The 55,763-nt window shown below is 61.4% G+C and carries 55 protein-coding genes (2 of these 55 only partly in view); 24 read left to right on the top strand and 31 right to left on the bottom strand.

Going from position 1 to position 55,763, the window contains the following annotated elements; genetic code table 11:
• Nucleotides 1-846: the 5' portion of a TonB-dependent siderophore receptor gene (locus HX805_RS03170; RefSeq protein ID WP_177116604.1), read on the bottom strand. It extends 1,548 nt beyond the left edge of the window; the window shows 846 of its 2,394 coding nt (coding positions 1-846); it begins with the start codon at nucleotides 844-846; the stop codon falls past the left edge of the window.
• A 329-nt stretch (nucleotides 847-1,175) separates the two neighbouring features.
• Here HX805_RS03170 and HX805_RS03165 point away from each other — a divergent pair, with 329 nt between their 5' ends.
• A complete protein-coding gene (locus HX805_RS03165) occupies nucleotides 1,176-1,652 on the top strand; it encodes a sn-glycerol-3-phosphate transporter (RefSeq protein WP_177116603.1) in 477 nt (158 codons plus the stop codon).
• Nucleotides 1,653-1,802: 150 nt separating this feature from the next.
• Here HX805_RS03165 and HX805_RS03160 read toward each other — a convergent pair whose 3' ends face one another.
• The 6 genes from HX805_RS03160 to HX805_RS03135 form a co-directional block, all read right to left on the bottom strand.
• Nucleotides 1,803-2,771: a CDP-6-deoxy-delta-3,4-glucoseen reductase gene (locus HX805_RS03160; RefSeq protein ID WP_003213981.1), complete on the bottom strand. Its 969-nt coding sequence runs from the start codon at nucleotides 2,769-2,771 to the stop codon at nucleotides 1,803-1,805.
• Nucleotides 2,771-4,237 (bottom strand): 4-hydroxy-3-polyprenylbenzoate decarboxylase, encoded by a 1,467-nt coding sequence (ubiD, locus tag HX805_RS03155; protein ID WP_008438879.1) that lies wholly within the window; start codon nucleotides 4,235-4,237, stop codon nucleotides 2,771-2,773. The genes HX805_RS03160 and ubiD overlap by 1 nt, the downstream gene beginning before the upstream one ends.
• An 89-nt stretch (nucleotides 4,238-4,326) precedes the next feature.
• Nucleotides 4,327-6,312, bottom strand: a complete 1,986-nt coding sequence (locus HX805_RS03150) for an acyltransferase family protein (RefSeq protein WP_177022365.1) — start codon at nucleotides 6,310-6,312, stop codon at nucleotides 4,327-4,329.
• Between the two features lie 156 nt (nucleotides 6,313-6,468).
• Nucleotides 6,469-7,728, bottom strand: coding sequence for a transcription termination factor Rho (gene rho / locus HX805_RS03145; RefSeq protein WP_008438874.1), 1,260 nt, complete (start codon nucleotides 7,726-7,728; stop codon nucleotides 6,469-6,471).
• 234 nt (nucleotides 7,729-7,962) lie between these two features.
• Entirely contained in the window at nucleotides 7,963-8,292 is a 330-nt protein-coding gene (gene trxA / locus HX805_RS03140) for a thioredoxin TrxA (protein ID WP_003213989.1), read from the bottom strand.
• A 121-nt stretch (nucleotides 8,293-8,413) separates the two neighbouring features.
• On the bottom strand, nucleotides 8,414-9,109 hold the full coding sequence (locus HX805_RS03135) for a FadR/GntR family transcriptional regulator (RefSeq protein WP_177046800.1): 696 nt from the start codon (nucleotides 9,107-9,109) through the stop codon (nucleotides 8,414-8,416).
• Between the two features lie 255 nt (nucleotides 9,110-9,364).
• On the opposite strand from HX805_RS03135, the gene HX805_RS03130 reads away from it, so the two are divergent.
• Genes HX805_RS03130 through HX805_RS03115 form a run of 4 tightly spaced genes read left to right on the top strand, consistent with a single transcriptional unit; the run spans nucleotide 9,365 to nucleotide 12,212 of the window.
• The gene (locus HX805_RS03130) at nucleotides 9,365-10,150 is read left to right on the top strand and encodes a transporter substrate-binding domain-containing protein (RefSeq protein ID WP_003213993.1); all 786 of its coding nucleotides are present in this window, start codon (nucleotides 9,365-9,367) and stop codon (nucleotides 10,148-10,150) included.
• A gap of 22 nt (nucleotides 10,151-10,172) precedes the next feature.
• Nucleotides 10,173-10,841, top strand: a complete 669-nt coding sequence (locus tag HX805_RS03125) for an amino acid ABC transporter permease (RefSeq protein ID WP_003213995.1) — start codon at nucleotides 10,173-10,175, stop codon at nucleotides 10,839-10,841.
• Nucleotides 10,838-11,488 (top strand): amino acid ABC transporter permease, encoded by a 651-nt coding sequence (locus tag HX805_RS03120; protein WP_003213996.1) that lies wholly within the window; start codon nucleotides 10,838-10,840, stop codon nucleotides 11,486-11,488. Before HX805_RS03125 ends, HX805_RS03120 begins: the two co-directional genes overlap by 4 nt.
• Complete coding sequence (locus HX805_RS03115) at nucleotides 11,475-12,212, top strand: amino acid ABC transporter ATP-binding protein (protein ID WP_003213999.1); 738 nt, start codon at nucleotides 11,475-11,477, stop codon at nucleotides 12,210-12,212. The genes HX805_RS03120 and HX805_RS03115 overlap by 14 nt, the downstream gene beginning before the upstream one ends.
• 4 nt (nucleotides 12,213-12,216) lie before the next feature.
• Here the strand turns inward: HX805_RS03115 and HX805_RS03110 are convergent, their stop codons facing one another.
• From HX805_RS03110 to HX805_RS03095, 4 genes are all read right to left on the bottom strand, one after another.
• Nucleotides 12,217-12,807 carry a hypothetical protein gene (locus HX805_RS03110; protein ID WP_177116602.1) on the bottom strand — a complete coding sequence of 197 codons (591 nt, stop codon included), beginning with the start codon at nucleotides 12,805-12,807 and terminating at the stop codon, nucleotides 12,217-12,219.
• A complete protein-coding gene (locus HX805_RS03105; protein ID WP_256348069.1) occupies nucleotides 12,773-15,277 on the bottom strand; it encodes a fimbria/pilus outer membrane usher protein in 2,505 nt (834 codons plus the stop codon). The genes HX805_RS03110 and HX805_RS03105 overlap by 35 nt, the downstream gene beginning before the upstream one ends.
• A gap of 7 nt (nucleotides 15,278-15,284) precedes the next feature.
• Nucleotides 15,285-16,001, bottom strand: a complete 717-nt coding sequence (locus HX805_RS03100; RefSeq protein ID WP_178902701.1) for a fimbria/pilus chaperone family protein — start codon at nucleotides 15,999-16,001, stop codon at nucleotides 15,285-15,287.
• A 123-nt stretch (nucleotides 16,002-16,124) separates the two neighbouring features.
• Nucleotides 16,125-16,784, bottom strand: coding sequence for a DUF1120 domain-containing protein (locus HX805_RS03095; protein WP_177116600.1), 660 nt, complete (start codon nucleotides 16,782-16,784; stop codon nucleotides 16,125-16,127).
• Nucleotides 16,785-17,256: 472 nt separating this feature from the next.
• Between HX805_RS03095 and ppx the strand changes: the two genes are divergently transcribed.
• Nucleotides 17,257-18,759 (top strand): exopolyphosphatase, encoded by a 1,503-nt coding sequence (gene ppx / locus HX805_RS03090; protein WP_003214007.1) that lies wholly within the window; start codon nucleotides 17,257-17,259, stop codon nucleotides 18,757-18,759.
• A gap of 186 nt (nucleotides 18,760-18,945) precedes the next feature.
• Here ppx and ppk1 read toward each other — a convergent pair whose 3' ends face one another.
• The gene (gene ppk1, locus HX805_RS03085; RefSeq protein WP_003214009.1) at nucleotides 18,946-21,174 is read right to left on the bottom strand and encodes a polyphosphate kinase 1; all 2,229 of its coding nucleotides are present in this window, start codon (nucleotides 21,172-21,174) and stop codon (nucleotides 18,946-18,948) included.
• Nucleotides 21,175-21,192: 18 nt separating this feature from the next.
• Nucleotides 21,193-22,206 (bottom strand): porphobilinogen synthase, encoded by a 1,014-nt coding sequence (gene hemB, locus HX805_RS03080; RefSeq protein WP_087693295.1) that lies wholly within the window; start codon nucleotides 22,204-22,206, stop codon nucleotides 21,193-21,195.
• 229 nt (nucleotides 22,207-22,435) lie between these two features.
• On the opposite strand from hemB, the gene HX805_RS03075 reads away from it, so the two are divergent.
• Nucleotides 22,436-23,074: a DedA family protein gene (locus HX805_RS03075; protein ID WP_003214015.1), complete on the top strand. Its 639-nt coding sequence runs from the start codon at nucleotides 22,436-22,438 to the stop codon at nucleotides 23,072-23,074.
• Here HX805_RS03075 and HX805_RS03070 read toward each other — a convergent pair.
• A complete protein-coding gene (locus tag HX805_RS03070) occupies nucleotides 23,055-24,290 on the bottom strand; it encodes a sterol desaturase family protein (protein ID WP_008439297.1) in 1,236 nt (411 codons plus the stop codon). The two genes, HX805_RS03075 and HX805_RS03070, sit on opposite strands and share 20 nt — an antisense overlap.
• A 115-nt stretch (nucleotides 24,291-24,405) precedes the next feature.
• On the opposite strand from HX805_RS03070, the gene elbB reads away from it, so the two are divergent.
• Complete coding sequence (gene elbB, locus HX805_RS03065; RefSeq protein WP_177116599.1) at nucleotides 24,406-25,071, top strand: isoprenoid biosynthesis glyoxalase ElbB; 666 nt, start codon at nucleotides 24,406-24,408, stop codon at nucleotides 25,069-25,071.
• Here elbB and HX805_RS03060 read toward each other — a convergent pair.
• Together HX805_RS03060 and HX805_RS03055 are read right to left on the bottom strand one after the other, a co-directional pair.
• Entirely contained in the window at nucleotides 25,068-25,520 is a 453-nt protein-coding gene (locus tag HX805_RS03060; protein WP_003214020.1) for a YaiI/YqxD family protein, read from the bottom strand. The two genes, elbB and HX805_RS03060, sit on opposite strands and share 4 nt — an antisense overlap.
• Nucleotides 25,521-25,522: 2 nt before the next feature.
• Nucleotides 25,523-27,418, bottom strand: coding sequence for an FTR1 family protein (locus HX805_RS03055; RefSeq protein ID WP_177022371.1), 1,896 nt, complete (start codon nucleotides 27,416-27,418; stop codon nucleotides 25,523-25,525).
• 306 nt (nucleotides 27,419-27,724) lie between these two features.
• Between HX805_RS03055 and HX805_RS03050 the strand changes: the two genes are divergently transcribed.
• From HX805_RS03050 to HX805_RS03035, 4 genes are read left to right on the top strand one after another with little or no spacing between them, the layout of a single operon-like run.
• Complete coding sequence (locus HX805_RS03050) at nucleotides 27,725-29,122, top strand: COG3014 family protein (RefSeq protein ID WP_003214023.1); 1,398 nt, start codon at nucleotides 27,725-27,727, stop codon at nucleotides 29,120-29,122.
• 10 nt (nucleotides 29,123-29,132) lie between these two features.
• On the top strand, nucleotides 29,133-29,504 hold the full coding sequence (locus HX805_RS03045; RefSeq protein ID WP_003214024.1) for a YcfL family protein: 372 nt from the start codon (nucleotides 29,133-29,135) through the stop codon (nucleotides 29,502-29,504).
• Nucleotides 29,505-29,539: 35 nt separating this feature from the next.
• Nucleotides 29,540-30,127 carry a penicillin-binding protein activator LpoB gene (lpoB, locus tag HX805_RS03040; RefSeq protein ID WP_003214026.1) on the top strand — a complete coding sequence of 196 codons (588 nt, stop codon included), beginning with the start codon at nucleotides 29,540-29,542 and terminating at the stop codon, nucleotides 30,125-30,127.
• A 3-nt stretch (nucleotides 30,128-30,130) separates the two neighbouring features.
• The gene (locus tag HX805_RS03035) at nucleotides 30,131-30,874 is read left to right on the top strand and encodes a penicillin-binding protein activator LpoB (protein ID WP_087693297.1); all 744 of its coding nucleotides are present in this window, start codon (nucleotides 30,131-30,133) and stop codon (nucleotides 30,872-30,874) included.
• Between the two features lie 139 nt (nucleotides 30,875-31,013).
• Here HX805_RS03035 and HX805_RS03030 read toward each other — a convergent pair whose 3' ends face one another.
• From HX805_RS03030 to HX805_RS03020, 3 genes are all read right to left on the bottom strand, one after another.
• Complete coding sequence (locus HX805_RS03030; RefSeq protein ID WP_003208844.1) at nucleotides 31,014-31,646, bottom strand: LysE family transporter; 633 nt, start codon at nucleotides 31,644-31,646, stop codon at nucleotides 31,014-31,016.
• Between the two features lie 203 nt (nucleotides 31,647-31,849).
• Complete coding sequence (locus HX805_RS03025; protein ID WP_003208843.1) at nucleotides 31,850-32,413, bottom strand: mechanosensitive ion channel family protein; 564 nt, start codon at nucleotides 32,411-32,413, stop codon at nucleotides 31,850-31,852.
• A complete protein-coding gene (locus HX805_RS03020) occupies nucleotides 32,413-34,323 on the bottom strand; it encodes an ATP-binding cassette domain-containing protein (protein WP_003208841.1) in 1,911 nt (636 codons plus the stop codon). Before HX805_RS03020 ends, HX805_RS03025 begins: the two co-directional genes overlap by 1 nt.
• 50 nt (nucleotides 34,324-34,373) lie before the next feature.
• Between HX805_RS03020 and HX805_RS03015 the strand changes: the two genes are divergently transcribed.
• On the top strand, nucleotides 34,374-34,835 hold the full coding sequence (locus HX805_RS03015; protein ID WP_177116598.1) for a TIGR02444 family protein: 462 nt from the start codon (nucleotides 34,374-34,376) through the stop codon (nucleotides 34,833-34,835).
• Here HX805_RS03015 and HX805_RS03010 read toward each other — a convergent pair.
• The gene (locus HX805_RS03010; protein WP_177116597.1) at nucleotides 34,832-36,061 is read right to left on the bottom strand and encodes an AlgP family protein; all 1,230 of its coding nucleotides are present in this window, start codon (nucleotides 36,059-36,061) and stop codon (nucleotides 34,832-34,834) included. The two genes, HX805_RS03015 and HX805_RS03010, sit on opposite strands and share 4 nt — an antisense overlap.
• 192 nt (nucleotides 36,062-36,253) lie before the next feature.
• Between HX805_RS03010 and HX805_RS03005 the strand changes: the two genes are divergently transcribed.
• Nucleotides 36,254-36,919, top strand: a complete 666-nt coding sequence (locus tag HX805_RS03005) for an FKBP-type peptidyl-prolyl cis-trans isomerase (protein ID WP_008439319.1) — start codon at nucleotides 36,254-36,256, stop codon at nucleotides 36,917-36,919.
• A gap of 53 nt (nucleotides 36,920-36,972) precedes the next feature.
• Here HX805_RS03005 and rsd read toward each other — a convergent pair whose 3' ends face one another.
• From rsd to HX805_RS02970, 7 genes are all read right to left on the bottom strand, one after another.
• Nucleotides 36,973-37,431, bottom strand: a complete 459-nt coding sequence (gene rsd, locus HX805_RS03000; RefSeq protein WP_102604072.1) for a sigma D regulator — start codon at nucleotides 37,429-37,431, stop codon at nucleotides 36,973-36,975.
• A 206-nt stretch (nucleotides 37,432-37,637) separates the two neighbouring features.
• The gene (locus HX805_RS02995; RefSeq protein ID WP_102604071.1) at nucleotides 37,638-38,159 is read right to left on the bottom strand and encodes a disulfide bond formation protein B; all 522 of its coding nucleotides are present in this window, start codon (nucleotides 38,157-38,159) and stop codon (nucleotides 37,638-37,640) included.
• Between the two features lie 237 nt (nucleotides 38,160-38,396).
• Complete coding sequence (locus tag HX805_RS02990; RefSeq protein ID WP_177116596.1) at nucleotides 38,397-39,638, bottom strand: heme biosynthesis protein HemY; 1,242 nt, start codon at nucleotides 39,636-39,638, stop codon at nucleotides 38,397-38,399.
• A 5-nt stretch (nucleotides 39,639-39,643) separates the two neighbouring features.
• Nucleotides 39,644-40,762 carry a uroporphyrinogen-III C-methyltransferase gene (locus tag HX805_RS02985; protein WP_177116595.1) on the bottom strand — a complete coding sequence of 373 codons (1,119 nt, stop codon included), beginning with the start codon at nucleotides 40,760-40,762 and terminating at the stop codon, nucleotides 39,644-39,646.
• Nucleotides 40,763-40,780: 18 nt separating this feature from the next.
• On the bottom strand, nucleotides 40,781-41,548 hold the full coding sequence (locus HX805_RS02980) for a uroporphyrinogen-III synthase (protein ID WP_177116594.1): 768 nt from the start codon (nucleotides 41,546-41,548) through the stop codon (nucleotides 40,781-40,783).
• A complete protein-coding gene (hemC, locus tag HX805_RS02975) occupies nucleotides 41,545-42,486 on the bottom strand; it encodes a hydroxymethylbilane synthase (protein WP_177116593.1) in 942 nt (313 codons plus the stop codon). The genes HX805_RS02980 and hemC overlap by 4 nt, the downstream gene beginning before the upstream one ends.
• Before the next feature lie 138 nt (nucleotides 42,487-42,624).
• Nucleotides 42,625-43,371 carry a LytTR family DNA-binding domain-containing protein gene (locus tag HX805_RS02970; protein ID WP_003208820.1) on the bottom strand — a complete coding sequence of 249 codons (747 nt, stop codon included), beginning with the start codon at nucleotides 43,369-43,371 and terminating at the stop codon, nucleotides 42,625-42,627.
• 564 nt (nucleotides 43,372-43,935) lie between these two features.
• Between HX805_RS02970 and argH the strand changes: the two genes are divergently transcribed.
• Entirely contained in the window at nucleotides 43,936-45,330 is a 1,395-nt protein-coding gene (gene argH / locus HX805_RS02965; RefSeq protein WP_008439335.1) for an argininosuccinate lyase, read from the top strand.
• 110 nt (nucleotides 45,331-45,440) lie between these two features.
• Here the strand turns inward: argH and HX805_RS02960 are convergent, their stop codons facing one another.
• Nucleotides 45,441-46,100 carry a glutathione S-transferase family protein gene (locus HX805_RS02960; protein WP_003208816.1) on the bottom strand — a complete coding sequence of 220 codons (660 nt, stop codon included), beginning with the start codon at nucleotides 46,098-46,100 and terminating at the stop codon, nucleotides 45,441-45,443.
• A gap of 125 nt (nucleotides 46,101-46,225) precedes the next feature.
• Between HX805_RS02960 and HX805_RS02955 the strand changes: the two genes are divergently transcribed.
• From HX805_RS02955 to HX805_RS02945, 3 genes are all read left to right on the top strand, one after another.
• A complete protein-coding gene (locus HX805_RS02955) occupies nucleotides 46,226-46,510 on the top strand; it encodes a hypothetical protein (RefSeq protein WP_003208814.1) in 285 nt (94 codons plus the stop codon).
• A gap of 148 nt (nucleotides 46,511-46,658) precedes the next feature.
• Nucleotides 46,659-46,907: a TIGR02647 family protein gene (locus HX805_RS02950; protein WP_003208812.1), complete on the top strand. Its 249-nt coding sequence runs from the start codon at nucleotides 46,659-46,661 to the stop codon at nucleotides 46,905-46,907.
• Nucleotides 46,908-47,075: 168 nt separating this feature from the next.
• A complete protein-coding gene (locus HX805_RS02945; RefSeq protein WP_177009063.1) occupies nucleotides 47,076-49,913 on the top strand; it encodes a class I adenylate cyclase in 2,838 nt (945 codons plus the stop codon).
• Here the strand turns inward: HX805_RS02945 and rnk are convergent.
• The 3 genes from rnk to cyaY all read right to left on the bottom strand — a co-directional run bounded on the left by rnk (nucleotide 49,910) and on the right by cyaY (nucleotide 51,005).
• Nucleotides 49,910-50,320 (bottom strand): nucleoside diphosphate kinase regulator, encoded by a 411-nt coding sequence (rnk, locus tag HX805_RS02940; RefSeq protein ID WP_003208808.1) that lies wholly within the window; start codon nucleotides 50,318-50,320, stop codon nucleotides 49,910-49,912. The two genes, HX805_RS02945 and rnk, sit on opposite strands and share 4 nt — an antisense overlap.
• Nucleotides 50,321-50,451: 131 nt before the next feature.
• On the bottom strand, nucleotides 50,452-50,670 hold the full coding sequence (locus HX805_RS02935) for a DUF1289 domain-containing protein (protein WP_177116592.1): 219 nt from the start codon (nucleotides 50,668-50,670) through the stop codon (nucleotides 50,452-50,454).
• Between the two features lie 2 nt (nucleotides 50,671-50,672).
• A complete protein-coding gene (gene cyaY, locus HX805_RS02930) occupies nucleotides 50,673-51,005 on the bottom strand; it encodes an iron donor protein CyaY (protein ID WP_003208803.1) in 333 nt (110 codons plus the stop codon).
• A gap of 239 nt (nucleotides 51,006-51,244) precedes the next feature.
• On the opposite strand from cyaY, the gene HX805_RS02925 reads away from it, so the two are divergent.
• The 6 genes in view from HX805_RS02925 to HX805_RS02900 are tightly spaced (at most 13 nt apart) and all read left to right on the top strand, a layout consistent with a single transcriptional unit that may run on beyond the window.
• Nucleotides 51,245-51,406, top strand: a complete 162-nt coding sequence (locus tag HX805_RS02925; protein WP_003208801.1) for a lipoprotein — start codon at nucleotides 51,245-51,247, stop codon at nucleotides 51,404-51,406.
• Nucleotides 51,407-51,415: 9 nt separating this feature from the next.
• Entirely contained in the window at nucleotides 51,416-52,663 is a 1,248-nt protein-coding gene (gene lysA / locus HX805_RS02920) for a diaminopimelate decarboxylase (protein WP_008439346.1), read from the top strand.
• A 4-nt stretch (nucleotides 52,664-52,667) separates the two neighbouring features.
• Entirely contained in the window at nucleotides 52,668-53,498 is an 831-nt protein-coding gene (gene dapF / locus HX805_RS02915) for a diaminopimelate epimerase (protein ID WP_177116591.1), read from the top strand.
• Between the two features lie 13 nt (nucleotides 53,499-53,511).
• Entirely contained in the window at nucleotides 53,512-54,228 is a 717-nt protein-coding gene (locus HX805_RS02910) for a DUF484 family protein (protein WP_003208796.1), read from the top strand.
• Between the two features lie 2 nt (nucleotides 54,229-54,230).
• The gene (xerC, locus tag HX805_RS02905) at nucleotides 54,231-55,130 is read left to right on the top strand and encodes a tyrosine recombinase XerC (protein ID WP_177116590.1); all 900 of its coding nucleotides are present in this window, start codon (nucleotides 54,231-54,233) and stop codon (nucleotides 55,128-55,130) included.
• A protein-coding gene (locus HX805_RS02900) for an HAD family hydrolase (RefSeq protein ID WP_003208792.1) crosses the window boundary here: on the top strand, nucleotides 55,127-55,763 show its 5' portion. The gene runs 62 nt beyond the window's last position; the window shows 637 of its 699 coding nt (coding positions 1-637); it begins with the start codon at nucleotides 55,127-55,129; its stop codon lies off the right edge, out of view. The genes xerC and HX805_RS02900 overlap by 4 nt, the downstream gene beginning before the upstream one ends.

Raw genomic sequence — 55,763 nt, 5'->3', positions numbered from 1 at the left:
ATAGAACTCGGCCGCATCACTGAAGGAATATTCCGAGTTGAGAAACAGCTTGCCCTGGTCGGTGGCCGGCTCGCCCTGGCGGAACACCCGCTGGCCGTAGGTCGTCGAACCAACGCTGCCCGGACGCAGGTCCTTGCCGGCGCGGTTGGTGTAATCGTTGTCGGCGCCTTCGGCAGAGATGTTGATAAACCCGTTATCGCCCAGCGCCACACCGGTGTTGCCGCTGAGGTTGCGCTGGATACCGTCGCCCTTCTTGTACTCACCAAACTTGCTGGTGATCGAGCCGCCGTGGTCGTCATGCTTGAGGATCACGTTGATCACCCCGGCAATCGCATCGGAGCCGTAGCGGGCCGATGCGCCGTCACGCAGCACCTCGATATGGTCGACCGCCGACAACGGGATCGCATTCAAATCCGCCGGCGCCGAGCCACGCCCAACCGCACCGCCGAGATTGACGAAGGCACTGGTGTGGCGGCGCTTGCCGTTGACCAGCACCAACACCTGGTCCGGTGACAGGCCACGCAGCTGCGCCGGGCGCACCAGTTCGGCACCGTCTACCAGGCTCGGGCGTGGAAAGTTGATGGAAGGAATCAATCGCGCCAACACCGCGCCCAACTCATCAGAGCCGGTGCTGCGCAAGGTGTCGCCGGAAATCACATCGATAGGTGACAGCGAGGCACTGGCGGTGCGCTCTTGGGCGCGGGTGCCGGTGACAATGACTGTATCGAGTTTGGGTACATCGGCAGTGGCCGTTTCGGCGGATGCCACTGGACTGAATCCCACAGCGGTCAGCAAATTAGCCGACAAAATCGCCGTGTACAGCAGGTGCTGCTTGTTGCTCCCCATACCGCTCCCCTTGGAATCAAAAGCCAGAACGTCAATGCTCTGAGCTCGTACGATCGATCCGTGTGGCGGACGGTGGCGGTCATTTATTGGTTATTGGCAGAAAGTCGGTAGTCCGTTGGCATATAGCTTAATGATATTTATGTAACAAATTAAATACCTTTAAAGAATAAGCGAATGCATAAGCCCGGGCCGCTCCGCTCATCAGGATTGGCTGCCTCAATCCCTGTAGTTTCAGCGCAGGTTCAGCCTGGGGGCACGCTGAGCCTTCAAAATAGGCGTCTGTCACGACCCACCTGGCCGCCAACCGAATCGACTACCGAGGTCACTCCATGAAATACCGACTGCCCAGCCTGTTGTTCCTGGCACAGGCCACCACCGCCCTGGCGGCGGAAGTGCCGACCCAGGACGAAAAAGGCTTCTGGTATACCCAGACGAGCGTCTACACCCGGCATTTTGCGCCGGACAAGGACCACAACAACAACCAGGACCTGATCGGCCTGGAGCGCAATGAAGCGTCAGGCCTGGTGTATGGCGGGGCGACGTTTCGCAACTCGTTCAGCCAGCGTTCGTACTACGCCTATGCCGGCAAACGCTACGACATGCCCGATTACCCGGTGTACTTGAAGCTGACAGGGGGTTTGATCCAGGGCTATCGCGGCAAGTACCGCGACAAGATTCCGCTGAATGGACTGGGGGTAGCGCCGGTGATCATCCCCTCGGTGGGCATCCACTACGGGCCGGTTGCCGCCGAGCTGGTGTTGCTCGGGTTCAATGCGGCGATGGTGACCACGGGCGTTCGTTTCTGATCAAGCCACTGAAGGGCTTCTGTGGCGAGGGAGCTTGCTCCCGCTGGGTCGCGAAGCGGCCCTGAAGTTCATGCGATCTTAAAGATAGAACCCAGCGACTGTTTCGGGGCCGCTGCGCAGCCCAGCGGGAGCAAGCTCCCTCGCCACAGGTTACGGGCGGGGTGCGTAGGCAAATACGTCAGCACGCATCTGGTGCGCATCCATGCCGGCCTCGACCAGCGCATCCAGGGTGCCGTAGATCATCGCCGGTGAACCGCTGGCGTAGACATGCACGGCCTTGAGGTCGCTGATGTCTTCGCACACCGCTTCATGCAACAGCCCGCAGCGCCCTTCCCAGCCACACAGGTCGCTGACCACTTTGTGCAGGAACAGGTTGGGCAGTTGCAGCCACTGGTCCCAGTGCTCGATGTCGTAGAAATCCTCGGGGCGACGCACACCCCAGTACAGATGCACCGGGTGCTTGAAGCCACTGGCGCGACAGTGTTCGATCAGGCTATGCATCTGGGCCATGCCGGTGCCGGCGGCGATCAGCACCAGCGGCCCGTCGGGCAGTTCCGCCAGGTGGGTGTCGCCAAACGGCATTTCGATGCGGGCCATCTGGTTGCGCTGCAACTGCTCCAGCAGGCTGCGGGCGCTGTCTTCCCGGGCCAGCACGTGCAATTCCAGCTCGCGCCCGGCGTGGGGCGCCGAGGCCAGGGAGAACGCCGACTTCTCGCCGTTTTCCCGCTCGATCATCAGGTATTGCCCGGCGTGGTAGCGCACCGCCTTGCCGGCCGGAGCCCGCAGGCGCACGCGCCAGACGTCACCGCCCACTTCAACGCATTCACTCAGTTGGCAAGACAGTTTGCGCACCGGCAATTCTCCCGGCGCCAGCACGCCATCCCACAACACAATGCAATCTTCCAGCGGTTCGGCAATGCAGGTATAGAACTCGCCATGGTCACGCACCTCACCGGCTTGCTGCACCCGGCCTTCCACCAGCAGCGCCGCGCACACGTGGCACACGCCATTGCGGCAGGCCTGGGGGCAATCGTAGCCCAGGCGGCGCGCGCCCTCGAGGATCCGCTCGCCGGGCGTCAGTTCAAGTACCGCACCGGAAGGCTGCAGGGTTACACGCATCAATCTATTCCTAATTCTTTCCAGAGCGCATCGACACGGGCAGTGACCGCTTCGTCCTTGACGATCACGCGGCCCCATTCGCGGGTGGTTTCACCCGGCCATTTATGGGTGGCGTCCAGGCCCATTTTCGAGCCGAGGCCCGATACCGGGGAAGCAAAGTCGAGGTAGTCGATCGGCGTGTTGTCGATCATCACCGTGTCGCGCTTGGGGTCCATACGCGTGGTGATGGCCCAGATCACGTCGTTCCAGTCCCGGGCGTTGATGTCGTCGTCGGTGACAATAACGAACTTGGTGTACATGAACTGGCGCAAAAACGACCACACACCCAGCATTACCCGCTTGGCGTGGCCGGGGTACGACTTCTTCATCGTCACGATGGCCATGCGATACGAGCAGCCTTCGGGCGGCAGGTAGAAGTCAGTGATTTCCGGAAACTGCTTTTGCAGGATCGGCACAAACACTTCGTTCAACGCCACGCCGAGGATCGCCGGCTCATCCGGCGGGCGGCCGGTGTAGGTGCTGTGGTAGATCGGCTTGATCCGGTGGGTGATGCGCTCGACGGTGAACACCGGGAAGCTGTCGACTTCGTTGTAGTAGCCGGTGTGGTCGCCGTAGGGGCCTTCATCGGCCATCTCGCCCGGGTGAATCACGCCTTCGAGGATGATTTCGGCGGTGGCCGGCACTTGCAGGTCGTTACCGCGGCATTTCACCAGCTCAGTGCGATTGCCACGCAACAGGCCGGCGAAAGCGTACTCGGACAGGCTGTCGGGCACCGGCGTGACGGCGCCGAGGATGGTCGCCGGGTCGGCGCCCAGGGCCACGGAAACAGGGAATGGCTGGCCGGGGTGCTTTTCGCACCACTCACGGAAATCCAGGGCGCCGCCACGGTGGCTCAGCCAGCGCATGATGACCTTGTTGCGGCCGATCACTTGCTGACGGTAGATGCCGAGGTTCTGGCGGTCCTTGTTCGGGCCCTTGGTGACGGTCAGGCCCCAGGTGATCAGCGGGCCGACGTCGCCAGGCCAGCAGGTCTGCACGGGGAGCATGCCGAGGTCGACATCCTCGCCTTCGATCACCACTTCCTGGCAGACCGCGTCTTTCACGACCTTGGGGGCCATGGCGATGATCTTGCGGAAGATGGGCAGCTTCGACCAGGCGTCCTTGAGCCCCTTGGGTGGCTCGGGTTCCTTGAGGAAGGCCAGCAGCTTGCCGATCTCGCGCAGTTCGCTGACCGACTCGGCGCCCATGCCAAACGCCACGCGGTCGGGGGTGCCGAACAGGTTGCCGAGCACCGGGATATCAAAGCCCACCGGGTTTTCGAACAGCAGCGCCGGGCCCTTGTTGCGCAAGGTGCGGTCGCAAATCTCAGTCATCTCCAGGACCGGGGAAATCGGCACCTGGATACGTTTCAACTCTCCGCGCTGCTCAAGTTGCTGCACGAAATCCCGAAGATCCTTGAATTTCATTAACCATGCCACCCGTAAAATAGGCGTACATCCTACCTGCTCTTACGGTCGCTGGCAGCTTATTGAGCAGCATTGCCGACGACACAGACTCAAAGAGCCGATGCCTGGGTTTCATCGCGCAAGGCTTTGAACAAGGGTTCAAGAAACGCCTCGACATACCGCGAACCAACCGCCGAGAGGTGATTGTCGTCGGTGTACAGCGACTGACCGTCCAGTTCCACCCGGCACCAGTCATTCGCACTGCATAACTTGGGCGCCGGATCCATTACCTTTACCCCGGGATCAGCCGCCGCCATGCGCTCGAATACGCTGCTGATATAGGCCTGGCGCTGGAGGTGCTCATCCAGGGGCATGCCTTCTTTGTCGGTGGGCCGGCCGAGCATCGCCAGGCGACTCAGGCGGTAAGGCGGACTGAATTCCTGCAGGGGGACTTCCTTGACCAGCCACACCCGATGACCGCTGGCGCGCAATTGCTGCACAAGGGCGCCCAGACTTTCAGCGAAGCGCCGCTCGGCGAAGGCGCGGTCATAGGTTCCGGTCGCCGGGTCCAGCAACGAAGCCTCGGTATCACCATCGCGCTGCCCATAGACATACAGGCTCCAGCGCGCCACCAGCACCACGTCGCTAAAGGTTTCCTTGCCGAGCAGCTGCGTGACCTGCTGGTTAAAGGCCAGGCAGCCCGGAACGCTTTCCTTGCGATTAAACGGCAGGCAACCGGCATAACCTGCCTGGGTGACGCTGACACCGTACTTGCTCGCGCCGTCTTGCAACGCCGGAACCAGCGCCGTGGCATGGCTATCGCCCCAGACCAGCGCGCGCGTCGGCGCGGACTGAGGCCCGAAATGACAAAATCCATGGTGGCGATTTTTCCCACCATCCACCAGGCAGGCCATAAGGTCCGGGCTCCACTCGCGCGCCTGGGCAAATTGCAGCGCCTCGGGCGACAGGCGCCAAGGCAAGCCCTTCGTCATGACCAGGCCTTTGCCGAGCAGTCCCACCCCAAGCAGCGCGATACCCGCCGCCACCAGGATTTGCTTGCGCCCTGCCAACAGCCGACGTTCACGGAACGGCGCCTCGACAAACCGCCAGGACGCATAACCCAGCACCAGGCTCAACACAAACAGTGCACCAAGCTCCCACGGGCCCAGCCCGTCGACACTGGCGTACTTGCCAAACACGTACACCGGCCAGTGCCACAGGTACCAGGAGTAGGAGATCAGGCCAATCCCCACCAGCAAGCGGCTACCCAGCAGCTTGCTCGTCAGGGTAGTTTGCTGGCCGTTGGCCCAAATCAGGCAGACCACGCCCACCACCGGCAACAGCGCTGCGGCGCCGGGAAACGGTGTGCTCGGGTCATACGCGAAGACCGCCAGCAGGATCAGGCCGAGGCCGGCAAGGCTGACGGCCTGCGCCAACGCCGGGCTGGCGCGGTACTCGCGTACCGGCATTACCGCCAGCATTGCGCCCGCCAACAGCTCCCAGGCACGCATCTGCAGCAGGAAAAAGGCTCTTTCCGGAGCGTGGGCCACCGCCCATGTACTCATGCCGAATGACACCAGCAACAACACGAACAGCGCCGTGCGCCAATATTTGAGCCGGCTCGACAGCAGTGTCAGCAGGAGTGGGAAGAGGATGTAGAACTGTTCTTCAACCGACAATGACCAGGTATGCAGCAACGGTTTGATATCGGAGGCCACATCAAAGTAACCGTCCTGACGCATGAAAAACAGGTTGGAGATAAACACCACCTGGTTATGTATCGAGCGCCCCAACTCGCTGTAATCCTTGGGCGCCAGCAGGAACCAGCCCACCACCAGCGCGCCGAGCATCATCACGAACAGTGCCGGCAGGATACGCCGCGCTCGCCTGGCCCAGAAGCTGACAAAACTGAAACGGCCGGCCTCACGCTCGCGCCAGATGATCGAGGTGATCAAGTAGCCGGAGATCACGAAAAACACGTCGACGCCGACAAAGCCGCCGGTAAAGCCCGGTACACCAAAATGAAACAGCACAACAGCGAGCACAGCTATGGCACGCAGGCCGTCAATGTCCCTGCGATAAGCGAGAATGGTCATAAAATCTTGTAATTTGCCTGATCGGATGGACAGCGAGTGTAGTCACACACGCGAGTTTGTTTCTAAACAGACACACACTAAAGCCAAACCTCCTTTTCCAGAAACAAAAAAAATGGCGCCCCATGGGGCGCCATCCTTTTTGACCGAAGCGTCGTGTTACTTGCGCTTCATCGACAGGAAGAACTCGTCGTTGGTCTTGGTGGTTTTCAGCTTGTCGATCAGGAACTCGATGGCCGCAACTTCGTCCATCGGGTGCAGCAGCTTGCGCAGGATCCACATGCGCTGCAGTTCGTCATCGGCGGTCAGCAACTCTTCGCGGCGCGTGCCGGAACGGTTGATGTTGATGGCCGGGAACACCCGCTTCTCGGCGATACGACGGTCCAAAGGCAGTTCCATGTTGCCGGTACCTTTAAACTCTTCGTAGATCACTTCATCCATCTTCGAACCGGTTTCAACCAGTGCGGTGGCGATGATGGTCAGCGAGCCGCCTTCTTCGATGTTCCGCGCAGCGCCGAAGAAACGTTTCGGTTTCTCCAGGGCGTGGGCATCGACACCACCGGTGAGCACCTTGCCGGAGCTCGGGATCACGGTGTTGTAGGCACGGGCCAGACGGGTGATGGAGTCGAGCAGGATCACCACGTCTTTCTTGTGTTCGACCAGGCGCTTGGCCTTCTCGATCACCATTTCGGCAACCTGCACGTGGCGGGTTGGCGGCTCATCGAACGTCGAGGCAACCACTTCGCCGCGCACGGTGCGCTGCATTTCGGTTACTTCTTCCGGACGCTCATCGATCAGCAACACGATCAGGTGAACTTCAGGGTTATTACGGGCGATGTTCGCTGCGATGTTCTGCAGCATGATGGTCTTGCCGGCTTTCGGCGGGGCCACGATCAGGCCGCGCTGGCCTTTGCCGATCGGGGCACACAGGTCGATGACACGACCGGTCAAGTCTTCGGTGGAACCGTTGCCGGCTTCCATCTTCATGCGCACGGTCGGGAACAGCGGCGTCAGGTTCTCGAAGAGAATCTTGTTTTTCGCGTTCTCGGGACGATCGTAGTTGATCGTGTCGACCTTGAGCAGGGCGAAATAACGCTCGCCTTCCTTTGGAGGGCGGATCTTGCCAACGATGGTGTCACCGGTGCGCAAGTTGAAGCGACGGATCTGGCTCGGCGAGACGTAGATATCGTCTGGGCCGGCGAGATAGGAAGCGTCTGCAGAGCGGAGGAAGCCGAAGCCGTCCTGGAGAATCTCCAGCACGCCATCACCGGAGATTTCCTCGCCGCTTTTCGCGTGCTTTTTCAGCAGGGAGAAAATCACGTCCTGCTTGCGCGAACGGGCCATATTTTCTATGCCCATCTGTTCGGCCAATTCGAGCAGTTCGGTAATCGGCTTTTGCTTGAGTTCAGTCAGATTCATATAGGAATGACGTAATCATTTATGGAGGGGGGGAAATTAAGCTTTTGGCTTAATGAGGCCGCGCCGCAGAGAAGGCGACAGGATCGCGTACTAATCGAAAAGGAGAGCGTCGGCGACGGCTTGCAGGGGGCAGTGGAGAAACCAGTGCGGGGCCGAATGTACCACCTGAGTTTCAGAGCGTCTAGCCCTGTTTCACGAAAAAGCCCCGCAAATTGCGGGGCTTTTTGAGGACGCTTAGATATTGGCGTCGAGGAAAGCTTGCAGCTGGGACTTCGACAGCGCGCCGACCTTGGTGGCCTCGACGTTGCCGTTCTTGAACAGCATCAGGGTCGGGATACCACGCACGCCGTGCTTGGCCGGAGTTTCCTGGTTGTCATCGATGTTCAGCTTGGCAATGGTCAACTTGCCTTCGTAAGTGGTGGCAATGTCGTCCAGGACCGGAGCGATCATTTTGCAAGGACCGCACCACTCAGCCCAGTAGTCAACCAGCACCGGGCCCTGGGCCTTCAGTACTTCGGCCTCGAAGGTCGCGTCGGTGACGTGCTTGATAAGATCGTTGCTCATGGATGTCTCCGGGTTGTAAGCAAAAAAAACGTTGCCCATCATAGCCGCCCTTCCCGCGTTCAGGAAGCTGCAGCTGATTGACTCTTCCTATGATGGCGCATGAGTTTGGGTATAGCCCAACTCATGGGGTTACGGGAGTGATGAAGGCAATCCCTGTACGCAACGCCGCGTTACGCACATGTTCCTGCATGCTTTTCTGCGCCGCCCCGCTGGCGCGTCGGGCCAGGGCACGGAGGACCTTGCGGTGCTCCTGCCAGGTCTCCATGGCCCGCTCCGGCCGGATGAACGGTAGTTTCTGGCTCTCCAGGAACACCTCGGCACTGGCGCTGAGGATGCTCACCATCGCCTGATTGCCGCTGGCCAGCAGGATGCGCCGGTGGAATTCGAAGTCCAGCCGGGCGGCTGCCTCGAAATCACCGGCCTTCAGCTCCTTGCGCATCGCCTCGACGTTATCTTCCAGGATGTCCAACTCCCCGGTGGTCAGCGTCACCGCCGCCAGCCCCGCCGCAAAACCTTCCAGGGCGTAGCGCAGTTGAAAGATATCCAGCGGCGTCGCCTGTGCCGTAAACGGCCAGGCCAACCCCGGCAGCTCTTCGGCCGCTTGCACGAACACGCCTTTGCCCGGCTGCACACTTACCACGCCCAAGGCACTGAGTGACGACAAGGCTTCACGCAAAGAGGCCCGGCTCACGCCCAATTGCAGCGCCAGGTCGCGCTGGGAGGGCAACGCATCACCCGGCCCGAAGCCCTCGTCAGCGATCAATTTGCGGATGGCCTGTAGCGCCACTTCCGGTACGGCTTGGGCGATGAAATTCATAAGAAACTCAGGTTTCTAGTCAACTGAGCGGCTAGTTGTAAAGCTATTCGCAGCGCCCGGCAAGCCACGCCCCAAAGGGGCTCGCGCGGTTTTGACGGCGCTCGAAAAGGGTGCAGAAAACCCAGTAACTGTTCAGACCAGTAAGACCGCCAAGACTCAACAGCCACCGGCTCTGGCGCGAAATACGGCGGTGCTGGCATGGGCTGTGCACTGGCAAAAACCGGAAAATCCTTTCGTCCTTTTCGGAGAGTCGCCATGACCAAGCGTTGCAGCGCCCTGCTCACTGCCCTGTTTGCCAGCCTGATGCTGAGCCAGGCGCCCGCCCAGGCCAACGGTCTGGACGATATCGTCGCCCGTGGCACCCTCAAGGTGGCCGTGCCCCAGGATTTCCCGCCGTTCGGCTCGGTCGGCCCGGACATGAAGCCCCGCGGCCTGGACATCGACACCGCAAAGCTTTTGGCCGACCAGCTCAAGGTCAAGCTTGAACTGACCCCGGTCAACAGCACCAACCGCATCCCGTTCCTCACCACCGGCAAGGTCGACCTGGTGATTTCCAGCCTGGGCAAGAACGCCGAGCGCGAGAAGGTCATCGACTTCTCCAAGGCCTACGCGCCCTTCTACCTCGCCGTATTCGGCCCTCCCGATGCGCCGATCAGCACCGTTGACGACCTCAAGGGCAAAACCATCAGCGTGACCCGTGGCGCCATCGAAGACATCGAGCTGACCGCCGTGGCGCCTAAAGAGGCGACGATCAAGCGCTTTGAAGACAACAACTCGACCATCGCCGCCTACCTCGCCGGCCAGGTGGACCTGATCGCCAGCGGCAACGTGGTGATGGTGGCCATCAGCGAACGCAACCCCAAGCGCGTGCCGGCACTGAAAGTGAAGCTCAAGGACTCGCCGGTGTACGTGGGCGTGAACAAGAACGAGCCGGCGCTGCTGGACAAGGTGAACCAGATCCTGGTCGCGGCCAAGGCCGACGGCAGCCTGGAAAAGAATGCATTGCAGTGGCTCAAAGAGCCGCTGCCGGCTGATCTCTGAGCGCGGTAACGAGGGTTAGCCTATGGCCTATCAATTCGACTTTGTGCCGGTCCTGGCCAATACCGATCTGCTGCTGCGCGGCGCGCTGTTCACACTTGAACTGACCGCCATCGGTGCAGTACTGGGCGTGGCGCTGGGAATCGTCGGCGCCGTGGTGCGGGCGTGGAAGATCCAGCCGTTCAGTTGGATCTTCGGCGTGTACGTCGAGTTGATCCGCAACACGCCGTTCCTGGTGCAGTTGTTTTTCATCTTCTTCGGCCTGCCGTCCCTCGGCCTGAAAATCACCGAATGGCAGGCGGCAGTGCTGGCGATGGTGATCAACCTGGGGGCGTACTCCACCGAGATCATCCGCGCCGGGATCCAGGCGATCCCCCGCGGGCAACTGGAAGCGGCGGCCGCGCTGGCGATGACACGTTTCGAGGCGTTCCGCCATGTGGTGTTGCTGCCCGCGCTGGGCAAGGTCTGGCCGGCCCTGAGCAGCCAGATCATCATCGTGATGCTCGGCTCGGCGGTCTGCTCGCAGATCGCCACCGAGGAACTGAGCTTTGCCGCCAACTTTATCCAGTCGCGCAACTTCCGCGCCTTTGAAACCTATGCGCTGACGACCCTGGTCTACCTGTGCATGGCGCTGATGATCCGCCAATTGCTGAACTGGATCGGCCGGCGCTATGTCATGAGGAACGCCCGATGAGTGATTTTTCGTTCTGGGACATCGTGCGCAACCTGCTCACCGGTTTGCAGTGGACCTTGCTGCTGTCGCTGGTGGCGTTCATCGGCGGCGGCGTGATCGGTTTGCTGGTGATGACTATGCGCATCAGCACCAAGGCTTTCCCGCGCAATGTCGCCCGCACCTATATCGAGCTGTTCCAGGGCACGCCGCTGTTGATGCAACTGTTCCTGGTGTTCTTCGGCATCGCCTTGCTCGGCGTGGACATTTCGCCCTGGCTGGCGGCGGCGATTGCCTTGACCCTGTTCACCAGCGCCTACCTGGCCGAAATCTGGCGTGGCTGCGTCGACTCCATCGCCCACGGCCAATGGGAGGCGTCCGCGAGCCTGGCCCTGAACCCGCTGGAGCAATTGCGCTACGTGATCCTGCCCCAGGCCCTGCGCATTGCCGTGGCGCCAACCGTGGGTTTCTCGGTGCAAGTGGTCAAGGGCACCGCCGTGACCTCGATCATCGGCTTCACCGAGCTGACCAAGACCGGCGGCATGCTCGCCAACGCTACCTTCGAACCCTTCATGGTCTATGGCCTGGTGGCGCTGGGTTACTTCCTGCTCTGCTACCCCTTGTCCCTCAGTGCGCGCTACCTGGAAAGGAGACTGCATGCCTCTGCTTAGAATTTCCGCCCTGCATAAGTATTACGGCGATCACCACGTCCTCAAGGGCATCGACCTGAGTGTCGAAGAAGGCCAGGTGGTGGCGATCATCGGTCGCAGCGGCTCGGGCAAATCCACCCTGCTGCGCACCCTCAATGGCCTGGAGTCGATCAACGACGGCGTGATTGAAGTCGACGGCGAATACCTCGACGCCGCCCGCGCCGACCTGCGCACCCTGCGGCAGAAAGTCGGCATGGTGTTCCAGCAGTTCAACCTGTTCCCACACCTGACGGTGGGCGAAAACGTCATGCTTGCGCCGCAAGTGGTGCAGAAAGTGCCGAAAGCCAAGGCCGCACAATTGGCGCGACAAATGCTCGAGCGCGTTGGGCTGGGGGAGAAGTTCGACGCGTTCCCCGATCGTTTGTCCGGCGGCCAGCAGCAGCGGGTAGCAATCGCCCGGGCACTGGCGATGTCGCCCAAAGTGCTGCTGTGCGATGAAATCACCTCGGCCCTGGACCCGGAGCTGGTCAACGAAGTGCTCAGCGTAGTGCGCCAACTGGCCAAGGATGGCATGACACTGATCATGGTCACCCATGAGATGCGTTTTGCCCGGGAAGTGGGTGACAAGCTGGTGTTCATGCACCAGGGCAAGGTGCATGAAGTGGGCGACCCGAAAATCCTGTTTGCCAATCCGCAGACCGCCGAGCTGGCCAACTTCATTGGTTCGGTGGAGCGCACGGACTGAGGCATCAGGCCCCGGGCGCCCACTCAAAACCGCCCTGCCCCTCAAATGTCGTTTCATCCCTGACGGCCAGCAAAGCCGCAGGCAGGAAGGTCTCGACGTTGACCAGGGCGGTGAAGCGGCGCCCATGCACCGGCATACCCGCTACGTGTGCAACAAGCCTATGGCCCGGCAGCAATCGTCCGGTCGCCGGCTCTTCAGACAGGTGCGGCATTACCAGCTCAACGGATTTTCCATCGACTTGAGCGAACTGCAGGCTCAGGGTGAAATGCCCCTGGCGCCCAAACCGAAAGCCCTCCAGGCCTGCGGGTACGCCCGTAAAGCGCAGCGCCATGGATACCGGCACCTCACAGGCCATGTTCAGGCGAAGCGTGCGCTTGCCCAGCGCGATCTGTGGGTCGCCCCGCTCGGCCTGGCGAACCAGACCGTAATCAACCCGGGGCTGGCTCAAGGACACCTGGCAGTTATCTGCCCGCGCCTCATTGGCCAACACCACGACAAACAGCAGCAGGTAAAGGATAAGCCCATGACGCAGGCGTCCTCCGTCAAAAGGCCCCACCGGCTCAGAGGGTACGGCAGACCGCCGAACCTGTTTCATAGAATTTGTCGTCATTGGATTCTGGCTCAAGGTTCAGTTGCAACAAGCAGGTGCTTGAATCTGGCAAGGAGATGTTCAGCGCTCGCGACTCATCCAGGCTGTTAAGGAAGACCATGCCCTCGCCCACGACGCTGGTCAGGAAAGCATTGTTGCTGTCGAGAACCGAGGCTCCCTGGGGCAAGGGTTGGCCCTGCGCGTCACGGACCTCAAGCAATACACGGCGCACTTTCACTACTTCGAAATCGATCGTGTTGAAAGAACCTCGTCCGGCCGCAAGGACCTTGGTGCCGTTTTTCAGATCGATGCGCTTGGGCAGGGATTGGGTTTGCACCTCGACATTGCTGCTGCGGTAGGCAGGCAGGCTGGCGATCACCGCCTGCCCGCGGTAGTCAGTCCAGACCGGCCCCTGCGGCGTCGAAACCTTGGCTGCCCCGACATTACCCACAGAGACAATTCCAAAGGTGTCCTGGACGGCATAGGGCGAGAACGTCATGCCTCTGTCGTGGACCACCACGCCGCCCTGCAATTGGCCGGTATACCCGGTGCTCAATGAATCATGTCGCACACCCAACCCTATCTGGGTGTAACGCGGCATGGCATTCACGCGGGCGTGAACAGCCTGTGTACGGCTCGCCTGCTCACGCGCAACCCCCACTTCATAGTTCACATAGTCGTTGACCCGATCGCTGAAGGCGGTCCCAAGATCGAACCTGTCGCCCCGCCGACTGGCATACGAGGTGACGCGGCGATCCCCACCGAACGGCACGGTGACCTGCAACCGAAGCGAAAGCCCCTTATCCGACACATCGCTGCGCTCGTCTCGAACGGTGTTCCTGACCTTGCGCGGTCGAGAGCCGCCCACCCGGGAATCCGCAATCAAAGCCACCTGGGTGCCATTGAATTGCTGGTTCCATGAGGCAAAGACGTGTTCGGCGGAGCGATCATCAAATTGCGAGCTGCGGGAATAACTGACGGAAAAGCCTCCCAGGGACGGGGCGACCCAACTCAAACCTACCGTGTATTGGTCCTTGAAGCGGGCATCCCGCTGGTCACGCCGCGTCGACTGCCCCACTTCCAGTACTTCGCGATAATCCCGCGTCTGGGTAGTGGCACTCGACGTCATTTCAATGCCGGCGAACAGCGGACTTCCCACGGTGACTGAGCTGCGAGCCCCGGTAACTTCGTCCCGGCCATCGCGAGACAGGTTCTGGCGCACGCCAACCGAAAGGTGCTGGAAAAAAACACTGCTCCACACGCCACCCGCCGCCTGGTATTCGTCGGTACTCAACAGGCCGAATCCCAGTGACGAGTTGCGCCCCAATCCCCAGGTCCCACTGCCCATCGCCACGACCGGAGGCTCCCCGGCACCCGGATTTGCCCCGCGCACCTTGCCCAGGGAGAAGTAATAACCGGGCTCTATCGGTACCGCCCCCGCAAAGGACGCGGCAGGGACGGTGAACCCATGCCTGCCACCGCGAGTGCCAATGACACTGACCTCAAGATCGCTGGTGCCATTGAGTATGGGTAATCCGGTCAACGTGAACGGGCCTTCCGGTACCAGTGTGGTATGGATCAACACCCCGGCCTGGCGCACCTCGACCCGGGATGGGCTCTGGGCCAAACCTTCGACCGCCACGCTGCTGCCACCCGGGCTGCGCGATTGGCCATCCGGCGAGAGCTGGAAACCCGACAGCTGTAACCCACCGAACACCGGGTTGTTGCTGGAAATCTGCCCGACCTGGAAGGTCGACTTCAGGGGCGCGAAATCGCGTTGGGCGTAGGCATTCACATGCTCGCTGCTGCGCTTGCCGTTATCGGAGACAAAGAATTGGCGGCTTCGGACGATCCAGGTGCCGATATTGAATCCCGCCTCGGTGTAGGCCGAAACCGAGCGGGAAGAGCCGCTGTTGAAGCGCTCGTCGAACCCCTGAACATCGTAATTGAACAAGGCTGCCGTGCCGCCCTGGGAGAAACTGCCGACATCCCATTCGGCCTCGCGCATTGACTGAGTAGGCACCACCAGCGATACCTCATCGCTGCCGGGGCGCAACTTGACGATGGTCGCGGGGTAAGCACCGAGAAAGTCATGACACGCCTGATCGGGCGCGATACCTGGCCGAATAATCGCGGCTGGCAACCGCAACCCGGCCTTGTCCAGCAGGACCGGGGTAAAACACAACTGCCCCTGGTAGTCGAAGCGTGCCTCCACCAGGCCCAATGAGGTGCCGTTGACCTGCAGCCCCACCACGTGCACGCCCTCGCGGAATCGCGCAGCACTGCGAAAATAATGGGCAACCTTCGGGTCGATCCCGTTCGCCGACAAGACCGCCAGATCAAAACCCGATCCAAGCTCCAGCGCGTAGGCGGGAAGGCTCCACAGCGTTGCCAGGCCGATACAAGTCCGGGAAACCGAGGTTCGAATGGGTCGTACAGAGAGGCTCCAATCGTTTGCATGGGTAGCATTTCTCATAGACCGCTCAACCCGCCTCGACAACAACGGAGGCTTCGTAGGCGGTTGCCGAATACCCGTAGACCGTCGCGGGTTGAATCTCGACACCGCTGACCTGGGCCATCGCCTCTTCGATGCGGGTCGATAACACTTCGCCAGGCAGGATATAGGTGCGCGGCAATATCGCCGGGTGCCTCGACGGCAGCAGGTGTACCTCCAGCCCCATCCGGACCACGTAGGCACTGTCGTTATGAACCGTCAGCCGATTTCCCCGCAGCTTCCACTTCAGCAACTTCCATGGCTCCTGATGCCGCGGCAAGCCCTGGGGATGCAGGATCAGCGGTAAGTCCTGTCGAATGGTCACTCCAATAGTCGAGCGCCCTTCGGCGCGCGCCTGCGGAATACCTTCAAAGGTGACGCGCTTCAATCGTTGAGTCTTGAGCGGCTGCTTCAAGGTACTGATAAACCGCACAAGTTGTGTTTCGCCCGGTTCGACACGGGCGATAGGAGGCGTAACGATCAAGAGTGTCTCCGGATCTTCCGGGACGTTTTGAATGACTGTGTGAAGTAAAGCAGGGCCAGCGTCCGTATTTTTTACGTTGATCGTCGCTTCACCGTTCTCTTCATAAAGAATAACAACGGATGTTTCCGGCTCCATTCCATCCGCTCTTACACTGCCAGAAACTAAAAAATAAAGATTCGCACACCAGAACAGAGCATTAACTGTATTTAAAAGACGACTCATCGAACTCTACCCGCAACCAGATAACGCACCGTTGACAATCACGAAATACCTATACGCATATAAAGAGCCAGCACGAAGCCACGGTGCGCGACCGCCTGCTAAATGCTGGCCATGTTTATAGAGTTAGATTCGAGTTACTACCAAAGTAGCAGCTCCATTCAATTGAATATCCCTGCTGAGATCCAGTGCATCGCCGCGATTGATCACAGCCTTGACTACGAGAGTGCCGGTAACGGAAGAGACCGCGGCTGGAGTTGTGTTGTTATTACGGCTCCAGGAGTGCTGGTAAGGAGATTTTTCGACCTTGCCGTCACTGGTGCTCCAGGCACCGCCGGAGCTTGTCCTTCTAAGCGGGTACAGCGTAGCGCCGACAGTGGTCAAGGTGGCGAGCCTGATCGAATAGCCACCGGTATTCCTGGTTCCGACCGCGCCAAGACCAAAGTTGTGGTTGTCGGTGAAGCCGGTTCCCAGGATCCCCCTTACGACACTGTTTGTTTGTGAGTCAGTAACGGACGGTGCCATCTGGGCAGCCGCCGCACCACAGTTGACGTTTAACGGCAGCGACTTTTCCGGCAGAGGATAGAAAGAGGTCAGCGGAATGCTCGACGCATTGATCGTACCGTAATCAACGGTGCCGCCTGTGGCGCCGAGGTTTACCGTGCATGCAGCTGGTTTAATGGTTCCGGTGACTCTCAGGTTCCCGGCACCACTTGTATTTGCTTGAGTACCCATGCTTACCGCCAGGCCAACGACAACTATTGCCAAACCAAATGTTCTGTTCATGTTCATCCTGTCACTGAAGTTCTCAGGTGCATGTGGTTCGCCGGGCTATTCCATGCCCAACTGCTATCAACCTTGATAGGCAAACTACAAATAGTTAACACCACGGCTTAATTGCCGAGTGACAGTCTCTCTCGTAAACACCCGAAGAAAGAATGAGACGACGCCTGAACTAGTGTCAGAGCGGTAAAAAAACAATGTCCCCTTAGATCATCCTTGCAGTAGTCCTGACTTAATTATCGACTGGAACAAATAACCCAGCCATGTAGGCATATTCAGGAAGCCTATTAAAGCTGGAGATTTCCGTTACTCCACTTGCCCTACGGAACAATCGCCAGGCGCATCAAGAATCGCCCTACATATCCTGCAGATTTTCCTCCAAGACACCGATGAGCGAATTCCGGAAGCACTACGCGTTGGCGTCAGCGGTTGATCGTGGCACGATGGCGAGGTTATCGACCGAGACCCCTTAACCATGCCGCAATCCCAAGCCAAGAATCTGTCCCTGATCGCCGCCATCGACCTGGGCTCCAACAGCTTTCACATGGTCGTGGCCAAGGCCCAGAACGGCGAAATCCGCATCCTTGAGCGGCTCGGCGAGAAAGTGCAGCTGGCTGCCGGGATCGACGACGAGCGTCAGCTCAATGAAGAATCCATGCAGCGCGGGCTCGATTGCCTGAAGCGCTTTGCCCAACTGATCAACGGCATGCCCCCGGGCGCCGTGCGGATCGTCGGCACCAACGCCCTGCGCGAAGCCCGCAACCGGGGCGAGTTCATCCGCCGCGCCGAGGAGATCCTCGGGCACCCGGTAGAGGTCATCTCCGGCCGCGAGGAAGCGCGCCTGATCTACCTCGGCGTGTCCCACACCCTGGCCGACACTCCGGGCAAGCGCCTGGTGGCCGACATCGGCGGTGGCAGTACCGAATTCATTATTGGCCAGCGCTTCGAGCCGCTGCTGCGCGAAAGCCTGCAAATGGGCTGCGTCAGCTACACCCAGCGCTATTTCAAGGACGGCAAGATCACCCCGGCCCGCTACGCCCAGGCTTATACGGCGGCGCGGCTGGAGATCATGAGCATCGAGCACGCCCTGCACCGCCTGACCTGGGATGAGGCCATCGGTTCGTCCGGCACCATCCGCGCCATCGGCCTGGCCCTCAAGGCCGGCGGCCATGGCACTGGCGAGGTCAACGCCGAAGGCCTGGCCTGGCTCAAGCGCAAGCTGTTCAAGCTGGGGGATGCCGAGAAGATCGACTTCGAAGGCATCAAGCCTGATCGCCGCACCATTTTCCCGGCGGGCCTGGCGATTCTCGAAGCGATTTTCGACGCCCTTGAACTGCAACGCATGGACCACTGCGATGGCGCCCTGCGTGAAGGGGTGCTCTACGACCTGCTGGGCCGTCATCATCATGAAGACGTCCGTGAGCGCACCCTCAGCTCGTTGATGGAGCGTTACCACGTCGACCTGGAACAGGCGGCGCGGGTTGAACGCAAGGCGCTGCATGCTTTCGACCAGGTCGCAGCGGACTGGGACCTGGAAGACGGCGTGTGGCGTGAACTGCTGGGCTGGGCGGCCAAGGTCCATGAAGTGGGGCTGGACATCGCCCACTACCATTACCACAAGCACGGCGCCTACCTGATCGAGCACTCGGACCTGGCGGGTTTCTCCCGTGAAGACCAGCAGATGCTCGCGCTGCTGGTACGCGGCCACCGCCGCAACATCCCCCGGGACAAGTTTGCCGAGTTCGGTGCCGAGGGCATCAAGCTGATTCGCCTGTGCGCGCTGCTGCGGTTTGCGATCCTGTTCCACCACATCCGTGGTACCCAGGAAATGCCGCAAGTGGTCCTGCGGGCCAATGCCGACAGCCTGGACGTGGTATTCCCGAAGAACTGGCTGGATGAAAACCAGCTGACCCAGGCGGATTTCGCCCAGGAAGCCGAGTGGCTGACGCGGGTTGGGTTCACGCTGAACGTGCGCTGATATGAGTGAGTGACGCGGAGCGTCACAGGATGTATTCCCACGCAGAGCGTGGGAACAATCCAACGCCACAAAACAAATGTGGGAGCGGGCTTGCTCGCGAAGGCGGAGTGTCAGTCAACAGATTCATCGACTGATCCACCGCTTTCGCGAGCAAGCCCGCTCCCACATTTTTGACCGCGTCGGTTTTTAGTTCACCGTCAGAATCGGGCTGCCCAGCTTCTCCAGCAACGTCGCCTGGGCGCTGCGCGGGTTCTGGTTGCCGGTCGGGGTGTTGCGCACGTAGCGCCCGTCCGACTGCAGGCTCCAGCTGTGGGTGTTATCGGTGAGATAACTTTCCAGCTCCTTCTTGACCCGCATGATCAGTTTCTTGCCTTCCACCGGGAAGCAGGTCTCCACACGCTTGTCGAGGTTGCGCTCCATCCAGTCGGCACTGGAGAGGAACATCTGCTCCTCGCCGCCATTGAGGAAGTAGAACACCCGCGTGTGCTCCAGGAAGCGCCCGATGATCGAACGCACGTGGATGTTATGGGATACCCCGGCGATGCCCGGCCGCAGGCAGCACATGCCACGCACCACCAAATCGATACGCACACCCGACTGGCTGGCCTTGTACAGCGCGCGGATGATCTTCGGATCGGTCAGCGAGTTGAACTTGGCGATGATGTGCGCCGGCTTGCCTTCGAGGGCGAACTGGGTCTCGCGGGCAATCATGTCGAGCATGCCCTTCTTCAGGGTGAACGGCGCGTGCAGCAGTTTCTTCATGCGCAAGGTCTTGCCCATGCCGATCAACTGGCTGAACAGCTTGCCGACGTCTTCACACAAGGCGTCGTCGGAGGTCAGGAGGCTGTAGTCGGTGTAGAGCTTGGCGTTGCCGGCGTGGTAGTTGCCGGTGCCCAAGTGGGCGTAGCGCACGATCTCACCGGCTTCGCGGCGCAGGATCAGCATCATCTTGGCGTGGGTCTTGAAGCCGACCACGCCGTAGATCACCACCGCACCGGCGGCTTGCAGACGGCTGGCCAGTTGCAGGTTGGACTCTTCGTCGAACCGCGCCCGCAGTTCGATCACCGCCGTCACTTCCTTGCCGTTACGCGCGGCGTCTACCAGCGCATCGACGATTTCGGAGTTGGCGCCGGAGCGGTACAGGGTTTGGCGCACAGCCAGCACGTGCGGGTCCTTGGCGGCCTGGCGCAGCAGGTCGACCACCGGGGTGAAGGACTCGAACGGGTGCAGCAGCAGAATGTCCTGCTTGCTCACCACACTGAAGATGTTCTCGCTGTTTTGCAGCAGTTTCGGGATCTGCGGGGTGAACGGCGTGTATTGCAGCTCCGGGTGGCTGTCCAGACCAGTAATGCTGAACAGGCGCGTCAGGTTCACCGGGCCATTGACCTGGTACAGCTCGGTCTCGCTCAGGTTGAACTGCTTGAGCAGGTAGTCGGACAGGTGTTTCGGACATGTGTCCGCCACTTCCAGGCGCACCGCATCACCGTAGCGACGGGAGAACAGCTCGCCGCGCAGGGCGCGGGCCAAGTCTTCGACGTCTTCGGAGTCCAGCGCCAGGTCGGCGTTACGGGTCAGGCGGAACTGGTAGCAGCCCTTGACCTTCATGCCCTGGAACAGGTCATCGGCGTGGGCGTGGATCATCGACGAAAGGAATACATAGTTATCGCCAGCGCCCCCCACCTCTTCCGGTACCTTGATGATCCGTGGCAACAGGCGCGGTGCCGGAATGATCGCAAGGCCGGAATCGCGACCGAAGGCGTCGATACCTTCCAGCTCGACGATGAAGTTCAGGCTCTTGTTCACCAGCAGCGGGAACGGGTGCGTCGGGTCGAGGCCGATGGGGGTGATGATCGGCGAGATTTCGTCGCGGAAGTAGCGGCGCACCCAGGTCTTGATCTTGGTGGTCCAGTGACGGCGCCGGATGAAGCGCACGTGATGCTTTTCCAGTTCCGGCAGCAGGATGTCATTGAGGATCGCGTATTGGCGGTCCACGTGGCCGTGTACCAGCTCGCTGATGCGGGCCAGGGCCTGATGCGGTTGCAGGCCGTCGGCACCGGCTTGTTCACGGGCGAACGTGATCTGCTTCTTCAGGCCGGCGACACGGATCTCGAAGAACTCGTCCAGGTTGCTGGAGAAGATCAGCAGGAATTTCAGCCGCTCCAGCAACGGATAGGACTCATCCAGTGCCTGTTCCAGCACGCGGATGTTGAATTGCAGTTGTGACAGCTCGCGATGGATGTACAGGCTGCTGTCATCCAGGTTGGTAACCGCAACCACCGGTACCGGCGCGGCAGCGGGCGCTTCGGCCACCACGGCAGGCGGGGCCGGCTCCAGCTCCGGCGGGGTCTCGGTAGCTTGTTCGACCACCGGGTGAGCGTCTTTTACGGCAACTTCTGTGAGTCCTTCGGTATTCATCGAGTGTTCCTGTAAGGGCTAGTGTTGCTCTCTAAGCAATTGGGCGGCGCGGGCGGCGAAGTAAGTCAGGATGCCATCAGCACCCGCGCGTTTAAAGGCAGTCAGGGATTCAAGGATCACCCCTTCACTCAACCAACCATTCTGGATCGCGGCCATGTGCATGGCGTATTCACCGCTGACCTGATAGACAAAGGTCGGCACCTTGAATTCCTCTTTGACCCGATAAAGGATGTCGAGGTACGGCATCCCGGGCTTGACCATCACCATGTCGGCGCCTTCGGCCAGGTCCGCGGCCACTTCGTGCAGGGCTTCGTGGCTGTTGGCCGGGTCCATCTGGTACGAGGCCTTGTTGGCCTTGCCCAGGTTCAGCGCCGAACCCACCGCATCGCGGAACGGGCCGTAATAGGCGCTGGCGTACTTGGCCGAGTAGGCCATGATGCGCACGTTGACGTGACCGGCCAGCTCCAGGGCTTCGCGAATCGCCTGGATGCGACCGTCCATCATGTCCGAGGGGGCCACCACCTGGGCGCCCGCTGCGGCGTGGGACAAGGCCTGTTTTACCAGCGCATCAACGGTGATGTCGTTCTGAACATAGCCTTCTTCGTCGAGAATGCCATCCTGCCCGTGGGTAGTGAACGGGTCCAGCGCCACATCGGTAATCACCCCCAGCTCCGGAAAGCGTTCACGCAAGGCGCGGGTGGCGCGCTGGGCGATGCCGTCGGGGTTCCAGGCTTCGGCGGCGTCCAGTGACTTCAGCCCAGACGGCGTGACCGGGAACAGCGCCAGCGCCGGAATCCCCAGTTCAACCCAGTTCGCGGCCTCTTCGAGCAGCAAATCAATGGTCAAGCGCTCCACGCCCGGCATCGACGCCACCGCTTCCCGACGATTTTCACCGTCCAGCACAAACACCGGCAGGATCAGATCATTCACCGTCAGCACGTTTTCACGCACCAGGCGCCGGGAAAAATCATCACGACGGTTGCGACGCAGACGAGTGGCGGGAAACAGGCGGTTGGCGGGGGTAAAGCTCACGGCAGACTCCTGAGCCCGGCTTGACGGGCGAGCGTGACAGTTATAAGCGGCCATTATGACGAAGGAATTACAGTTGTGGTTAGCTCATGCGCCGTAAGGCAACCGGCGTGCGACCTGTAGTCGCATTCGTCGTTTATGTAGGAATTGTTCACTTCGTGACACATCTCGATACTTTCATGAATGTTCACGAAGGCGTAGGCTGCGCGTTCATTTCGCCAGCACCCAGACCATGCTTCAACAATTTCTGCATGACTTCGGCTACTTTGCGCTGTTCCTAGGCACCTTCTTCGAAGGCGAAACCATCCTGGTTCTCGCAGGCTTCCTGGCGTTCCGTGGATACATGGATATCAACCTGGTGGTGGTCGTTGCCTTTTTCGGCAGCTACGCCGGCGACCAGTTGTGGTACTTCCTGGGACGCAAGCACGGCCGCAAACTGTTGGCGCGCAAGCCGCGCTGGCAACTGCTGGGCGACAAGGCCCTGGAGCATATTCGCAAGCACCCGGACATCTGGGTGCTGAGCTTCCGGTTTGTCTACGGTTTGCGCACGGTGATGCCGGTGGCCATTGGTTTGTCGGGCTACCCGCCGGGTCGCTACCTGTTGCTCAACGGGATTGGCGCCGCCGTGTGGGCCGCTGCGCTGGGCGCTGCGGCTTACCATTTCGGCGCGGTACTGGAAGGCATGCTGGGCAGCGTCAAGAAATACGAGCTGTGGGTGCTGGGCGCACTGCTGGTGCTGGGCCTGGGCTTGTGGATTCGCCGGCGCGTCAAGAACGCCCGCCTGACCCGCGAAGCCTGTGCCGCCGAGAAGGTTCGCCTGGCGGCCGGCGAACCTGAAAAAGCCGAAAAGCCTACGACGCCAGTCGAGTAAGCCGGTCTCTGCAACAGTAGAGGCCGATGCCGCTGAGCAAGCTGTAACTGACCAGGCCCAGCCAGCCCAACGCGCTGGCCGGCCACAGCCCCACCAGCGGCGCCAGCCACACCAAAGGCACATTCAGTGCCAGGCGCAGCAGTTCAGCCTTCAACGCCCACGGGCGGTTCTCCAGCGCCACCCCCAGGGTAAACAACCCCAATGCCATCGCGCTCCAGCCCAACACCAGGGCAGCGGTCGGCAAGCCCTCGCCGAAATTCATCAGGTAGCTGCCAAAACCCACGTACGCGGCAAACTGCAGCGCGATGTAAATCTGTTGGCGCCCATCCAGCGGCACCTCGAACTTGCGGAACTGGCTCAAGTCCGGCTTGGCCATCGGGTACTTTGCCGCCACATCCGCCGGGCGCCAACCGGTGCGCATGAACCAGATCCGCAGCTTGTCCCACCCACTTTCGGTGCGCCGTGCATCACTCCACAGCTGCGCATAAAACTGCAGGTTGGCCCACAGCGGGTTCCAACTGGCCAAGGGCGTGGTCACGCCAAAGATTACCGGCTCGTTATCGTCTTCTTCCTGGAAGGAGCCAAACAGGCGGTCCCAAATAATGAACACCCCGCCGTAGTTGCGATCCATGTAGAGAGCGTTCTGTGCATGGTGGGCCCGATGATTGGATGGCGTGACGAAGAACCACTCGTACCAGCCGAGCTTCGGCACATGCCGCGTATGCACCCAGAATTGATACAACAGGTTGAGGGACGCCACGCTGATAAACACCACCAGCGGCACGCCCAACACGGCCAGCGGCAAGTAGAAGATCCAGCTCAGCAGGAAGCCGGTGCTGGTCTGGCGCAAGGCGGTGCTGAGGTTGTAGTCCTCGCTCTGGTGGTGCACGGAATGCGCGGCCCAGAGGATGTTGCGCTCATGGCCCATGCGATGCAGCCAGTAGTAGCAGAAGTCATAGAACACAAAGGCGAACACCCAGGTCCAGACGCTTTGGGCCGACAGCTCGATGATCGCCAGGTGCTTGAGGGCGAAGGCATAGGTGAGGATGCCCACCCCTTTGGTCAGCAGCCCCGTGGTGGTGGACAGCACGCCGGTGCTGAGGCTGTTGATGGCGTCGGCCACCCGGTAGTTGCGTTGGCCGCGCCGGTAGTCGGCCAGCAGCTCGACCACGATCAAGGCAATGAAAAACGGTACCGCGTAAGGGACGAAGTCCATGGGCAAGTCCGGTCAATTATTGTTACATCTAGAGTAGGTGTAGCGGCTGGATATCCCATTGGCAATGAGTGACAAATGAGTAGACATTTAACGCCATGAATCAGGAGAAATGCCCATGAGCAAAAAGATTGCAGTGATCCTTTCCGGCTGTGGCGTGTACGACGGGGCTGAGGTTCATGAAAGCGTGATCACCCTGCTGCGCCTGGACCAGCGCGGCGCCGAGGTGCAGTGTTTTGCGCCGAACATTGCCCAGTTGCATGTGATCAACCACCTGACGGGCGAGGAGATGCCCGAGTCGCGCAATGTGCTGGTGGAGTCGGCGCGCATTGCCCGTGGCGAGGTGAAGGACATTCGTGAGGCCAACGCCGAGGATTTCGACGCACTGATCGTGCCCGGGGGGTTTGGCGCGGCGAAGAACCTGTCGAACTTTGCCGTGGAAGGCGCCGGGTGCAGCGTCAACCCGCAGGTGCTGGAACTGGCCGAGGCGTTTGCCGAAGCGGGCAAGCCCGTCGGGCTGATCTGCATCTCGCCGGCGCTGGCAGCGAAGATCTATGGCCCAGGCGTGACCTGCACCATCGGCAATGACACCGACACCGCAGCCGCCATGGACAAGATGGGCGCCACCCACCAGGAATGCGCGGTCGACGACATCGTCGAAGACAAGGCGCGCAAGCTGGTGAGTACCCCGGCCTACATGCTGGGCAAACGCATCAGCGAAGTGGCGTCAGGCATCAACAAGCTGGTGGACCGGGTGCTGGAACTCACCCACGAGAACGATTAGGCCTTCATCAGCCGGGTCAGAATCCGATCCAGCGAATTGGCAAACGCCTGCTTGTCCTTGTCCCCATGGGGCGGCGGGCCACCGCCCATCTGCCCCTGCTCCCGCAGATCGGTGAACAGGTTACGCACCGCCAGCCGCTCGCTCATGTTCTGCGGGCTGAACTCCTTGCCTCGTGGGTCGAGCGCAGCCACGCCATTCTTCACCAAGCGGTCGGCCAACGGCACATCGCTGCAGATCACCAAGTCACCGGGCACGGCGTGCTCCACCAGGTAGTCATCGGCCGCGTCCGGGCCGCTGGGCACCACGATCAACTTCACGCACGAGAAGCTCGGCTTGATCTGGCTCTGCCCGGCCACCAGCACCACTTCGAACTGGCGCTTGAGGGCGAACTTCACCACCTGATCCTTGGCTGCCCGGGGGCAGGCGTCTGCATCGATCCACACGCGCATGGTTACGCCACCACCCGGCGCTTTTCAGCCAGCCGGCTGCGACCGTACAGCACCACAATCGCCAGGATCGCCACGGCCTGGGCGCTCAGGGAATAGGCATCGGCGTGAATGCCCAGCCAGTCGAAGTCAAAGAACGCGACCGGCCGGGTGCCGAAGATCCCGGCTTCCTGCAACGCCTTGACGCCATGCCCGGCGAATACCACCGACAGCGCGCACAGCAACGCCGCGTTTATGCCGAAGAACAGCGCCAGCGGCAGTTTCGCCGAGCCCCGCAGAATCACCCAGGCCAGGCCCACCAACAGCACCAGCGCCGTGGCGCCACCGGCCAATACCGCGTTGTGCCCGGCAGGGCCGGCCTGCAACCACAGGGTTTCGTAGAACAGGATCACTTCGAACAGCTCGCGGTACACCGAGAAGAACGCCAGCATCGCAAAACCGAAGCGCCCGCCACCGCCTACCAGGCTGCTCTTGATGTAGTCCTGCCAGGCGGCCGCGTGACGTCGGTCGTGCATCCACACCCCGAGCCACAGCACCATCACGCTGGCAAACAGCGCCGTGCAGCCTTCCAGCAACTCGCGCTGGGCGCCGCTGACGTCGATCACATAAGCCGCCAACGCCCACGTCGCCAAGCCGGCCAACAGCGCCAGGCCCCAGCCGACGTTGACGCTGCGCACCGCCGATTGCTGGCCGGTGTTACGCAGGAACGCGAGAATCGCCGCCAACACCAGGATCGCTTCCAGGCCTTCGCGCAGCAGGATCAGCAAACCGGAGATGTAGCTCAGGGACCAGCTCAAGCCATCGCTGCCCAGCAGGCCGGCCGACTCGGTGAGCTTGCCCTTGGCCACATCCAGGCGCTGCTGCACTTGCTCGATCGGCAAGCCGTCCTGCAATGACTGCCGGTAGGCCATCAGGGCCTTTTCGGTGTCCTTGCGCACGTTGGCATCAACGTTATCGAGGGAGCTTTCAACCAGCTCGAAACCTTCCAGGTAGGCGGCTACCGACAGGTCGTAGGCCTGCTCGTGCTCGCCATTGCGGAACGCGGCGAGGCTTTTGTCGAGGGTGGCCGCGGTGTAATCAAGCAACTGCGCCGGGCCACGCTTGACCTGCGGCGGTTGGGCACGCTGGGCGCGGAAGGTGGCAACTGCGCCGGGACCTTCGGCAGCCAGCACTTCGTTGGGGGTCTGGCGCGCGAGGTCGGCGAGGTTGAAGGACTTTTCACTGTTCGCGGCAGCCGGGTCGGCGGTGAAGCCGGCGATATAGGTCGCCAGGTCCCAGCGCTGGCGGTCGTCCAGTTGATCGGCAAACGACGGCATGTCGGTGCCTTCCACGCCCAGACCCAGGGTGTTGTAGATCGCGTAGAGGCTCAAGCGATCGAGGCGTGCAGCGTCCCGCAGGTTGGCGGGCGGCGGCGTCATGCCCACGCTTGCGGGGCCATCGCCGGCGCCTGTGGCGCCGTGGCACACCGAGCAGTTCTGCGCGTACAGCGGCGCACCGCGCGTCGGATCGGGGGTAATGGCCGGGGCCTGGCTGACTTCATAGGCCACTGCCAACTTGGCGCCCAATTGCCGGGCCTGGTGCGCAACTGCCGCGCCGTCCTGATGGGCCGTTACGGCGGCCAGCAGTTCATCCACGCCTTTGATCAGTTCGGCGCGCTCGGGCTTTTCCGGTAGATCGGTCACCAGCCCCTGCAACACCCCGAGAAACTCTACCTGTTCACGGTATTCGGAATCATCGATAACCTTGCCCGCCTCCACTGTCGGGGGGTAGTCCGCACCGATGTAGTCCAGTAAATGCAGGGCTTGGGGCGCGCCCTCGGCAGTTGCAGCCAGCAGGTTGAAACTGCACGACATCAACGCCGGCAGCACCAGCCAGGCAAGAAAACGGAAGGGGGCAATCATGAATGGATCTCAAATGGAAATACGAAGTAACACATTGTCAAACCTTACGGGGTTTGACTCAAGTTGTAAGTAATGTGGGCGTGGGTTTACCAAGAGGCGGATGATGGCCTCGTTACCGGAAAATGGATCCAAAAGGCCATTGTTTTGCCAGTAATCGGGCTTATAATGCCGCGCCTTCGTTATTGCGAAATGGCATTTTCGCTCCTCTTTTTATGAGGAATTGGCAGGATGCAACGCCTTCCTGCCATTGGTGATTCGGCCCGACCAGCACATTCGGCCGATTACGTTCAGGGAAGAAGCTCTTCGATGGCATCTCGCGCCTTTACCTCGCTCGCGCTCGCGGCAGTGACCTTGCTGTCCGGTTGTTCGATGTTTCGCAGCTACGACACCGAGCTGCAAGCCACCAATCAGCAGTTGGCCACCGGCAACGTCGACGCCGCGCTGACGCTGCTTGAGAAGAACAACACCGGCGACGACAAGGACCTTCTTTATTACTTCGAAAAGGGTGAGTTGCTGCGCGCCAAGGGCGACCTGACCGGCAGCCAGGTCGCCTGGCGCAGCGCCGACCTGCAAGTCTACAAGTGGGAAGAGTCGGTCAAGTTCGACACCGACAAGTACCTCGCGCAGTTCGGCGCCTTCCTGGTCAATGACAAGGTCCGCCGCTACGAAGGCTACGACTACGAAAAGGTCATGCTGACCACCCAGATGGCCCTGAACCTGCTGGCGCTGAATGACTTCGACGGTGCCCGCACCGAGATCAAGAAGACCCACGAACGCGAAGCGGTGATTGCCGACCTGCGGGACAAGGAATACCTCAAGAGCGAAAACGAGGCCGAGCGCCAGGGCATCGCGACCCAGTTCAAGGACCTGCGCGGCTACCCGGTGGAAAGCCTCAACGCCCCTGAAGTGGTAGGCCTGAAGAACAGCTACCAGAGCGCGTTCAGCCACTATCTGGCCGGCTTCGTCTACGAAGCCCTGGGCGAAAAAGACCTGGCCGCACCGGGTTATCGCAAGGCCGCCGAACTGCGCCCCAACACACCACTGCTGGAACAGGCCCTGCTCGACCTGGACAAATCCAAGGTCGGTGCGGACGAGACTGACGTGCTGATCGTGGTGCAAAGCGGCCTGGCGCCGGCCCGCGACTCGATTCGCCTGCCGTTGCCGATCCCCATCGACGGCCACCTGGTGATCACGCCACTGTCGTTCCCGGTGATCAAGCCCGACACCTCGACCGCGCCCTTCGCCCAGATCGGTGTCGACGGCCGGCAACAGAACCTCACTGCCCTCAACAGCACCACCGCCATGTCCCGCCGCGCCCTGCGGGATGACATGCCGGGGATCATCCTGCGCACCACCGTGCGCGCCGTCACTCGCGGCATCACCCAGAACAACCTGAACAAGACCAACCCGATGGCGGGCCTGGTACTCGGTATTGCCTCGGCCGTCACCGAAGGCGCCGACACCCGCACCTGGCGCACCCTGCCGGACATGACCCAGGTGACACGCCTGCGCCTCAAGCACGGCGAGCACCAGGTCAGCCTGCCCAACGCCCTGGGCGGCACGCTGGTGACGGTCAAGGCCGATCAGCGCTACCAGGTGATCACCCTGCGCGTGGTCGGCAACCAGGTCTTCGCCGGCGGTCTTGCAGCCCACGTGGTGCAGAACAATCCGCCCCAGGCCGTCGCCACTCTCAAACAACCTTAAGGAGCACGCTATGCGTCATTTCATCCTCGGCGCCCTGGCGCTGATCCTGCTGGCCGGTTGCGCCACCCCGCCACCGCCGGAACCCGGAAGCGCCGCGAGCAAGATCGTGGTGATGGGCAAGTTCAAGGGCATCGCCGTCGGCGCCATCCGGGTCGCCCGGGAAAACGGCTTCCTGACCGCCAAGGTGCAGTTGAGCAACATCACCAGCAGCAACCAGATGATGTATTACCGCTTCGCCTGGCTGGGTGCCGACGGTTTCCCGGTGGGTGATGAAGAGACCTGGAAGGTGCTGAACCTCTACGCAAACCAGGCGACCTTCCTGCCGGCGATCGCCAACCTGCCCCAGGCTGCCGACTTCCGCCTTGAAGTGAAGACGCCTTGATCCACCCACTCATTCAGTTTCAGAGAGACATCCCCATGTTTGCACGCTTCTCGTTCCTCGCCGTGGTGGCCGTCCTGGCCAGCGGCTGCGCCAACACCTCGCCAGTCCTGGGCGGTAAAAACATCAGCTACGGCGACAGCAAGGCCGTGGAACTGGTGACCAACGAGTTCGGCTCCACCGACCTGCAGATGATCGCCGAAAGCATGACCCGCTCCCTGGCCCAGTCCGGCATCCTGCAAGGCCGCCCGGTGGTGCAGGTGTATGACGTGAAGAACAAAACCAGCGAGTACATCGATACCCGCGAGATCACCACGTCGATCAAGACCCAGCTGATGAAGACCGGCACCGCCCGCTTCGCCAGCGACAACACCGACATGCAAAGCCAGGTCGACCAACTGAAGCTGCAGAACCAGAGCGGCCTGTACAAGAAGTCGACCGTCAGCAAGACCGGCAACATGGTCGCCGCCAAGTACCGCCTGGAAGGCTCCATCAGCTCCATCGTCAAGCGCAGCTCGGACTACAAGGACGTGTTCTACAAGTTCAGCCTGCAACTGGTCGACGTCGAAAGCGGCCTGGCCGAATGGATGGACGAAAAAGAAATCCGCAAGACCACGGAGCGCTAAGCAATGCGTGCATGGATCGGCATGATCGGCCTGCTGTGCGCCTTTGGCGCCTCGGCCGCACCGAAGATCGCGGTAACCGACCTGGCCTACGAGGCTCGCGTGGAGGAGTACATCCACCAGGTCGCGGCCAGCAATAATTTCCAGGCCAGCGCCTACAACGCCAGCGGCGCCTCGAGCTACAGCGAATACGAAAGTCGTACCAGCTACATCGAGCAGACCGAGCTGCGCAAGTTCAGCGGCGACATCAAGGGGGAAATCCTCAAGTCGCGGCAGTTCCAGCTGGTGCAGGGCACGCCTTACACCGCGGACGCCAAGGGCGATGTGTATGACGTGATCAAGCGGATCAAGGCCGGTAACTTCAAGGGTGCGGACTACGTGCTGTTCGGCACCTTGTCGGATATCGACTTCACCCAGGACATCAACGCGCTGGACCACACCAACAGCTACTCGGCGGTGCTGGGCCTGACGCTGGTGGCGGATTTCAGCCTGATCAACACCCGCACCTTTGAGATCACCTCGGCGTTTACCGCCATGGGCGAAGGCCAGGACACCAAGCTGGTGAACAACCGTGACGTGCGCGTGAGCCTGAACCGGCCTCGCGTGGTGCGGGAAGTGTCGAAGGCGTTGGGCGAGGATGTGGCGCGGCAGTTGGCCGAACAACTCGGCGGTGGTTATCAGGAAGCACCTGGACAGCCTGCATTGCGCAATAACCTGCCACGGGATGAAGCGCCGAAGATCCTGCGCTGATCACCAAACGCACGGGCAACACAAAACAAATGTGGGAGCTGGCTTGCCTGCGATGCAGACGCCTCGGTGTATCAGTTACACCAGGGTGATGCTATTCGCAGGCAAGCCCGCTCCCACATTTTTGATCCGGTTTCGTCAGTTAAGCCGTTGCGCGATGCAAGCTGGCCAGGAACCCCGCCGCCCCAACGAACAAGCCAGCAAACGTACGGTTCATGCGTTTCTGCTGCTTCGGTGTGCGCAACAGGCGCAACACTTTCGACGCCAGCCCGGTGTAGCCGGCCATCACGATCATGTCCACGCAGATCATGGTCGCGCCCAGGATCAGGTATTGGTTCAGCAGCGGCGCCTGCGGGTTCACGAACTGCGGCAGCACGGCCAGCATGAACACCAGGGCCTTGGGGTTGCTGGCGTTGACCAGGAACCCGCGGAACATCATCGCCATCGGCTTGCCGATCGGGCGAATCGCCGCGTCATCGCTCAGGTCGGTTGGCAGCGCGCGCCATTGCTTGATGGCCAGGTACACCAGGTACGCTACGCCAAACCATTTGATCGCATAAAACGCGGTGGAGGATGCGGCAAGAATCGCCCCCAGGCCACCGGCGACCACGGCAATCTGCATCGCCAGGCCCAATTGCAGGCCCAGGGCGTTCCAGTAACCACGCAGGAAACCGTATTGCAGGCCGCTGGACATCGACGCAATGGCACCGGCGCCAGGGGAAAGACTGATGATCCAACTGGCCAGGAAAAAGGCCAGCCATGTGTCGAGCGCCATTACACACCTCAGAGCTTAGTTTGCTGAATGTTTCTAAACTAACGCTGCCGGCTGAGAAATGGCTAGAAAAATTTTGGGGTGCGCCTTTGTGGCGAGGGGGCTTGCTGTGGCGAGGGAGCTTGCTCCCGCTGGAGTGCGTAGCGCTCCCGGCTTTTTTTGGGGCTGCTACGCAGCCCAGCGGGAGCAAGCTCCCTCGCCACAGGTTAAGGCAGCACGTCGCTGCCGCGCCAACGGCGCACCGAGCGCTGGAAGAACAGGCTGTTGGGCACTTGCACCATGACACTGCCGGTACCGGCCTCTTCCACTTCGATCAGCGTGGTGTAGAGCAGGTTGATCGCCACCACCCGGCCTTTGACGCCGGGCTTGTCGACGGTGTCCACCAACTCGACCACATCGCCCAGGCGGAACGGCCCGACGGTGAAGATCAGGATGGCGCACAGCAGGTTGGACAACACCGACCACATGGCGAAGAACGCGACCGCAGCCACCGCCACAAAACCCGACAACGCCGTCCACAACACCGTGGCAGAGACGCCCAGGCGCTCCAGCACGAAGATCAGCGCGCTGCCCATGATCAGCCAGCGCAGGCCGCCGCGCAGCGGCATCAGCAACTGCGGCGGGAACGGATAACGTTCCCCCAGGCGGTTCAGGCATTTGGCGACGAAACGCTGGGCGAAGTAGCCAGCCAACAGGATCAGCAGAATCTGTACGGCCACCCAGATCGGCGCGATCCATTGGGCCGGCAGCGGCAGTTGCAGCGCTTCCATCAGGACAGCGCCTCCAGCTCCGCTTGCAAGGATTCCAGCAGTTCGAGGGCTTCCATCCAGGTCTCCTCCAACTGCGCTTCACGTACCTTGAGCTTGGCCTGTTCGGCCAGCAGGTCGCGCAATTCATCCTTGCGGGCCGGCTCGTAGACGGCGCTGTCACCCAGGCTGGTTTCGATCTTCGCCAGCTTCTCGTGGATCTTGCCCAATTCGGCTTCCAGCTTGTCCGCTTCACGCTTGTGCGGGGCCAGTTGCTGACGCAATGCAGCCGCGGCCTGGCGCTGGGCCTTCTTGTCGGTCTTGTCCGGGTTGACCGGCGTGTTGCTGACCGGCGCGTTGCGCAGGCGGTAGTCCGACAGCCAACGGGCATAGTCTTCCAGGTCGCCGTCGAATTCCTCGACCTTGCCGTCAGCCACCAGCAGGAAGTTATCCGTGGTGCTCTTGAGCAGGTGGCGATCGTGAGACACCACCAGTACCGCGCCGCTGAATTCCTGCAGGGCCATGGTCAACGCCAGGCGCATTTCCAGGTCGAGGTGGTTGGTCGGTTCGTCGAGCAGCAACAGGTTTGGCCGGTCCCAGGCGATCAGGGCCAGGGCCAGGCGGGCCTTTTCGCCACCGGAGAAATTCAGCACCGGCTCGTCAATGCGCGCACCACGGAAGTCGAAACCACCGAGGAAGTCCCGCAGGGTCTGTTCGCGTTCGGTCGGCGCCAGGCGCTGCAGGTGCAGCAGCGGGCTGGCCTTGGCGTCGAGGGAGTCCAGCTGGTGCTGGGCGAAGTAGCCCACCACCAGGTTCTCACCGCGCACCAGGCGACCGGCCAGGGGCTGCAATTCGCCCGAGAGGTTTTTGATCAAGGTCGACTTGCCCGCGCCGTTGGGGCCAAGCAGGCCGATCCGCGCGCCAGGGGTGAGCTGCAACTTGACCTTCTCGAGGATGGTCTTGTCGCCATAGCCCAGGCGGGCATCGGAAAGGTCCAGCAGCGGGCTGGAGATTTTCACCGATTCGCGGAACACAAAGTCGAACGGTGAATCGACGTGGGCCGCCGACAGTTCTTCCATGCGCTCCAGGGCCTTGATCCGGCTCTGGGCCTGACGGGCCTTGGTGGCCTGGGCCTTGAACCGGGCGATGTAGCTTTCCATGTGCGCGCGCTGCGCCTGCTGCTTCTCGTAGGCCTGCTGTTGCTGGGCCAGGCGTTCGGCACGGGCGCGTTCGAAGGCGCTGTAGCCGCCGCGGTACAGGGTGATTTTCTTCTGGTCGACGTGGGCAATGTTGTCCACCACGGCGTCGAGGAAATCCCGGTCGTGGGAAATCAGCAGCAAGGTGCCCGGGTAGCTTTTCAGGAAGTCTTCCAGCCACAGGATCGCATCGAGGTCCAAGTGGTTGGTCGGTTCATCGAGCAGCAACAGGTCCGAGGGGCACATCAGCGCCTGGGCCAGGTTCAGGCGCATGCGCCAGCCACCGGAAAAGTCGGCGACCGGGCGGTCCATCTGTTCGTTGGTAAAGCCAAGGCCGGCAAGCATCTTGCGCGCACGCGCGTCGGCGGTGTAGCCGTCGGCGCTGTCCAGTTCCGAGTGCAGGCGGGCCTGTGCGGCGCCGTCCTGGGCTTTCTCGGCCTCGGCGAGGTCGTGTTGCACCTGGCGCAGGCGCAGGTCGCCATCGAGCACGTAGTCGATCGCAATGCGGTCGAGGGTGTCGATCTCCTGGCGCATATGGGCGATGCGCCAGTCGGCCGGCAGCAGACAATCCCCGGAGTCGGGAGTCAGCTCACCCAGCAGCAAGGCGAACAACGTGGATTTGCCGGCGCCGTTGGCACCGATCAGGCCGGCTTTGTGACCGGCGTGCAGGGTCAGCTCGGCGTCTTCGAGAAGACGTTGCGGGCCACGCTGTAATGTTAGGCTTTGAAGTCGGATCATAATGGCGGCGGAGTCTACCAGCTTCGTTGGCCGCTGGCTTGGGTGTGAATATGTGCGCTGACCTGTGGAGCTTTGCCCTCTCGACCTACGCCCGCTCGGGCGTCGAGGACGCGTGCCTGCGCTTGCAGGCGCAAGGGGCTGATGTGTGCCTGGTGTTGTGCGGGTTGTGGCTGGAGCAGCGGGGTGTGGCGCCGGAAACGTCGCGCTTGCAGGCACTGCGGCAGATCGCCGGGCCGTGGCAGGCGGAGGTGGTTGAACCGCTGCGGCAAGTACGCACGCGATGGCGGGCCATGGCGCAGCAGGATGTTGAGCTGGGAGCGTTACGGGAGCGGGTCAAGGCTTTGGAATTGGATGCAGAAAGGCTGCTGCTATCACGCCTGGAAGGTGTGGCGCAGCGTTGGCCGATGGCCGAGGTGAATCATCAAGCATGGGTTGAAGGACTGGCGGCCGAAGCCGCCAACCTTGACCACGACGCGCTGCATCAGCTGCGCGCCGCGGTTACCGGCACTTAGGAAGCGCTGGTTGGGGTGACGCTTGGCGCTGCCGGTGCAGGCGTGCTGCTGGCCGGAGCGGTTGGCGCTGTGGTGCTGGCAGCAGGTGCAGCCGGGGTCGCAGGCTTCGCAGCTGGAGTAGCTGGTTTGGCTGGTGCTGGCTTGGCGGCGGCAGGTTTCGCGGCTGGTTTGGCAGCAGCAGGTTTGGCGGCCGGCTTGGCAGCTGGTTTCGCAGCAGCAGGTTTAGCGGCCGGCTTCGCGGCTGGTTTTGCAGCAGCAGGTTTAGCGGCTGGCTTCGCAGCTGGTTTTGCAGCAGCAGTTTTAGCGGCTGGCTTCGCAGCTGGTTTTGCAGCAGCAGGTTTAGCGGCTGGCTTCGCAGCTGGTTTTGCAGCAGCAGTTTTAGCAGCTGGCTTCGCGGCAGGTTTTGCAGCAGCGGGTTTAGCGGCTGGCTTCGCAGCTGGTTTCGCAGCAGCGGTTTTAGCAGCTGGCTTGGCAGCTGGTTTTGCAGCAGCGGTTTTAGCAGCTGGCTTGGCGGCTGGTTTTGCAGCAGCGGTTTTAGCGGCTGGTTTGGCAGCTGGTTTTGCAGCAGCGGCTTTAGCGGCTGGTTTTGCAGCTGGTTTTGCAGCAGCGGTTTTAGCGGCTGGTTTGGCAGCTGGTTTTGCAGCAGCGGTTTTAGCAGCTGGCTTGGCAGCTGGTTTTGCAGCAGCAGTTTTAGCCGCTGGTTTGGCAGCCGATTTAGCCGGTGCTTTTGCCGCAGGCTTGGCCGCAGCTTTTGCAGGTGCCTTGGCAGCGACTGCCTTGCTGGCTGGTTTTTTCGCTGCGCTGGCTGCAACGGCCTTAGCCGGAGCACGGGTGCTCAGCACTTTGCCTACAGCTTCCTTCACACGACCAACACCCTGAGCCAATTTCAGGCTCTCGGAAGCATCACGCTTGAGTTGGGAAATGTAGGTGCGGGTTTCGGATTGACGATCCTTGAGGGCGTCGAGCAAGTCCTCAAGTTCTTTGACGGCGTCCTTGGCCTTGGCTTGTGCCTTGGCTTTGCCAGCGGTCGCTGCGCCTTGCAGTTTGGTGCGGGATTTGTGCAGTTTTTCCTGAGCTTTGCCGCGTTGTTTTTCAAGCTTGGCGAGCAACTTCTCAGCATCAGCCAAGGCTTGTGAACAAGCGCTTTCCAAATGTTCGAGCAGGCTGCCCGAAAGTTGTTGGAGCAAATGCAACGGGGTATTTACAGGCTTCTGTTTGGCCGACATGGTTTACCTCCTGGCTGACGTGGGTGCGGCTCATACTAGCCCTCTGCTCTTACCGCCGCTAGGGCATGTTGACAGTATCGATTGGCTTGCGTTGCACCGCACGAAAATTCTTATTGATATAACGAAAATCCACGCCACTTTTTAAGCATTCACACTGGCATAATCCATCGCACTTTCGGCTGGAGAACGCCCATGTCGCGTTACCTTTTTTTAGTGTTGAGCGTGGTGCTTTGCGTGGCCAACGCAAGCGAGAAATCCCCCTCCAAAGATGACCACGACCTGGCCTACAGCCTGGGCGCGAGCCTGGGTGAGCGCCTGCGCCAGGAGATGCCTGGGTTGCAGGTAGAGGCGCTGATCGACGGACTCAAACAGGCCTATCAAGGTAAGCCACTGGCCCTGGACGACACACGCATCGAACAGATCCTTGCCCAGCACGAAGCACAAAACGCGCCGGACAATCGAGCGCCACAAAGTGAAAAGGCACTCGCTGCCGAGCAACAATTTTTAGCCAGTGAAAAATCCAAAAGTGGTGTGCGTGAATTGGCAGACGGCATCCTGCTGACCGAACTGACCCCTGGCAGCGGGAAGAAACCGGCGGCCGATGATCGCGTGCAAGTGAATTATGTTGGGCGGTTACCCGACGGGACCGTCTTCGACAAGAGCACACAACCTCAGTGGTTTCGCCTGGACAGTGTGATCAGTGGCTGGCGCAGTGCGTTGCAACAGATGCCGGTGGGCGCGAAGTGGCGCTTGGTGATTCCATCCGACCAAGCCTATGGCGCTGATGGCGCAGGCGAACTGATCCCGCCTTATACGCCGCTGGTATTCGAGATCGAATTGCTCAAGGCGGGCGCCTGAGCCCAAACGAAAAACGGTGCGCAATGCGCACCGTTTTCTTGTGTCGGGGGGAGTCAGGCCTTAGCCGTCAACTCTTCCTTGTGAGCGTTGTGCAGCACTTCGATCAGGCAATCTTCCAGCTCGAAACGCTCGTGAAGCAAACCACCCAGCTCTTTGAATTTTTCTGCAACGCACTGGCCGGCATCACACAGGTCGTTGAACGCCAGCAGCTTCTCGGTGATGACATCGATGCGCGGGTAAATCGTCTCCGCCAAATCGAGGCCACGTTGATCGTCGAAAGCCTCGGCCTCTTTGGTCAACTGCTCGTAGACACCGAAGTGCCCCGCCGATACGTAGTCCACCAATACGCCGCAGAATTCCTGCAACGGCTTGCGGTTCTCGCTGAGCGCTTCGGGCTTGGCACCGAGAGCATCAAAGGCCCGAACCAGTTCGTGACGCGCTTTCAACCAACCATCGATCAGTTTGTGCACCCCACCCCAGCGTTCCTGAGCATTCTGACAACTTTCCAGCATGATGATCTCTCTTCCCTATAGGGGCGCCGCACGCTGCCCGCGCAACACTTCAAGGTTAAAGCGGCAACCGGGCAAAGGTGCATCGAACAGTCTGTTTCAATAACGCGTGCGGGCCAGATTATGCCCGCACGACTATGTCATCAAGGTACGCAGGAGAGAAAGTTCATACAAGTGTTTAATCCCTTCCTACAACCTGCGGTTACCTGTCAGTGCCGTGCAAGGCCAAAACGCTGGCTCAGCAGCAACCGCGAGAACTGCGCGATGCCAAGGATCAGCATCGCTACGAAGAACAGCAGGCTCCACTCGGGAATACTCAAGTCGAACAGCGTCCAGTTGATTTCCACGCAGTCGACGGTGCCCTTGAAGATCAAGGCCAACGTCTCTCTCAGCGACAGGTTCTCGATCATGGATTGAAGGCCGGGCCAACAGGCAGGCAACTGTTCCGGCGGCGTATTTTGCAGCAGCACCTGGCGTACGGCGGTAATGGCGCCCAGCACTGCACACCCCATGCTCGCCGCCCAATACAGGTAGATCCCGGACCGCTTCGGCCCATGAATCGCCGCCACGAGATTGATCAGCGTGAAGGCAGCCACAAGAATTCGTTGCACCTGGCACAGGAAACAAGGCCGCAAAAACGCGGCGTATTCCAGGTAAAAGGACGCGCCCAGCGTCAGCGCACCAGCCAGGAACGCCAGGAGGAACAGGGAGCGTGAGGGGGCCAAAGACATTGTTTATCCGCAACGCAAGAGATAGGTAGTTACGGTAGAGGAAAGACCTTACCCCTTTCAATACGCGCCAGAGCAGACGATTCCGCGAGAGCGTAGGGATATCCCGTCAGAAGGCGAGCGATTAAACGCGCGTCTACGTAGGAGTTTACTACAAGCCGTATTGACTACAGCTATTGGGCGTTATTGAAGGGTTGGCCACCAGACAATTCTGAGGCAACCCTTACTATGTTTCCTACTTCAAACCCGTGCCGGCACCGGCAACGGTGACGCCAGCAAACGCTTGTCCAGCAAGCCCAGGCCTTCCTGGAACAACTGGTTGCTGCGCTCGGTGTCGCCCAACTGCGCCAGCAGGCGTGCCAGCTCGGCGCAGGCCTCAGGGTTGCGCTGCACCTGCAGGCTGCTTTCAAGGTAATCCCGCGCCTTACCCCACAAGCTGTTTTGCAGGCACAGGCGCCCCAGGGTCAGCAGCAGGCTGGCATCGCCTGGATGGTCCTTGAGCCAGCCTTCGGCGAACTTCAACTGCTTCGCCGGATCGCTGCCACGCAGCAGCCCGTAGAGCCGGATCAGATGACTGTCGTACTCGCGCTTGAGGGCACCGCGCAGCACTTCTTCGGCCTTGGCGTCCGCGCCCAACTGGCGCAGTTGTTCGGCGTACGCCAGCACCAGTTGCGGCTCCTGGCGCTGGGCCGAAGTCAGTTGTTGCCAGGCCAGCTCCAAGGATTGCTGCCCGGCCTCGCCCTGCTCTTCGCGCTGGGCAGCCAGGGTCAGGTTCTCGCCCCAGGCGCGTCGCTCCAGGTCGGCCAACTCGGCAGGCGGCAACACCTTGTCCTTGCGCAACTCCGGCAACAGCCGGATTACCGAAGACCAATCGCCACGCTGTTGATACAGCCGCTGCAGTTGGCGCAATACCTGGACGTTATGCGGATGACGCTCATGCATGGCCTGCAGGGTGACCAGGGCGCCATCGGTGTCACCGCGGTCCATCTGCAACTGCGCATGGCTCAAGGCTACCGCCAGTTCGGCCTGGGGCTGGCGCTCAAGCGCGCGTTCCAGCAGGCCATCCGCTTCCTCATAACGGCCCTGTTCGTTGGCCGCACGGGCGGCGCCGAGGTAGTAGAGCAATGGCTGGCGTTCGGCTTCGGCCGCACGGTGCAAGTGACGCTCGGCACTGGCCCAGCGCCCTTCGGCGAGGTCCATCTGGCCCTGCTCGATGGCAACCTGGACCCGACGGCTGCGGTTGCGCCGCGACCACGGATTGACCACGCCACCCGAGGTCAGCACCAGGCCCACCAGCACCCTGGCCAAATAGATCACCAGGCCGATGGCAAACAACGCCACCAGCGTCGACCACAGCCCGGACTCGTAATGCAGCACATGGGGATAGGTAATCAGCACGTAGCCGGTATGTTTCGAAATGCCCACGGCCAGTGCCAGGGCGATCGCAATCGCCAGCACCAGGATCACATAGAAGCGCTTCATCGGCTTTACTCCTGGGTCGCCGGCTTGCCAGCGGAAGCCTTGGCTTCCTCGGCAGACAGGTGGCGACGGTCAAGGTAAGCCTGCACGGCAGCCAGGCTAGCGGCCAGGTCCGGCGTGACCACCGAGACGGCCTTGGGCTCAAGCTCGGCAATACGGGCCAGCATGGCTTTGCTTTGCGGGTTGTCTTGATTGAAGTTGTCCTGCAACACGCTGCGGGCCTCGCCCAGGGATCGGCTGTACACCGCCGGCTCGCCGTTGAGCGCCGCCCATTGCGCCTGCTCCAGCGCAAGGCTCAGGGCCAGGCGCACCTGGTTCAGGCCTTGCCCTGCCAGGAGCGGGCGAATGTTGTCATCAGGATTGAAGTCGATGCGGAAATACCGCGAGATCTGCGCCCACCACTGACTCCAACGGCTGTCCGTGTCGGTGGTCGGACGCCCATCATTGGCCGCTTCAGGGAGTTGGTATTCCGGCGCGATGGCCGCCAACTGCACGACCTGATCGCGCAATGCCGCCAGTTGCAGGTACAGCCCGGTACGGTCGGGCTGTTCGATATTGCGCAACGCGGCGAGGCTCTTGGCCAACTGCTCACGGGCGGCGTAGGAGCCAGGGTCACTTTGTTCGCGGAGGATTTCGTCAGCGCCCTGGACCAGTGCCTGGGCACTGTTGATGTCCTGCAAGGCGGAAAGACGCAGGCTGGCCAGGCGGATCAAGTGCTCGGCCTCGGCCAGGCGCCAGTCCTGGCGGCTGGCCCCCAGCACGGTTTCCAGGCGCTGGCTCAGGCGTTGTTGATCACCCTGCAATTGCGCCACCAGCCGGCGACGCTCTTCCAGCTCATCGGCGCCGGGCAGTTGCCCCAGACGGGCCGATAGCTGCTGCTGGCTCTGCTTTAGGCTCTGGGATTGGTCGTCCAGGGTTTGCACTTGGCCCAGCTGTTGCTGGCTGCTCGCCTGCAGTGCGCGGACCTGCCAGATCCCCCAGCCACCGGCGGCAACGCCGGCGGCGCCGAGCAACAAGGCCACGATGGCCAGGCCGTTGCCACGGCGCGGGGCGGCGGTGACCGGTGTCTCAACAGGCGCATCAAGCGCGGGCTGAGCTTCATCTTTAGGCAAGGCTGTTTCGCTCACGTATCCATCCTTTGCGTATTAGAGAGTGGGAACGGAAACACTCCGTAACGCCACTAACAAAGCCGCGGCACTGGCGCCACGACAATCCACAACTTCTTGCGCGCCAGCGGCACGCGCCATCTCGGCGACTCGCGGGCTGGGCACGAACAACGGCAGCTGTGCCACCTGGGGCCAATCTGTACCGGCCAGCGCTTGCAGGTGTAAAAAACCCTGCCCACTGCTGACCACCACGCCGTTCAAGCGTTCCACGTTTATGCGCTGGGTCAGCGTTGCACGGTCGTAGTCCGGCAGGAAACGGCGATACAACTTCAGATAGTCGACACTAGCACCTTGCTCGCGTAAACGCTCAGCCAGCAGCTCTCGCCCGCCCTCGCCCCGCAGGATCAGCACCCGGGCGCCGGGCTTCGAGATAGCCTCGCGCAAGGCGACCAGTTCAAGCAAGGCTTCACTGTCGTCGCCGTCGTGGGGATAACTGACATCAAGGCCATGCTCGGCCAACACCTGCGCCGTAGCAGCGCCGACACTGAACCACGGTAACGCCGGCGGTTGCGGCCAGTGTTGAGCCAACAACTGCAAGCCCAGGCGCGCGGCCGGCTTGCTCACCACGATCACCGCGCAATAGCGGTCCAGCTCGCGAAAGACCGCCTGTTGTTCAGGCGTGACAGGCAGCGCTTCAATCTCCAGCAACGGCAGGCTGCTGCTGAAAATACCTTCTTCGGATAACGTCGCCGCCAGGGCCGCCGACTCCTCGGCAGGCCGCGTCAGCAGCACACGCCATTGCATCACTGCGGCCCGGCCTCGCCGTACACCGCTTGCAGAATGGCACCGGCGCCTTTTTCCAGCAGTTCCTCGGCGACCTTTATACCCAGGCTGGTGGCCTCGCTTTGCGGCCCGCGAATCTCTGCGGTGAGCAACAACCCACCACTCGGGTCGCCCACCAGGCCACGCAGCCAGAGGTTCTCGCCCTCAAGCACGGCGTAACAGGCGATCGGCACCTGGCAGCCACCGTTGAGGTGCTTGTTCAGGGCACGTTCGGCGGTGACGCGAATTTCGGTGTCCTGGTGATCCAGCGGCTTGAGCAGCGCATGAATTTCGCTGTCGGCGGTGCGGCATTCAATGCCCACAGCGCCCTGCCCGCCGGCCGGCAAGCTGTCTTCGACGCTGATGGCCGAGGTGATGCGGTCTTCAAAGCCCAAGCGGATCAAGCCGGCTGCCGCGAGAATGATCGCGTCATATTCACCGGCGTCGAGCTTGGCCAGGCGAGTATTGACGTTGCCCCGCAGGAAGCGGATTTGCAGGTCCGGGCGGCGGGTCAGCAACTGCGCTTGGCGACGCAGGCTGGAGGTGCCGACGACGCTGCCCAGCGGCAGCTCATCCAGGGAGGCATAGGTATTGGAAACGAAGGCGTCGCGGGGGTCTTCGCGCTCACAGATGCAAAACAGGCCCAGGCCTTCAGGGAAGTCCATGGGCACATCTTTCATCGAGTGCACGGCGATGTCGGCTTCGTTTTCCAGCAGCGCGGTTTCCAGCTCCTTGACGAACAGGCCCTTGCCGCCGATTTTCGACAATGGCGAATCAAGCAGCTTGTCGCCGCGACTGACCATGGGCACCAGGGACACCTTGAGGTCGGGATGGGCCTGCTCAAGACGTGCTTTGACGTACTCGGCCTGCCATAAGGCCAGGGCGCTTTTACGGGTGGCGATGCGGATTTCGCGAGAGGACATGGATCAATCCGTACTGAATAGATACGGCAGATAATAACAGCTCAGGCAAATGCGCTTTGATTTGAATCAGCAAGTGCGGGGCCTCCCTGGCCGCGTCGCACCGGGATATGGGCGGTGAAGCTCGCGTCAGCCCTCGGGCTAAAGCTGCTGCATCATCTTGCGCACACCGGCGACATGGCGCCGGCTGACGATCAGGGCGTCGCCATTGAGGCCCTTCAGGAACAGCTGAAAGTGCCCAAGCGGCGTGCGCTGCAGACGCTCGATTCGCTCGCGGGCCACCAGCGCATTGCGGTGGATGCGCACAAAGCGGTCGCCAAATTCATCTTCCAACGCCTTGAGTGGCTCATCGAGCAGCACTTCACCAGCCTCGTGACGCAAGGTCACGTACTTGTGATCGGCGATGAAGTAGACCACCTGGTCCAGGGGAATCAACTCGATGCCCTTGCGGGTACGGGCGCTGATATGGCTGCGTGGCCCATTGCCGCCCTGAGCTGCGGGCTGGGTCAAGGCTGCCAGTTGGACACGATTGGGACGCTCGGCCTTTTTCAAGGCGCGAAGCAACGCATCGGCATTGATCGGCTTGACCAGGAAACTGGCGCCGCTGGCATCCAGGGCCTCGGAAGAGAACTCATCCTGGGAGGCGCACAGCACCACCGAAGGCGGCGATTCTCGCTCGCTCAGGCGGGCAGCCACCTGCAAGCCATCAAGGCCCGGCATGCGGATGTCGAGCAACACGACGTCCGGCTTGAGGCTGTCAATAAGGGCCAAGGCTTCCTCGCCACTGGTGGCGCTCGGCTCAAGGACATTGTAACCCTCGAGTTCACTGACCAAACGGCTCAGTCGCTCGCGGGCTTGGGGTTCGTCATCAACGATCAGGACATTCATATTGCGCTGGATTCCTGCGTGAGTCTCGCACAAGGATAGCGTAGACAGGTGCGGTGACTTCCGTCACGGCGATCCACGCTAAGACTAGCGCGAGCGGCAAAAAGTGCCCCGAGAGTGGCACCAATATTTACCCGGACCTGTTCAATCGCGCCCAAAGCCTGCTGCCTTCGGGCATCGTCGTAGGGTTTGCTGATACACAATACGAACACCCCCTCTCTAATGGATAGCCTGGAGTTCGACCTCATCGCCCGGCATTGGTGCAGTACACCTTCCGTCAGCGCGAAGCTCTATCAGTGCAACTGTAGACGCTGGCGAAGACGATATTGCTCAATCGTCAAATATCGTTTCAATAAACACGCTTTGTTTGACCAAGGACCGCAAGTTTCCCCCCCCCGATCGGTCCTGGCTCCAGTCTCGTCCTGCGCGAGTCCGGGGGCAAGGCACTTAGCCATCTTGGAAACAAATAAAAATGCCCCGCCCCGCCATCGTCGCCTCCGGGGGCAACCCTGTTATTATCGGCGCCACACTTTCATGCCCTCTTTCCAGCAGATCACGAGCGAATCCATGAGCACCGACAAGACCAACCAGTCCTGGGGCGGCCGCTTCAGTGAACCCGTCGACGCCTTCGTCGCGCGCTTCACCGCCTCCGTCACTTTCGACCAGCGCCTCTACCGCCACGACATCATGGGCTCGATCGCCCACGCCACGATGCTGGCCAAGGTCGGCGTGCTGACCGACGCCGAGCGCGACAGCATCATCGACGGCCTGACCACCATCCGTGGCGAGATCGAAGCCGGCACCTTCGACTGGCGCGTCGACCTGGAAGACGTGCACATGAACATCGAGGCCCGCCTCACCGACCGCATCGGTGTGACCGGCAAGAAACTGCACACCGGTCGCAGCCGTAACGACCAGGTGGCTACCGATATCCGCCTGTGGCTGCGGGACGAGATCGACCTGATCCTGGCAGAAATCACCCGCCTGCAAAAAGGCCTGCTGGAGCAGGCAGAGCGTGAGTCCGGCACCATCATGCCCGGCTTCACCCACCTGCAGACCGCACAGCCTGTGACCTTCGGCCACCATCTGCTGGCCTGGTTCGAAATGCTCAGCCGCGACTACGAGCGCCTGGTGGACTGCCGCAAGCGCGCCAACCGCATGCCTCTGGGCAGCGCTGCACTGGCTGGCACCACCTACCCGATCGACCGCGAATACACCGCGCAGCTGCTGGGTTTCGACGCCGTGGGCGGCAACTCCCTGGACGGCGTGTCGGACCGTGACTTCGCCATCGAATTCTGCGCCGCGGCCAGCATTGCGATGATGCACTTGTCGCGCTTCTCCGAAGAGCTGGTGCTGTGGACCAGCGCGCAATTCCAGTTCATTGACCTGCCGGACCGCTTCTGCACCGGCAGCTCGATCATGCCGCAAAAGAAAAACCCCGACGTGCCGGAGCTGGTACGCGGCAAGAGCGGCCGTGTATTCGGTGCGCTGATGGGCCTGTTGACCCTGATGAAAGGCCAGCCGCTGGCCTACAACAAGGACAACCAGGAAGACAAGGAACCGCTGTTCGACGCCGCCGATACCCTGCGCGACTCGTTGCGTGCCTTTGCCGACATGATCCCGGCGATCAAGCCCAAGCACGCCATCATGCGTGAAGCGGCCCTGCGCGGTTTCTCCACCGCCACAGACTTGGCGGACTACCTGGTACGCCGTGGCCTGCCGTTCCGCGACTGCCACGAGATCGTCGGGCATGCCGTGAAGTACGGCGTGGACACCGGCAAGGACCTGGCGGAAATGAGCCTGGAAGAACTGCGCCAGTTCAGCGACCAGATCGAGCAGGACGTGTTTGCGGTGCTGACCCTGGAAGGCTCGGTGAATGCCCGTAACCATGTCGGCGGGACTGCGCCGGCGCAGGTGAAGGCTGCCGTGGTTCGCGGCCAGGCATTGCTCGCCAGCCGCTAAAAGCTTCGCGAGCAAGCCCGCTCCCACATTCGACTGCATTCCAAAGGTGGAACTCGGTCAAATGTGGGAGCGGGCTTGCTCGCGAAAGCCTCATCACAAACACCCAAGATCTATTTCTTGGCAGCAATCATCGCCATAAACGCCGGCATCGCCGCTTCCTTGTCCGCCGCCACCCGCTGGGCATTCGGCAGCGCCTGCAAGCGCTCCAGCAACGCCTTGGCCTTCGGCAACTCAGCCAACAGATCCAGCCCGAACAGCTTCCCGGCCACGGCACAGGCCAGGTCCACGCTGTACACAAAATACAAATCCGCAATCGTGAAACTGTCCCCCGCCACATACGGCGCAAACTTCCCGTGCCGCCCCAGCGATGCGATCCCCAGCAATAACTCCGCCCTGGACTTTTCCTTGATCGCCTCCGGCACCGGCATTCCGAAAAACGCCTCGGCAAAACACGCCCGGGCCGGCAACTCGATGTACAGCTCGATTTCCCTGCACAACGCCAGCACCTGGGCGCGCTGGAACGGCTCGCTCGGCAGCAGCGATCGCCCGCCCTGGGTCTGTTCGAGGTATTCGAGGATCACGCTGGTTTCGTTGATAAACCCTTGCTCGACACCCAGCACCGGCACCTTGCCCCGCGGGCTAACGGCCAGCGCTTCCGGGGTTTGGCCTGCGTAGAACGGCACCTCTTCGAAGGGCAGCCCTTTCTCCAGCAGCGCCAGTTTGACCATGTTGTAGTAGTTGCTGACTGAAAATCCATAAAGCTTGAGCATCACAAAGCCTCCAGGCCGTGTACGGGGTTGGCAGCAGTGGTTATAGATCGGGAGGCCGCGCCTGGCCAGCAGCATCAGCCGAGTGAATGGGGGTAGACTGGCGCCCTTTCCTCCAGGAGCCTGCCATGAGCGAGCCAACCGATATCGACAACGACGAAGAAGAGTTCGCCGAGACCACCTTGATTGAAGCGATCGAAAACCAGATCGAAAGCGACAACCCGCCCGCCGCCAAGGCCACGTTCAACAAGCTGACCCTGGTGGGCTACGAGCGCGAAGACATCCTGCAAATGATGGCCCACGTCCTCGCCATCGAAATTGACGCGCTGCTCGAAGAAGATCGCGCCTTCAATACCGAATGGTATGAAACTGCGTTGCGTGCGCTGCCGGAGCTGCCGCCCGAGAAGCAATAAGCCTCACACCGCGCTGGCCAGCAAACTCTTGCTGGCCACAATCCTGCCCCACATCAACACCGCATGAGTTCCGACTGGACAGCTCGCCCAAGTGCGTTCACCTTATGGCTGCTAACGTCTAAAAATTCCTAGAAAGTCTGGAGTCCTTATGTCGTATACCCCTGAGTTGGTTGCCGAACTGGAAATCCTTGCACTCTTCAACCTGGGCAGCTCCCAGGAAGGTCTGAAAGTTCATCAGACTGCCGCTCCCACTGCCATTGCCGCCGCCCGGCGCCTGTTTGATAAAGACCTGATCGACCAGCCAGACGGTGGTTACCTCACCAGCCTCGGCCGGGACGCTGCCGAACACGCACAAAGCCTGCTGACTATTCTGACGACCGCCAAAGAAGCCGCCTGACACCTCGTATCGCCCACGGGATCCTCTCTTCACGGATTCCGCGGGCATTCCCGCGCCCGGGATAAAATTCCGGCGTCAAAAACAAATTCCCTCTAAACCTCCTACGCTACTGGCTGTAAACTCCCACACGGCCGCCCACGTCGGGCCCTGCGAGCCACCGAGTTCGACATGACCCGCACCCACGAAATCCGCCCCGACCTGGACGAAGGCATCGACCGCAAGGTGCTGGCCCAGTTACGCGCGCGGTTTCTGGCCCTGAACGAAGGCCGCATGGCCCGGGCCGTCGAAGGGCTGACGCCACGCCAGCAAAGCGTATTGACCCTGCTGCCGCTGTTTTTCCACGTGAATCACCCGCTGTTGCCGGGCTATGTGTCGGGCAGCACGCCGGCCGGCCTGTCGAATTTTGAACCCGACGCGCAAGCCTTGGCCGAGGCCCAGCGCCTGACCCGCACGTTTTCCTACAAGCCCCGCCACGGCAACCCACCGCGGCCGATTCACGGCCTGTTCCTGATGGGCAGCCTGGGCACCCTGGCCCAGGCCGATCAAAGTGATATGGACGTGTGGGTCTGCCATGCGGCCGATCTCAGCGAGAACGAGCTGGCCGAGTTGCGCAAGAAATGCCAACTGCTCGAAACCTGGGCCCTGAGCATGGGCGCCGAGGCGCACTTCTTCCTGATCGAGCCGACGCGGTTTATCCAGGGCGAGCGCGACACCCAACTGAGTTCAGAAGACTGCGGCACCAGCCAGCATTACCTGCTGCTGGACGAGTTCTACCGCACCGCCATCTGGCTGGCCGGGCGCACGCCGATCTGGTGGCTGGTGCCGGTGTACGAAGAAACCCGCTATGCCGACTTCACCCACGCGCTGATTTCCAAACGCTTTATTCGCGCCGATGAAACCCTCGACCTGGGCCACCTGGCCCACATCCCCCCGGGTGAATTTATCGGTGCCGGCTTGTGGCAGTTGTTCAAGGGCATCGAATCGCCCTACAAATCAGTACTGAAACTCCTGCTGACCGAGGTCTACGCCAGCGAGCACCCGAAGGTGCAGTGCCTGAGCCTGCGCTTCAAGCGCGCTGTGTTTGCCAATCAGCTGGACCTGGACGAACTGGACCCGTACATCGTCGTCTACCGCCGGATCGAGGAGTACCTCAAGGCCCGTAATGAGCCGGAACGCCTGGAACTGGTGCGGCGCAGCCTGTACCTGAAGGTCAACCGCAAGCTCAGCGCGGGCCAGCGCACCGGGTGGCAGCGTTTGCTGCTGGAGCGCCTGGCCAGCGAATGGGGTTGGGACCAGCGCCAACTGGCCCTGCTGGACAGCCGCAGCCAATGGAAAGTCCGCCAGGTGGCCTCCGAACGCCGGGCGCTGGTCAACGAGCTGAACTACAGCTATCGCTTCCTGACCCAGTTTGCCCGCACCGAACAGACCGTCAGCCTGATCAACAAGCGCGACCTCAATGTGCTGGGCCGGCGCCTGTACGCCGCCTTCGAGCGCAAGGCCGGCAAGGTCGAGTTCATCAACCCCGGCATTGCGCCCGACCTTGCCGAAGACACCCTGACCCTGGTGCAGTCGCCCAACCGCAAAGAGCCCGGCCAGCATCATTGGGGCTTGTACAACGGCAGCCTGACCGCCCTGGAATGGGAGCACTTCGCGCCGATCAAGCGCAGCCGCGATTTGCTGGAAATGCTCACCTGGTGCCACCGCAACGGCGTGATCGACAGCAGTACCCGCCTGGCGCTGCATCCCGGCAGCAGTGACATGACCGAATTCGAGCTGTTCAACCTGCTGGGCAGCCTGCAACAAACTGTCGTCCTGCCCCTGGCCAGCGTCGATGAAGACCGCCTGCTGCGCTCGGCAGTGCCCGAGGAAGTGCTGCTGCTGATCAACGTCGGCGTCGACCCGCTCAAGCATCATCGCGACCTGAACATCCTGATGACCACCGAGCGCACCGACTCCCTGAGTTACGCGGGCGTACGGGAAAACCTGGTGCTGACCCTGGACCAAGTCACGCTCAACAGTTGGAACGAGGTGATGGTCAGCCGCTATGACGGCCCCCACGCGCTGCTCGATTGCCTGCGCGACTACCTCAATCAACTACCGCCCAATCACTTGCCGCGCTTGCGGGTGCGCTGTTTCTGCCACAACCGCGCGCAGTTCATTGCCCAGCGCGTGGAGGAAATCTTCGACACCGCGCAAAACCTACTGCTGGGCCAGGAAAACCACCGCTACCTGGTGCAGGTGCAGCAGCACTACCACGTGATGGAACTGACACCCGGCCAGGCCAACCATGTGTCACTGGCGACCCAGGACGCGCTGATCGCCTACCTCAGTGAGGAACTGGCCAGCTACAGCCCGCTGCACCTGGACACCATGGCCCTGGAAGACCACGACCTGGCGCTGCTGCTGCCCATGGGCCTGCCCGACTGTGTGCAGGTGTTCTACCGGATCAACGACGGAGTTGCCGAGCTGTACGTGCTGGATGAGTTCAACGCGCTCTGGCAGCAGCGCCTGCCGTTCCACGACGAGCAAAGCCTGTTGGTGCCGTTGCAGCGCTTCCTGCAGTCGATCATTTATCGCCGCGACGCGCTGCTGCCGCTGGATCCGCAACAGCCCTTCGGCGCGGTGCAAATCCTGTATTACCAGCTGTTGCCGTCAGGCAGCGGCCGTGCACGGCGGGCCGAACCGCGCCCAGCGCCGCAAACCCCGGCCAACAAGCCGTTCTACGACGTGCAGGCGATTATCGGCAAGGCAGCACCGGGCCAGGTGGGGATCACCTTGTACTGCAATCAACGGGAGTTTTCCGAGCTGGAATTTGGCGACCAACTGTTTGCGGTGGTCGCCCAGCAAATCGTCGGGCAACGCCGGGAAGCCGAGCGTTACCGCTGCTACATCACCGATCTGGACCTGTCCGGCCTGCTCGGTGATGTTCAAAGCCCGAGCAATCTGTACCTGCGCTACAAGGCTGATCTGGAACTGGCGCTCAATGAAGCGCTGAACCAGGTTTAGAGAGGAAAGGCGCCACCGTCTTTCGGCTGGCCTTCGACGCCGAGCAATTCAAGCTTGAGGGTCTTGCCACCCGGTGCTGGCCAGTCGATGTGCTGGCCGACTTGCAGGCCCAGCAATGCACTGCCCACCGGCGCCAGGATCGAGATTTTGCCTTCGTCGGCGTTCGCGTCCTTGGGGTAGACCAGGGTCAGGTGATAGTCCTTGCCACTGCCTTGTTCACGGCAATGCACGCTGGAGTTCATGGTCACGACAGATGCAGGCACTTCATCGTGGCCAACCACTTCTTCGGCGCGGTCGAGTTCGTGTTGCAGGGCTTCAACGCCCGGCGACGCCTCGCCGACACGGTCGATCAGTTGCTCAAGACGCTGCACGTCAAGACGGGTGAGGATGATGGAAGGTGCGGTCATGATTCAGGCAGACTCCTTTTTTCTGCACAAAAAAGCAAAACCCCGCCAGGAAAAGGCGGGGTTCTCACGGACCTCGATGAGTTGAGGTGTATCCGGACACTACCACAGCACAATAAATAAACAAGACGGCCTCAGGCGCAGATCCTGCGCTGCTCGGCCTGGGCGACGATCACGCGGCGTCGCGCATCGTCGGCAGAGCGCCATTCGCGGATGTCTTCCACATGACGGAAGCAACCGAGGCAGACTTTGTGCTCATCCAGCCGACATAAACTGATACAAGGTGACGGCACCGCCGGGCTGACATTGCTGAACAGCGGCTTGGGCGGGCGTACGGGAACGGGCTGCGTCACGATCAGATCTCGTCGAAGTCCAGCTCGACGCCGGCTTGTTCCTGGGTGAGGCGCGCGAGCATTTCGCTCAGCAGCTCATCGGTGGTGTCGTGGGTCCAGCGTTTTTCTTCTTCATCGTAATCGAAGTGAAAACCACCGGAACGCGCCGCCAGCCATAGCTGACGCAGGGGCTCCTGGCGGCTGAAAATCAATTGGGTGCCATTTTCAAACTTGACGGTGAGCACACCGGCCGAGTTCTCCAGGTCCACATCCAGGCCGCTGTCGTCGAAAATATCCTCCAGCGCTTGCTGGGTCGCATCCACCAGGTCGTGAAAACGGGCTTCGGTCAAACTCATTGTGGGAACCTCGAAAAGTGTCTGGTCTCGCTCAAGCGCCGCACAATACGGACGCGCCATCATGATTGCAAAGGATACCGATTTCATTACCCACAGCCGTGTGAATTATCCTCGATTGGTGTAAGCACAATCGCGACAAACTCGGCAAAGCCCCGCCGGACGGGTATTTCGGCGCATAGGCAATCCGGCGGGTGGTCGGTATACTCGGGCGCAATTAATGCATATTCAAGGATTTCGCCATGAAGCGCCTGATCTCTTCCCTTGCTGCGCTCGTCGCGGTCGCTTGCCTCGTTAGTGCCTGTGGTCAAAAAGGCCCGCTGTATCTGCCCGATGACAGCAAAGACCCGAATGAACAGGCGCAATCGTCGCAAACCAAAGCGCACAAGCACGACACCTACTAAGGGAACATCATGGACGCTTTTAACTACCGGGACGGCGAGCTGTTCGCGGAAGGTGTCGCGCTGTCCGCCATCGCCGAGCGCTTTGGTACCCCGACCTACGTGTACTCCCGTGCCCACATCGAAGCGCAATACCGCTCCTTTGCCGATGCGCTGGAAGGCACGCCGAGCCTGGTGTGCTTCGCCGTAAAAGCCAACTCCAACCTGGGTGTACTCAATGTCCTGGCGCGCCTGGGCGCCGGTTTCGACATCGTGTCCCGGGGCGAGCTTGAGCGTGTACTGGCCGCCGGCGGCAAGGCTGACAAAATTGTGTTCTCCGGTGTCGGCAAGAGCCGCGAAGACATGCGCCGCGCCCTGGAAGTTGGCGTGCACTGCTTCAACGTCGAATCCACCGACGAGCTGGAGCGCCTGCAAGTGGTGGCCGCCGAGATGGGCGTTCGCGCGCCGATCTCCCTGCGGGTCAACCCGGACGTCGACGCCGGCACTCACCCGTACATTTCCACCGGTCTCAAAGAGAACAAGTTCGGCATCGCCATTGCCGACGCCGAGGACGTGTACATCCGCGCCGCGCAGTTGCCGAACCTGGAAGTCTTGGGTGTCGACTGCCATATCGGCTCGCAACTGACCAGCCTGCCACCGTTCCTCGACGCCCTCGACCGCCTGCTGGCGCTGGTCGACCGCCTCGGCGAGTGCGGCATCTACCTGCACCACATCGACCTCGGTGGCGGCGTGGGTGTGCGTTATCGCGATGAAGAGCCGCCGCTGGTGTCCGACTACATCAAGGCCGTGCGCGAGCGCCTCGAAGGCCGCGACCTGACGCTGATGTTCGAGCCGGGCCGCTACATCGTCGCCAACGCCGGCCTGCTGCTGACCCAGGTCGAGTACCTCAAGCACACCGAGCACAAGGATTTCGCCATCGTAGACGCGGCGATGAACGACCTGATCCGTCCGGCGCTGTACCAGGCCTGGATGAATGTGACGGCCGTCAAGCCACGCGCAGGCGAAGGCCGCAGCTACGATATCGTCGGCCCGATCTGCGAGACCGGCGACTTCCTGGCCAAGGAACGTCAGCTGGCCCTGGAAGAAGGCGACCTGCTGGCCGTGCATTCGGCCGGTGCCTATGGGTTTGTCATGAGCTCCAACTACAACACCCGCGGGCGTACCGCCGAGGTGCTGGTGGACGGTGATCAAGCGTTTGAAGTGCGTCGCCGCGAGACGGTAGCCGAGTTGTTTGCTGGCGAAAGCCTGCTGCCGGAGTAAGGTCATGTTGCTGCGTTTTACCAAGATGCACGGGCTGGGCAATGACTTCATGGTCCTCGACCTGGTCAGCCAGCACGCGCACATCCTGCCCAAGCACGCCAAGCTGTGGGGCGACCGGCACACCGGTGTCGGCTTCGACCAATTGTTGCTGGTGGAAGCGCCGAGTAACCCGGAAGTGGATTTCCGTTACCGGATCTTCAACTCCGATGGCTCCGAAGTGGAACAGTGCGGCAATGGTGCCCGCTGTTTCGCCCGTTTTGTCCTGGACAAGCGCCTGACCGCCAAGCGGCAGATTCGCGTCGAGACCAAAAGCGGCATCATCGAGCTGGATATTCGCAGCGACGGCCAGATCGGCGTCAACATGGGCGCGCCACGGCTGGTGCCGGCGGACATTCCGTTCCAGGCCACCGAGCAAGCCCTGAGCTACTCGGTGGACGTGGACGGCAAGACCGTCAACCTGGCCGCCGTGTCCATGGGCAACCCCCATGCCGTGCTGCGGGTGGATGACATCAACAACGCGCCGGTGCATGAACTGGGGCCGAAGATCGAAAACCATCCGCGCTTTCCCGCGCGGGTCAATGTGGGCTTCCTGCAGGTCATCGACCGTTCCCGTGCGCAGTTGCGCGTGTGGGAACGCGGGGCCGGCGAAACCCAGGCTTGCGGTACCGGCGCCTGCGCCGCTGCCGTAGCCGCGATCAGCCAGGGGTGGATGGATTCGCCGCTGCTGATCGACCTGCCCGGTGGACGCCTGTCCATCGAATGGGCAGGCCCCGGCCAACCGGTGAAAATGACCGGCCCGGCCACCCGCGTCTACGAAGGACAGGTCCGTCTATGAGTGAGCAAATCTAATGACTGATAAGCCTCAAGTACCCGCGCAAGCATCCCCAAGCGAAAGTCTGGAGGCCGCAGCCGTTGCGGCGTATCTGGAGGCTAACCCGGACTTCTTCGTCGAGCACGAAGAACTGCTGCCGGCCCTGCGTATTCCCCACCAGCGCGGCGATACCGTGTCGCTGGTGGAGCGGCAGATGAAGATCCTGCGCGAGCGCAATATCGAAATGCGCCATCGGCTCTCGCAGCTGATGGATGTGGCCCGCGACAACGACCGCCTGTTCGACAAGACTCGCCGCCTGGTCCTGACCCTGATGGACGCCGCCAGCCTGGAAGAAGCGGTGATCGCCGTCGAAGACAGCCTGCGCCAGGATTTCCAGGTGCCCTTTGTCAGCCTGATCCTGTTCAGCGACAACCCGATGCCGGTGGGTCGCTGGGTCAGCGGCAGCGATGCCCAGACCGCGATTGGCGGCCTGCTGTCCGAAGGCAAGACCATCAGCGGCACCTTGCGCGAGCATGAGCTGGACTTCCTGTTTGGCGCCGAGCAGCGCCAGCAGATCGGCTCCACCGCCGTGGTTGCCCTCAGTCATCAAGGTTTGCATGGCGTGCTGGCCATCGCCAGCCGTGATCCCCAGCATTACAAAAGCTCGGTGGGCACGCTGTTCCTGAGCTACATCGCCGAAGTGCTGGGCCGCGTCCTGCCACGCTTCACCAGCGCATTGCGCGCGGTGCGCTAGCCATGGAACGACTACTGGACGCCTACTGCGCTCACCTGCGCAGCGAGCGCCAGGTGTCGCCGCATACCCTGGAAGCCTACCGGCGGGACTTGAACAAGGTCCTGGCGTTCTGCGAGAAACAACACATCGGCAGCTGGAAGGCCCTGGACATCCAGGGTCTGCGCAGCCTGATCGCCCGCCTGCACCAGCAAGGCCAATCCTCCCGCAGCCTGGCGCGCCTGCTATCGGCGGTACGCGGCCTCTATCAGTACCTGAACCGCGAAGGCCTGTGCGACCACGACCCGGCCAACGGCCTGGCGCCGCCCAAGGGCGAACGCCGCCTGCCCAAGACCCTCGACACGGATCGCGCCCTGCAATTGCTCGATGGCGCCGTGGAGGACGACTTCCTGGCCCATCGCGACCAGGCAATCCTCGAACTCTTCTACTCCTCGGGCCTGCGCCTGTCGGAGCTGACCGGGCTTAACCTCGATCAACTGGACCTGGCGGATGGCCTGGTGCAAGTGCTCGGCAAAGGCAGCAAGACCCGCGTATTGCCGGTGGGCAAGAAGGCCCGCGAAGCCTTGCTGCTGTGGCTACCCCTGCGCGCCCTGGCCAACCCGGCGGACGACGCGGTGTTTATCAGCCAGCAAGGCCGGCGCCTCGGGCCCCGGGCCATACAAGTGCGGGTCAAGGCCGCCGGCGAGCGCGAGCTGGGGCAGAACCTGCACCCGCACATGCTCCGGCACTCCTTTGCCAGCCACTTGCTGGAGTCCTCCCAGGACCTGCGTGCGGTGCAGGAACTGCTGGGCCACTCCGACATCAAGACCACCCAGATCTACACCCACCTGGACTTCCAGCACCTGGCAACGGTGTACGACAGCGCCCATCCGCGGGCCAAACGCATTAAGGGCAGTGACTCATGAGCATCAAGCTGATCACCTTCGACCTGGACGATACGCTCTGGGATAACGTGCCGGTCATCATCAGCGCCGAGGCATCGATGCGCGAGTGGCTGGCGACCCACGCCACCAAGGTGGGCGACTTGCCCCTGGAGAAGTTTGCCAGCCTGCGCCAGCAGGTGCTGGAGCGTCATCCCGAGCTGAAATATCGCATCAGCGTGTTGCGTCACAAGGTGCTGCAATATGCCTTCGAGGAAGCCGGGTACACGCTGCCGGAAGCGGCGCAGATGGCGGATGTGTGCTTTGAAGCGTTCATCCATGCCCGGCATCAACTCACCGTATTCCCCGAAGCGGAACCGATGCTGCAAGCACTGCGCCGCGACTATCTGCTGGGGGTGATTACCAACGGTAATGCCGATGTGCAACGTGTGGGGTTGGCGGACTACTTCCACTTTGCACTCCGGGCTGAAGACATTGGTATTGCCAAGCCGGATGCGCGGTTGTTTCAGGAAGCCTTGCAGCGCGGTGGCGTAGCGCCGGGCGCGGCGGTGCATGTGGGTGATCATCCAGGGGATGACATTGCCGGTGCGCAACAGGCGGGGCTGCGGGCAGTGTGGTTCAACCCGGCAGGCAAGGCCTGGGAGGCCGAGAAATTGC

Source organism: Pseudomonas sp. G5001, assembly GCF_013385475.1.
GTDB lineage: Bacteria > Pseudomonadota > Gammaproteobacteria > Pseudomonadales > Pseudomonadaceae > Aquipseudomonas.
This window is presented reverse-complemented; position numbering and strand designations above follow the sequence as displayed.

Excerpts from the sequence above, each read along its gene's own strand:
- lysA (WP_008439346.1), top strand. The coding sequence starts at position 51,416 with ATGGACGCTTTTAACTACCGGGACGGCGAGCTGTTCGCGGAAGGTGTC.
- HX805_RS03045 (WP_003214024.1), top strand. The coding sequence starts at position 29,133 with ATGCGTCATTTCATCCTCGGCGCCCTGGCGCTGATCCTGCTGGCCGGT.
- argH (WP_008439335.1), top strand. The coding sequence starts at position 43,936 with ATGAGCACCGACAAGACCAACCAGTCCTGGGGCGGCCGCTTCAGTGAA.
- elbB (WP_177116599.1), top strand. The coding sequence starts at position 24,406 with ATGAGCAAAAAGATTGCAGTGATCCTTTCCGGCTGTGGCGTGTACGAC.
- ppk1 (WP_003214009.1), bottom strand. The coding sequence starts at position 21,174 with ATGAATACCGAAGGACTCACAGAAGTTGCCGTAAAAGACGCTCACCCG.
- dapF (WP_177116591.1), top strand. The coding sequence starts at position 52,668 with ATGTTGCTGCGTTTTACCAAGATGCACGGGCTGGGCAATGACTTCATG.
- lpoB (WP_003214026.1), top strand. The coding sequence starts at position 29,540 with ATGTTTGCACGCTTCTCGTTCCTCGCCGTGGTGGCCGTCCTGGCCAGC.
- xerC (WP_177116590.1), top strand. The coding sequence starts at position 54,231 with ATGGAACGACTACTGGACGCCTACTGCGCTCACCTGCGCAGCGAGCGC.
- HX805_RS03125 (WP_003213995.1), top strand. The coding sequence starts at position 10,173 with ATGGCCTATCAATTCGACTTTGTGCCGGTCCTGGCCAATACCGATCTG.
- HX805_RS03030 (WP_003208844.1), bottom strand. The coding sequence starts at position 31,646 with ATGGCGCTCGACACATGGCTGGCCTTTTTCCTGGCCAGTTGGATCATC.
- HX805_RS03025 (WP_003208843.1), bottom strand. The coding sequence starts at position 32,413 with ATGGAAGCGCTGCAACTGCCGCTGCCGGCCCAATGGATCGCGCCGATC.
- HX805_RS03150 (WP_177022365.1), bottom strand. The coding sequence starts at position 6,312 with ATGACCATTCTCGCTTATCGCAGGGACATTGACGGCCTGCGTGCCATA.
- ubiD (WP_008438879.1), bottom strand. The coding sequence starts at position 4,237 with ATGAAATTCAAGGATCTTCGGGATTTCGTGCAGCAACTTGAGCAGCGC.
- rho (WP_008438874.1), bottom strand. The coding sequence starts at position 7,728 with ATGAATCTGACTGAACTCAAGCAAAAGCCGATTACCGAACTGCTCGAA.
- HX805_RS03130 (WP_003213993.1), top strand. The coding sequence starts at position 9,365 with ATGACCAAGCGTTGCAGCGCCCTGCTCACTGCCCTGTTTGCCAGCCTG.
- HX805_RS02945 (WP_177009063.1), top strand. The coding sequence starts at position 47,076 with ATGACCCGCACCCACGAAATCCGCCCCGACCTGGACGAAGGCATCGAC.
- ppx (WP_003214007.1), top strand. The coding sequence starts at position 17,257 with ATGCCGCAATCCCAAGCCAAGAATCTGTCCCTGATCGCCGCCATCGAC.
- HX805_RS03115 (WP_003213999.1), top strand. The coding sequence starts at position 11,475 with ATGCCTCTGCTTAGAATTTCCGCCCTGCATAAGTATTACGGCGATCAC.
- HX805_RS03005 (WP_008439319.1), top strand. The coding sequence starts at position 36,254 with ATGTCGCGTTACCTTTTTTTAGTGTTGAGCGTGGTGCTTTGCGTGGCC.
- hemC (WP_177116593.1), bottom strand. The coding sequence starts at position 42,486 with ATGTCCTCTCGCGAAATCCGCATCGCCACCCGTAAAAGCGCCCTGGCC.
- HX805_RS03050 (WP_003214023.1), top strand. The coding sequence starts at position 27,725 with ATGGCATCTCGCGCCTTTACCTCGCTCGCGCTCGCGGCAGTGACCTTG.
- HX805_RS03010 (WP_177116597.1), bottom strand. The coding sequence starts at position 36,061 with ATGTCGGCCAAACAGAAGCCTGTAAATACCCCGTTGCATTTGCTCCAA.
- HX805_RS03015 (WP_177116598.1), top strand. The coding sequence starts at position 34,374 with ATGTGCGCTGACCTGTGGAGCTTTGCCCTCTCGACCTACGCCCGCTCG.
- cyaY (WP_003208803.1), bottom strand. The coding sequence starts at position 51,005 with ATGAGTTTGACCGAAGCCCGTTTTCACGACCTGGTGGATGCGACCCAG.
- trxA (WP_003213989.1), bottom strand. The coding sequence starts at position 8,292 with ATGAGCAACGATCTTATCAAGCACGTCACCGACGCGACCTTCGAGGCC.
- HX805_RS03100 (WP_178902701.1), bottom strand. The coding sequence starts at position 16,001 with ATGAGTCGTCTTTTAAATACAGTTAATGCTCTGTTCTGGTGTGCGAAT.
- HX805_RS02995 (WP_102604071.1), bottom strand. The coding sequence starts at position 38,159 with ATGTCTTTGGCCCCCTCACGCTCCCTGTTCCTCCTGGCGTTCCTGGCT.
- HX805_RS02960 (WP_003208816.1), bottom strand. The coding sequence starts at position 46,100 with ATGCTCAAGCTTTATGGATTTTCAGTCAGCAACTACTACAACATGGTC.
- rsd (WP_102604072.1), bottom strand. The coding sequence starts at position 37,431 with ATGCTGGAAAGTTGTCAGAATGCTCAGGAACGCTGGGGTGGGGTGCAC.
- HX805_RS02990 (WP_177116596.1), bottom strand. The coding sequence starts at position 39,638 with ATGAAGCGCTTCTATGTGATCCTGGTGCTGGCGATTGCGATCGCCCTG.
- HX805_RS02970 (WP_003208820.1), bottom strand. The coding sequence starts at position 43,371 with ATGAATGTCCTGATCGTTGATGACGAACCCCAAGCCCGCGAGCGACTG.
- HX805_RS03120 (WP_003213996.1), top strand. The coding sequence starts at position 10,838 with ATGAGTGATTTTTCGTTCTGGGACATCGTGCGCAACCTGCTCACCGGT.
- HX805_RS03020 (WP_003208841.1), bottom strand. The coding sequence starts at position 34,323 with ATGATCCGACTTCAAAGCCTAACATTACAGCGTGGCCCGCAACGTCTT.
- HX805_RS03060 (WP_003214020.1), bottom strand. The coding sequence starts at position 25,520 with ATGCGCGTGTGGATCGATGCAGACGCCTGCCCCCGGGCAGCCAAGGAT.
- HX805_RS03035 (WP_087693297.1), top strand. The coding sequence starts at position 30,131 with ATGCGTGCATGGATCGGCATGATCGGCCTGCTGTGCGCCTTTGGCGCC.
- HX805_RS03135 (WP_177046800.1), bottom strand. The coding sequence starts at position 9,109 with ATGAATTTCATCGCCCAAGCCGTACCGGAAGTGGCGCTACAGGCCATC.
- HX805_RS02950 (WP_003208812.1), top strand. The coding sequence starts at position 46,659 with ATGTCGTATACCCCTGAGTTGGTTGCCGAACTGGAAATCCTTGCACTC.
- HX805_RS03075 (WP_003214015.1), top strand. The coding sequence starts at position 22,436 with ATGCTTCAACAATTTCTGCATGACTTCGGCTACTTTGCGCTGTTCCTA.
- HX805_RS03110 (WP_177116602.1), bottom strand. The coding sequence starts at position 12,807 with ATGAAACAGGTTCGGCGGTCTGCCGTACCCTCTGAGCCGGTGGGGCCT.
- rnk (WP_003208808.1), bottom strand. The coding sequence starts at position 50,320 with ATGACCGCACCTTCCATCATCCTCACCCGTCTTGACGTGCAGCGTCTT.
- HX805_RS03160 (WP_003213981.1), bottom strand. The coding sequence starts at position 2,771 with ATGCGTGTAACCCTGCAGCCTTCCGGTGCGGTACTTGAACTGACGCCC.
- HX805_RS02910 (WP_003208796.1), top strand. The coding sequence starts at position 53,512 with ATGACTGATAAGCCTCAAGTACCCGCGCAAGCATCCCCAAGCGAAAGT.
- HX805_RS03095 (WP_177116600.1), bottom strand. The coding sequence starts at position 16,784 with ATGAACAGAACATTTGGTTTGGCAATAGTTGTCGTTGGCCTGGCGGTA.
- HX805_RS03070 (WP_008439297.1), bottom strand. The coding sequence starts at position 24,290 with ATGGACTTCGTCCCTTACGCGGTACCGTTTTTCATTGCCTTGATCGTG.
- HX805_RS02925 (WP_003208801.1), top strand. The coding sequence starts at position 51,245 with ATGAAGCGCCTGATCTCTTCCCTTGCTGCGCTCGTCGCGGTCGCTTGC.
- HX805_RS03165 (WP_177116603.1), top strand. The coding sequence starts at position 1,176 with ATGAAATACCGACTGCCCAGCCTGTTGTTCCTGGCACAGGCCACCACC.
- HX805_RS03055 (WP_177022371.1), bottom strand. The coding sequence starts at position 27,418 with ATGATTGCCCCCTTCCGTTTTCTTGCCTGGCTGGTGCTGCCGGCGTTG.
- HX805_RS02955 (WP_003208814.1), top strand. The coding sequence starts at position 46,226 with ATGAGCGAGCCAACCGATATCGACAACGACGAAGAAGAGTTCGCCGAG.
- HX805_RS03105 (WP_256348069.1), bottom strand. The coding sequence starts at position 15,277 with ATGAGAAATGCTACCCATGCAAACGATTGGAGCCTCTCTGTACGACCC.